Genomic DNA, 56,196 nt, shown 5'->3' on the forward strand with positions numbered 1-56,196 from the left:
ATCCGGGTGCGTACCCAGCCGGGGTCGACGGCGTTGCTCAGGGTGGCGGGCCAGCGGCGGGCCACGGCCACGGCGAGCGCCAGGTCCAGCAGCTTCGAGGTGGAGTACGCCTCGACGCCGTTGAAGGGGCGGGTGTCGTACCGCAGGTCGCCCAGGTCGGTGATCCCGTCGGCGGCCATCGCCGACGACACGAACACCAGCCGGCCGGGCGGCGGCAGCAACGCCGTCAACAGGTACGGCGCGAGCACGTTGACCTGGAACGTCGACTCCAGCCCGTCACCGGTCAGCTCCCGCTCGACGGCGTCGAGGCGGGCGATCCCGGCGTTGTGGACGATCGCGTCGTACCGGCCGAACGCGGCCAGCGACCGGGCGAGCGCCGTGGTCTGCGCGAGCGAGGCCAGGTCGCCGACCACCACCCCGGCCGCGTCCGGGATCGCCGCCTTCGCCACCGCCGCCCGTTCCTCGTCGCGGGCGTGCAGCACGACGCGGTGCCCGGCGGCGACGAGCCGCGCCGCCGTACGCCGGCCGATGCCGTCCACCGATCCGGTGACCACCATGGTGCCCATACCGTTCCCTCCGTCCTGGTGCGACCGCACCCCGGGCAGGTCGCTGCCCCGACCGATGGGACCCGGCGTCGCTTGGCGACGGCTAAACGCGTCCGCCGCCGGCCACGCCAGGCGCGGACCAAGTGGTGGTTGCTGTGCTGGGGGTATGAAGAGAATCCTCGCCGTCGGTCTGGCGCTCACCGTCAGCGCCGGGCTGACCGTGGCCGCGGCCGGCACCGCGCTGGCCCGCCCCAACTGCGACGTTCCCGACCCGCCGCCGGCCTGCGACGACAGCCCCACCGAGCCGACTCCCCCGCCGATGGGCAGCGACAAGTACCCGATGGGCTGGCTGGAGTCGTGGGAGTACGTCGGCGGGGCGGTCCGGGTCAGTGGCTGGGCCAGCGACCCCAACGGCGGCCCGGTGCAGGTGACGGTGCAGACCGACGTGCCGCCGGCGGTGACCCGCCCGGCGAACCTGTGGCACGTCGAGCGGAATGGTTTCGTCGGCTTCTCGTTCACCGTGCCGAGTTCGGCGCTGGCCGGGGTGCACACGTTCTGCGTCACCGCGAACAACGTGCCCGACGGCAGCCAGCCGGTGCCGGAGGTCGCCCCGCTGTCCTGCCCGCAGTACCGGGTCGTCCCGGCCGCGCCGAGCGGGCTGACGCTGTCCACCGGATACCAGGAGGGCAAGCGGACCCTGGACGTCACCTTCACCGACAACTCGGTGCGGGAGGACAACTACCGGATCGATCTGAGCTGGTTGCAGACCACACCGGACGACACCCCGACCGATCCGGGGCTGCCGACCACCCCGCCAGGCGGGCCCTCGCTGCCGATCCCGCAGCCCACCTGGGGTGCGCCGATCCCCACCACCGAGGTCGGCGTCGCGCGGGCGGTCATCTACGGCACCCCGGACACCGGGCGGCGTACCTGGCACTTCACCCACATGCCGCAGGCCTTCGTGCACGTGGTGGTGGTCTCGAACGAGGCGGGTCTGACCTCCGCCGCGCTCAGCGGAGGCATCTCCACCCGCTGAGCGGGGTCCGGACGTGACGACGATCGGCGTGCTCGGCCCGGTGCGGGCCGCCCGGGACGGCACGCCGGTCGACCTCGGCGCGCCCCGGCAACGCGCGGTGCTGGCCCGGCTCGTCGCCGGCGGCGGCCACGTCGTGTCGGTGGACCGGCTCGTCGACGATCTCTGGGCGGGTGACCCGCCGCGCCGGGCCCGGGCCGCCCTCCAGGTGTACGTGTCGAACCTGCGTCGCGTCCTGGAACCGCACCGACGCGCACGGACCCCCGCCCGGGTCCTGGTCACCGTCGCCCCCGGGTACGCCCTGCGGCTGCCGACCGCGCACGTGGACGCCTGGCGGTTCGAGGCGGCGCTACGGTCCGCGACGCCGGACGCCGCACCCGGGCCCGTCGCGGCGCTCACCGGCCTCGACGCGGCGCTCGCCTGCTGGGGTGCCGACACCCCGTACGCCGAGTTCGGTGGGGAGCCGTGGGCGGACCGGGAGGGCGAGCGGCTGACCCAGCTCCGGTCGACCGCCGTCGAACAGCGCGCCGGGCTGCTGCTCGAACTCGACCGGCCGCACGAGGTGGTACGTGACCTCGACCCGCACGTACGCGAGCACCCGCTGCGGGAACGGGCCGCGATGCTGCTCGCGGTCGCCCTGTACCGCCTCGGTCGGCAGGCCGACGCGTTGGACGTGCTGCGTGCCGTCCGCGCGACGCTGGCCGAGCAGTTGGGCATCGACCCCAGCCGGGCCCTGCGGACCCTGGAGACGGACCTGCTGCGGCAGAGCCCCCGGCTGGAGCCGGCCGTCCCCGGGCCACCGGTGCACGGCACACCGGGTCCACCGCCGGTGGCCGCCGTTCCGGGCCCGCCACCGGCGGCGACCGGGCCGCCCGCCGCGCCGGGCCCGCGCCGGGTGTGCGGGCGTACGGCGGAGCTGGCCCGGCTGCGCGCGGCGGCCGACCGGGCCGCCCGGTCGGGGCTCGGCGTCTGCTGGCTCGGCGCGGAGGCCGGGGCGGGCAAGTCGACGCTGGTGGGGCAGTTCGCCGAGGGCCTCGCCGACGCCGGCTGGCGGACGGCGGTCGGCACCTGCCCGCCGGTGGCGGGTGCTCCCCCGGCGTGGGCGTGGCGCGAGGTGGCCGCCGCCACCCGGCGGTTCCTGCCGCCCGGGGAGCCGGAGCACCGGGACCTGCTGCTGGACCCCGACGGGCCGGACGACGCCCGGGGCGGGTACGACGAGTTCCACCTCGGTCGGGCCCTGGCCGCCCACCTGTTCCGGCTGGCCGGGCACGACCCGCTGCTGCTGGTGGTCGAGGACGTCCACCACGCCGACGGGGCGACCCTGCGTGTCCTGCGGCATCTCGCCGCCGCCCTCGCCGGTGCGCCGGTGCTGGTCGTGGTGACGTACCGGCCGGACGAGGTGACCGACGACGTGGTGGCGGCGCGGGCGGCGCTGGCCGGTGTGCCGGCGGTCGAGGTCACGCTCGGTGGCCTCGACGCGGAGGCCGTCACCGCGGTGCTGCGCCGGCACGGCGTGCACGACCCGGCGGTGCTGCGCACGGTCCGGGACCGTTCGGCGGGCAATCCGCTGTTCGCCATCGAGCTGGCCGGGCTGGTCGCCGCGGAGGGGCCGGCGGCGGCGCTCGACGGTGTGCCCGCCGGCCTCGGGCACCTGCTGGCCCGCCGGCTGGCACGGTTGCCGGCGGACGCGCGGACGGTGCTGCGGCAGGCCGCGGTCTGCGGCGTGGAGGTCGACGTCGATCTCCTGATCGCGGTCGACGGCGGCCCGGAGGAGCCGGTCCTGGCCGGGCTGGAGGCCGGGGTGACGGCCGGCCTGCTCGTCGAGCCCGCACCGGGGCGGGTGCGGTTCGCCCACGTCATGCTGCGCGACGTGCTCTACCACGGCCTCCCGCTGCTGCGCCGGACCCGGCTGCACGCCCGCGTCCTCGCCGTGCTCCGCGAGCAGCGGTGCGACGACGTGGCGACGCTGGGACGGCACGCGCTGGCGGCCCTCACCGCGTCCACCGCCGCCGACGCCGTCGTCGACCTCACCGCCGCCGCCCGCCGCGCCGGGGCCCTCGGCGCGGCGCAGGAGGCCGCCGCGCTGTGGGCGGGTGCGCTGCGCGCCGCCGACCTGGCCCCGACCGTGCCCGCCCGGACCCGGCTCGACCTGCACCGTGAGCTGGCCGCCGCGAGCGCCCGCGCCGGGGAGGTGCCCGCCGACGCGGTGCGGCGGGCCGCCGACTCCGGTGGCCCGGCCGCCGTCCGGGCCGCGCCGACCTGTCCCGACGCCCCGGTTGGCCGGGCGGGGCGTCGGGTCGACGAGCGGCCGGGCCGGCGTCAGCCGACCACCGCCACCCCCGACTGCGACTCCCCGAACTCCCAGCCCGCCAGCAGCTTGCGCCGGCCGGCGAGGGCCGAGGTGCCGGTCGGCCACTCGGTCGCGCCCAGGTAACGGGCGCCCGCGGCCCGCGACCAGAACGGCTCCAGGCAGTGCAGGCTCAGGTGGTCCCGCAGCTGCGGCGGCTCGACCTGCGCCAGCGCCGCCGCCCACTCCTGCTCGACCCGCCGGTGGTCGCCCGGCCCGATCGGGAGCAGCTCCGGCAGCCGGTGGGTGAACGTCGCCATCCGCATGGCGTCGTGGACGGTGCCGTCGGTGGCCAGGCGCAGCAGCGCCGAGAGCCGGTAGTTCCACCGGCGCGCCGACTCCGCCGTCAGGTCGAGGCCGTGCCGGTCGATCAGCGCACCCAGGTCGACGCCGCGCACGAGCAGGTCCGCGTCGACCGCCCGGACGTCGGCGAGGAACGCCGCCGGCAGCACGTCGTCGGCCCACTCGACCGCGAACAGCGAGTTCGCCAGGTCGAACTCCCAGCCGAGGGCGGCATGGTCGTCGTCGAGGTAGCAGGCGTCGACGTCGGGCACCGTGACCGGAGCCGACGAGGCGAGGGCGTCGGGGGTGAGCCAGCCCGCCGGGAGCAGGAACTCGTCGAGGGTGTCCCCGCCGAAGTAGGCGTCGTGCGGGCCGGCAGGAAGATCGGACCGCCCGAGCAGGGCGGCGAAGGCAAACGTCAGATCCACCCCGGCAGTCTGCCCCAGGGATACGACACGGCGGGTGGGGGCGGTTACCGGGTCCGGGGCCGCTGGAGGGCGAGGTGGTCGAGCAGTTGGGTCAGCCCGTCGTCCCGGGGCGCCACCTCCAGCGCCGGATCGTCCGCGAGGACCGCCTGTTGGAGCAGGTGCAGCCGCTTCGACGGCTCCAGCCCCAGTTCCTCCACCATGGAGGTGCGCAGCCGGTGGAAGACCACCAGGGCCTCGCGTCGCTGGCCGCTGCGGTGCAACGCGACCATCAGCTGCGCGCACAGGTTCTCGTTGAGCCCGTGCTCGGCGATGAGCAGGGTGAGTTCGGCCAGCACGTCCTGGTGGTGACCGAGCCGCATGCGGGCCTCGATGCACTGTTCGACGGTGGTGAGCCGGGTCTGTTCCAGCGCCTTGAGGCGGGGCTCGGCCACGGTGCCGGCGCGCACGTCGGCGAGCGCCGGGCCACGCCAGAGCGCGCAGGCGCGCACCAGCAGCGCCGCCGCGTCGACGTTCTCGCCGGCCGCCAGGGCGCGTCGACCCGCCGAGGCGAGCTGCTCGAACAGGCGCAGGTCGAACTCGTCGGGACCGACCCGGAGCACGTAGCCGCCGGGGACGGTGACCAGCACCCGCTTGGCCACCTCGGAGACCGGGACGTCGAGCAGGCCGGCGAAGCACTTGCGGATCTGGAGCACGTACGTCTGGAGCGTGGTCAGCGCGCTGACCGGTGGGGACGCGCCCCACAGGTCCTGGATCAGCGCGGAGACCGGCACGGTCTGGTCCGCGTTGAGCAGCAGCAGGCCCAGCACGCTGCGGGGCTTCGGGGCGGTCGGTGTGGCGGTGTGACCGGCGTGGGCGAGCACGAGCGGTCCCAGGATCTGGATTTCCATGGCCTCTCCCCCAGAGAACGAGCTGCCTTCGTCCCGACGTGCCGCTGCGGGGGACCGAACGACAGCGGAAACCGCACCAATCTGCATAGACAGGCGTCAGTTACATGCGGCATTCACGTCTTTTCGCGTCGCAGTGGTACGACGTTCGACTGAGAGGCTAGCCGGTTTCCGGACGACCGTCGTCGATTGTTCGAACCATCTTCGAGGACCGCTAGGAACTTCGAGGTCAGACCCCCTGGCGAAGCGAAAAAACAGGGCCTGGCGGGGACCCGGGCCGGGCGGCGGTCCCGGTGCCGTCGGCGGCCATCCGGCCACACATCGACATCATTGCTGGCCTTCATTAAAAATGGGATGTGTCGCCCCGAAGGGTCCCGACTGCCGCGCTTCGGGCGGGCAGGTTCAGGGTCGGCGCAGCACCGCCGCCCCGACCCGCCAGAGGATGTCCGGGCGGCGCAGCCGGGCGGGGCCGGCCGTCAGGTTGACGACCTCCAGGAAGGCCCGGTGCACCACCTCGTCGGTCACGGTGGCGTGCTGCACCGCCTCGGCCAGACCACGCCGCAGCCGCCAGCCGAACGGTCGGGCGACGGTCACGTGCGGCAGGTAGCAGTCCTGCGCGGCGGAGAAGTCCCAGGCGTCGTCCACCACCGCCCGGACCCGCCGGAAGTACCCGTGCGCCGGCCGGTCCACCGCGCCGGGCTCGGCGAGCCACTCGGCGAGCGCGACCGCCTGCACGGCCGCCACCGAGATGCCCTGGCCGTAGGTCGGGTTGAACGAGGCGACCGCGTCGCCGATCGCCACCAGGCCGGCCGGGAACCGGTCCAGCCGGTCGAAGTCGCGGCGGACGCTGTCCGGGAAGCGGTGCACGTACACCTCGCTGGCCGGCTCGCACGCGTCCGGCAACAGCCGCAGCGGGGTGGCCGGGTTCGACCGGCAGCGCTCCAGGAACCCGCCCAGGTCGCGGCCCGGCCGCCGGTCGCCGTAGCCGCTGACCAGCGTCAGCCAGCGGTCACCCTCGACGGGGGTCATCGAGCTGGGGCCGGTGCGCGCCCGGCTCGGCGTGTGGACCGAGTACACCGCCACGTGCCCGGCCAGCCGCTGGCCGGGTTCCCGGTGGAACAGGCAGGTGGCGTAGCCGAGGTCGAGGGCCATCCGGCGCTTGTCGGGCGCGGGGTAGCCGAGCCGGCCGAGCCAGTCGGCGAGCCGGCTGGACCGCCCGGTGGCGTCCACCACGAGGTCCGCCCCGTGCCGCTGGGCGTCGGTGCGGCCCGGTGTCCGGACCAGCGCGCCGTCGACCCGGCCGGCGGTGGCGGTGAGCCCGACGGCGGTCCCTGCGACCAGGGCCACGTTGGGCAGCGCGAGGACCCGCCGACGGAGGTGCCATTCCAGGAACGGCCGGGACACGCTGACCACGCTGCCGCCGCGTACCGGGACCTTGGCCCGGCCGTTGAGGAACCACTGCGCGCCGCCGGGGCCGCTGGTGACCAGTTGACCGCCCTCGCGCACCATCTGCCGCACGACGCCGGGCAGCAGCCGGTCGATGACGGTCCGGCCCCGGCCGAGCAGGGTGTGCGCCTGACTGCCGTGCGGCGCGCCACGGCGGATCACCGGGGCGTCCACCAGCTGGTCGGGCTCGACGATCCACACCTGGTCGGCGTGGTCGGCCAGGACCCGGGCGGCGACCATGCCGGCGACGCTGCCGCCGAGGACGAGAGCGGTCCGCATCAGCGACCGACGGCCGGCCGTGGGGGGCCGGGCCACGCCGACGCGCGGGCCACCGCGAGCACGTGACCGGGCAGTTCCCGGTGGGTCACCAGGACGCCGGGGGCGTCGACGGCGGGCCGCCACGCCGGTGGTGCCGGCGGCGCGGTGCGCCAGCGCAGCAGTCGGCCGCCGCGCAGCCCGGTGCCGTACAGCTTGGCCACCGCCTCCTTGCCGGTCCACAGCGCCAGGAAGTCGACGCCGAGCCGTTCCACCGGCCGCCCGCGCAGCCAGTCGGTGTCCTCCGGGGCGAACCACCGCCGGCTCAGCGGCAACGCGGGCAACGGGCGCAGCGCCTCCACGTCGACGCCGACCGGTCCGTGTCGGGACACCGCCACCGCCACCAGGCCACGGGTGTGGCTGACGCTGGTGTGCCAGCCGGTGGCGACGCCGCGCAGCACCGGCGCGCCCGTCGCCGTGTGCGCCACCGCGACCGCGGCCGGCGGGGCGCCGGCCATCGCCGCGGCCGTCTCGACGAGCAGCGCACGGGCCGTAGCCCGCCCGTCGTCCACCGTGCGGCGCAGCCGCACCACCAGGTCAGCCGGCACGACGGCACGCCGCGACGACCGTACGCCCCGGGTGGCAGGCGGACCAATCGACCGCAGCGAGCGCACCCATTCGATCCCCCACGGCTCCCCATTGACGACAATTGTCAGCGCGCCCTGGTTGATGCGAGGATGACCGGGCCGAAATCGACCATACCGAGGCGCCTGCGGGCCCGGCCCGCACTTCTCTGGACATTCACTAGAGTCTCAGTGGAGGGCCATCCGTGGCGCGTGACGACGACTACTTCCGCAAGCGGCTGCTGAACGTCCTCTGTGCCACCTGGACGGCGCAGGCGTGTTCGGTGTTCGCCCTGCTCGGTCTGGCCGACCGGATCGCCGCGGGCACCACCGGAGGTGCCGAACTGGCGGCCGTCGCCGGGGTGGACCCGGTGGCGTTGCGCCGGCTGCTCGCCGCGCTCGCCGACGCGGGCGTCCTGCGCCAGACCGGTCCCGACGACTTCACCCTGTCCGGCATGGGGGAATACCTACGCACGGACGCCCCCGGTTCGGTCCGCGACACGGCCGTGCTGTACGGCCAGGAGGTCTTCGCCTCGTTCGCCGGCCTGCTCGACACCGTACGCACCGGCCGGCCGGCCTTCACCGACCGCTTCGGGGAATCCTTCTACCAGTACCTGGGCGGGCACCCGGAGCTGGCGGCGACGTTCAACGGGGCGATGTCCACCGCCCCGGAGCCGCCGCCACCCCCCGCACGGCTGTTCGACGACGCCCGTACGGTGGTGGACCTCGGCGGCGGCGACGGCGGCCTACTCGCCGATCTCCTGCGGGCCCGTCCCGAACTGCGCGGGGTCCTCGTCGAGTTGCCCGAGGCCGCCGCCCGGGGACGTGTCCGGCTCGCCGGCGCCGGGGTCCTGGACCGGGTCGACGTCGTCGTCGGCAGCTTCTTCGACCGGGTGCCCGCCGGCGGGGACCGGTACGTGCTGCGGCGGGTCCTGCACAACTGGGACGACGGGAACGTCGCCCGGGTGCTGTCCCGGGTGCGCGCGGCGATACCGGCCGGGGCGCGGCTGCTGGTGCTGGAGGAGTTGCTGCCGGCGCAGCCGCAGCGGGCCGGGGCCGGCGCGGGCACCTGGGGGGCGCCCCGCAACCGGATCGTGGATCTGCTGATGCTGGTCCTGATGGAGGGCCGGGACCGCACCGCGGCGGAGTACGGCCGGCTCCTCGCCGACGCCGGTTTCGCCGTCGCGGGCGTCACCGACGGCGCGATCGAGGCGGTCCCCGTCTGAGCGCGGCGGCGGGCCGTCCCGGGTCCGTCGTTTCCCGGCTCACCGGGCGGGCCGGGTCAGCAGCAGACCCTCCTGGGCCACCGTGGCCACCAGGTCGCCGTCGCGCGCGTACAGGCGTCCGGTCGCCAGGCCGCGACCGGCGGCGGCCCACGGGCTGTCGCAGTCGTACAGCAGCCACTCGTCGGCCCGGCAGGGCCGGTGGAACCACACCGTGTGGTCGATGCTGACGCCGAGGTCACCCGGGCCCCACTCGGTCGCGTGCCCGGCCACCATCGCGCTGAGCAGCAGGGGCAGATCGGAGATGAGCACCAGCGCGCCGACGTGCAGCGGCACGTCGTCGGGCATCCTCCCGGCCACCCGTACCCAGGCCCGGCGGTGCGCCTCGCCCGCCCGTTCCCCGGCGGTCCGCTCCCCGGGCGGCGGGCCGAGGTACCTGGTGTCGAACGCGAAGAGCATGTCCTGCACGGCGGCCAGCCGGGCGGGCGCGTCGGCGAGGAGTTCGGTCAGGGTCGGCACCTCGTCCGGGGGCGGGACCTCGGGCGCCGACGGCCCGTGCGCCGGCCCGCCGCCGGGATCGTGGAACGAGGCGGTCAGGAAGAAGATCGGGGTGTCGCGCTGGAGGGCGACCACCCGTCGGGTGGAGATGGACGGGCCGTCGCGGAGGCTCTCGACCAGGTAGGTGACGGGCCTGCGGCTGTCGCCCGGCCGGGTGAAGTAGGCGTGCAGCGAGTGCACCGGTCGACCGGGGCGCACGGTGTGCGCGGCGGCGGTCAACGCCTGTGCGGCGATCAGTCCCCCGTACCGGCGGGTGGTTCCCCGCGACGTACCGCGACCGGAGTACACCCCCGCGACGGGTACCAGCCGGTCCGTGGTGACCGTCGCGGGTTCGACAGGTGCCAGGTCGAGCAGCCCGACCACCTCCGCGACGGCCGCCCGGCCACGGTCGGGGGCGGTCGCTGCGCCGTTCATGCGGCGAGATACCTGTCGACCTCGTCGGCGGCGACGGGCGTGCCGTGGGGTTCCGCGCGCATCAGCTCGCCGAGTTGTGCCGCGCGCCGCCGCAGCGGACCGGTGGTCAGGCGGGACATGCCCGAGAGCAGCACGTCCTCGGACAGGTCGGTGAACCGCACGTGCACGCCGGCGCCGAGCCGTTCCAGCTGGCGGCCCCAGAACGGCTGGTCGGCGTACGAGGAGCAGACCATCGTGGGGATGCCGGCGCGTACGCCGGCGGCGGTGATGCTGGCGCTGCCGTGGTGCACCACCATGGCGCAGTGCGGCAGCACCAGGTCGTAGTCCACGTAGGGCACCACCCGCAGCTCCGGTGACGTGGACGGCGCGAGCCCGGACAGGCCCCAGCCGGTGGCCACCAGGGCACGCAGACCCAGCGACCGGCAGACCCGCCTGATCGCCGCCATCATCGCGGCCGGGTCCGACACGTGCGTGCTGCCGAACGTCACCAGGGCCGGTGGTTCGCCCGCCGCCAACCACCGCGCCAGCTCAGGGTCGAGTGTGGACATGCCGGCACGGTCCAGGTCGACCGGGGTCAGCCGGAGGTCACCGACGATCGGGCGGTAGGCGTCCCAGGTCAGGCCGGGCACCAGGGTGGGACTGTAGCCCTGAAGTTCCAGCGGTCGCCGCAGCTGCTTCGGGGGCGGCGGCATCTCCGGGAGCCCGAGCCGGCGACGGAACTGGAACATCAGGTCGCGCCGGTACCGCCAGGCCCGTCGGGTGTAGTGCAGGTAGGTCGCCCGGTTCGCCGCGGCGGTCGGCAGCGGATCGACGGCCACCAGCGGATGCGGCACCACGTCGTTCGGCCGGGACGGTGTGAGGTCGTACGCGACGAGGGGGACGTCGTACGCCTCGGCCAGCGCCGCGGCCCACTGCTCGCTGACCACGGCGCAGACGATGGCCTCACTGCCGGCGGTGAGTTCGATCGCCTCGTCGCCGAACCGGCGACCGTAGTCCCGGTACGCCTCGATCGTGATCTGGAGGAACGAGTCGAGGTTGCTCTTGGTGACCCATTCCCGGCCACGCTCGGTCTGCATCATCGACTGCTGGTTCCAGCCGACCGGCACCACGTCGAGCCCCAACTGTCGGGGCAGGTCGACCAGGTTCAGTGACGCCGCGAGGCGTACCTCGTGGCCGTGGCGGGCCAGCTCGGCGGCGAGCGCCGTCAGCGGATAGACGTCACCGCGGCTGCCGAGCGCCAGGACGGTGATACGCATCGTCGCTCCCCTCCGGTCCTCGGTGCGGCGTCGACCCGTCGCCGGTGTTCAGGTCGGTGGAGACCGCGATCTGCCGCTGGTCCTCCAGTTCCGCCAGGCGCGCGGTCAGTCCGCGCCGGATCGTGGCGTACGCGTCGCTGCCGAGCGCGAGCCGCAGCGGGGCGGTCGGCCCGGTGGCGACGTCGACCACGGCGGCGGCCATCTTCGCCAGGTCGCCACGGCACGGCAGGCGGCCGTCCTGCGCCCGGCGACGCAGGATCGCCGCCGGGGTGCCCGCGTAGGCGGGCGACGCGGTGGTCAGCTCCTTGCTCCGCCCGAAGAACCCGGTGCGCACGGTGCCGGGCTCGACGATCGTCACGCCTATCCCGAAGCCCTTCACCTCGGCGGCCAGCGACTCGAAGAAGCCCTCCACGCCCCACTTGGTGGCGCAGTAGACGGCCGTGCCGGGTGACCCCCGTTGCCCGGCCATGCTCGAAATCTGGATGATCCGCCCGCCGCCCTGCGCGCGCAGGTACGGCAGCGCCGCCTGGGCCAGGTGGATGGGCCCGGTGAGGTTCGTCCGGATCTGCCGGTCGACCTGCTCGCCGCTGGCCTCCTCGGCGGCGCCGACGAGCGCGTACCCGGCGTTGCTGACCACCACGTCGAGGCGGCCGAGCGCGTGGGCGGCGTCGTCGACCACCTGCCGGATGCGTTCCGGGTCGGTGACGTCCAGTCGCGCCGTCCACAGGGTCCCCGACGCGGGGGGCCGCAGTTCGGCCAGGGTACGCGGATCGCGGGCGGTGGCCGCCACCGTCTCGCCCCGGGCGAGCAGTTCGGTCACCAGCGCCCGGCCGAGCCCTGCCGAGCTGCCGGTGACGAGCCAGGTACGCGGGGACGCGGTCATGCCCCGGCCCACTCCGGGACGTCCAGGATCTCCAGGACCGCGCAGGACAGGGTGGCCGGCGCGCCCCCGTACAGCAGCAGGTGGTCGCCGGCGGTGAGCTGCCCGGTGACCAGCAGGTGATTGAGGGAGAGCAGCTGGTCGCTCGCGCCGGTGTGTCCGACGCCGCGCCCGAACTGCCAGGTGGTGCGCTCCATCGTGATGCCCAGCGGCTCCACCAGATCGTGCTGCACCATGTACGCCGCCGCGTTTCCGCAGATGAACCGGGTCATGTCGGCCAGCTTGCGGTCCGCCTCGTCGAGCGTGCGTTCGATCAGGTCGAGCCGGGCCCGGTTGCGCAGTTCGGCGGCGTCGGTCAGCGACATCACGTTGGTGCGGAAGTACTCGGCACGTTCGCGCATGTCGATCGTGCGGCCCTGGCCCGCCGCCGGCGGGTACAGCGGCTCACCGCCCCGGTACAGCGGTTCCACCTCGGGCACCGCGACGCTGCCCACGGCGCGCAGCCGGGCGAAGCCGTGGTCGCGGTCCAGCAGCAGCGCACTGCCGGCGTCGCCCAGGATGAACCCGGGTGCCGAGTTCCATCTGTCGATCAGCGGTGAGCCGAGGTTCTCGGCCGTGGTCACCAGCACCGTCCGGCCCGTCGCCGCGCCGGCCAGGTGCCCGGCGGCGATCTCCAGCGCCGCGAACACGCCGTTGCAGCCCAACCGGACCTCGAACGCGGGGGCCGCCGTACCGACGACCTCCCGCTGGATGTACGGGCCGGGCAGCCACATCTCCGGACCCTGGTGATAGATGGAGGCGTGCAGCAGCAGGCCGATCCCGGCCGGGTCGGCGGCGGCGCGGGTCAGCGCCTGGCGGGCCGCGTGCACCGCCATCTCCGGCGGTGAGACGTCCCCGGCGACGCAGGCGCCCGTCAGCCGGTTCTCCAGGTAGGCGGCCGGGCTGTAGTCGCCGCGCCGGGCGGCCTGGCCGGCGTCGGTCACGGGCGGTTGGAAGACACCCAGCCCGGACAGGTGAACGTTGGTGATCTTCAACCGCGTCTCCCGGGTCGGCCGGCCATGGCGCCACGTCCGCCTTTGGCAAGGACTGTAGTGGCCCCGCGCGGGGAGGCGGTGCACCCGAACTCGACGCCGGACTGAGAACTGCTCGAATTCCGCCGCCGCTCCGACTTCAGCACCCGTGGAGGCCATTTTCGGCGCATTGACCGGCGCAAGTGTCCGTTGATAACTTCGGCCCACTCATTTCGGAAATATGTCGTCGACCGACGCCGACCCCGCCGCCCCACGCCAGCCGAGAGGAAGGTAGCTCAACCATGTCAGCCGACGAGGTCCTGGCGTTCACCATGCAGGCGCTGCGCGAGATGAACTTCTACACCGACGACACCGGCCCCGACTCGATGCTCGGGCCGTCCGGTGTGGACCTCGACTCGCTCGCCGTGTCCGAGCTCGCGCTGCGGGTCGAGGACCAGTTCGGCGTGACGTTCGACGACGACGACATCGAGACGCTCGCCATCATGACGCTGGGCGAGTTCGCCGCGGAGGTGGCCCGCCGGGCGGAGCTGATCCCGCAGGCCGACGCGGCGCGCGGCTGACGGCCTACCGGGCGACCGGCGACACCCGACGTACGACCCGGTGGCGGTGACCGGCACGTCCGCGGTCACCGCCATCCCCCGTGCCGGGACCCGGCCGCGCCGTGAGCGAGGCCGGCGTCGGAGCCGGCGGACGGCTGCGCGGGGCGACCCGCCGCACCACCCACCGGCCCGGCCCGGTCAGCGGCGGCCGGCCCCGCCCAGTTGGCTGAACACCTCGCCGGCCAGGTCGGCGACGCTGTGGCCGCCGAGCATCTTCGCGATCGGTAGCAGCATGCCCAGGTCACGCTGGACCCGGGTACGGACCTCCACGGCCATCAGCGAGTCCAGGCCCTGCCGCTTGAGCGGACGCCGGGGGTGCACCTGCGCCGACGGCATGCCCAGCACCTCGGCGAGGACCCGGGCCAGGTAGCGCTCCACGGCGTCCCGGTCGGTCAGCGTGCCCGCCACCCCGGGCCCCACCCCCGCCGGCCCCACCGGTCCGGCACGCGTCTCCCCGGGGTCCGCAGGTGTGGCGTCGGTGACCGTGGCGACCGCGGCCACGGGTCGCGCCGGGGGCGGGGAGGCCGGCGGCGGCGACCCGGGTACGACGGGAGGCGGGGCGGTGGGGACGGCGGCAGGGGTGGGGGCGGCGGCGGGATCGGCGAGCAGCTCACGTAGCAGTGGCGAGGTCGCCGCGTCCGGGTGCGCGCCCGCCCACTGCCGCCAGTCCGCCGGCAGCACCACGCCGTGGGTGGCGTCGCGGGCCAGCAGCAGGCGCAGCGCCTCGATGCCCTCCCGGGGGCTGAACGTGTCCATTCCGGCCGGGTTGATCGCCCGGCCCTGCTCCCGCCCGACCCGCGCGGGCATGCCGACCGACCAGAAGCCCCAGTTCACGCTGAGCGCGGTCAGCCCGGCGAGCCGGCGCTGGTCGGCAAGCGAGTCCAGGGCGGCGTTCGCGGCCGCGTACGCCCCGAGCATCGGGGAGCTGAGCACCGCCGAGCCGGAGGAGAACAGCACGAAGAAGTCCAGCGGCTGCTCGGCGAAGAGCCGGTGCAGCACGGCCGCGCCGGTGACCTTCGGGCGCAGGACCGCCGACAGGGTCCGGTCGTCCAGTTCGGACAGGGCCCGGTACTCGACGACCCCGGCGGCGTGCACCACACCCCGGATCGCCACACCGTCCTGACCGTGCCGCTCCACGACCGTCCGCATCGCCTCCCCGTCGGCCACGTCGACCGCCTCGTACGCCACCCGCACCCCGTGCCGCCGCAGCTCCGCCAGCCAGTCCGCGCCGCCGGTCCCGGAAAGCGGGGTACGCCCGGTGAGCACGATGTGCCGGGCCCCCTCGCGGACCAGCCAGTCGGTGACCACCCGGCCGAGGTCGCCGAGCCCGCCGGTCACCAGGTAGCCGGCGGTCGGATCGATCCGGACCGGCCGGTGCGGGACCGGGGGTGCGGCGGGCCGGGGCGCGGACAGCTCCCCGACGGACACCAGCACCTTGCCGATGTGCCGGGCCTGGGCCATGTGCCGGAACGCGCCGACCAGGTCGGTCGCGGGGAAGACGCGGTGCGGCAGCGGTTCGAGCAGACCGGCCTGCACCAGGGCCAGGGCCTCCTCAAGGATCGCGCCGAGCCGGCGCGGTTCGTTGAGCCCGAGGTCCACCACGTCGACCACGAAGAACGAGGCCCCGCGCGCCAACAGCCGCAGGTCCAGCCGGGTGCCCTCGACCAGGTCACGCCGGCTCAGCTCGACGTAGCGCCCCCGGTCGGCCAGCAGCTCCACGCTGCGCAGCAGGCCCTCCCCCGCCTGCGTGTTGAGCACCACGTCGACGCCCTCGCCCCGGGTGGCGTCCCGGATCTCGTCGGCGAAGCCGGTGCTCCGCGAGTCGGACACGTGCGCGACGCCCATCATCCGCAGCAGCGCGCGCTTGTCCGGGCTGCCCGCCGTGGCGTACACCTCGGCACCGCGCCAGCGGGCCACCTGCACCGCGGCCAGGCCCACCCCGCCGGTGGCGTGGTGGATCAGCACCCGTTCGCCGGGCCGCACCTGCGCCAGGTGCACCAGCGAGTGGTACGCGGTGACCAGGGCCACCGGCACGGTGGCGGCCTCCTGCGGGGTGAGCCGGGCCGGCCGCCGGCGCACCAGGTGCGCGTCGACGCAGAGGTGGGCGGCGGCGGGTGAGCGCAGCGAGATCGCCACCACCTCGTCGCCGGGCCGCAGTCCGGCCACACCCGGCCCGACCCGGGTGACCGTGCCGGCGCACTCGCCGATCACGGTCGCGGGCTGGTCGGACAGGCGCGGATACAGGTCCATGGCGATCAGCACGTCACGGTAGTTGAGGGCGAGGTGGTCGGCGCGGACCTCCACCTCGCCCGGCCCCGGCGGCCGGCGCGGCACCGGCACCAGGCGCACCCCGTCGAGCAGGCCGGGCGAGGTGACCTGGAGCTGGTGGGTGACGTCGGCGTCGTCCGGCCGGGCGGTGGGCACGGGCAGCAGGCGTGCGGCGTACCGCTGGCCGTCGCGCAGCGCCACCTGGTCCTCCGGCCCGACGCCGGCCAGTTCCCGGTGCAACGCGGCGGCGAGGTCGGCCGGTGACCCCGCCGGGTCCAGGTCGACGAGCACGCAGCCCAGTTCCCGGTGCTCGTGGGCGACGACCCGGCCCAGGCCCCAGAGCGCGCCCTGCCACATCGACACGGTCCGGTCGGCGTCGCGCACCCGGTGCGCGCCCCGGGTCACCAGCGACAGCCGGGGCGGCTCGGGCAGGCCGGCGTCGGCGAGCGCCCGCAGCAGCCGCAGGGCGCTGCCGCAGCCGAGGCGTTCGGCGTCCTCGGCCGCCCGCTGTGCCGGCGTGGAGCTGTCGGGCTCGATGTCCAGCGTCCAGAGGTGCACCACCTCGGTCGGAGCGAGGCCGTCGAACCCGGCCCGGACGTCGGCGATCAGCCGCCGGTACTGCGCCGGCGCGGTCGGGTCGATCTCGTACCGGTCGGCCGCCAGCCGTTGGTACCCGCTACCCGGGAACACCCGTACGTCGGCGGGCAGCGCGGCGCCGACGCCGGACCGGTCGGCGAAGACCAGGCGGCGGCCGGCGGGCCGGTGCGCATCCGGCAGCGCCGGCAGCGGCTGCCAGCGCAGCTCGTGGAACCACCCGTCGGGGTCGCGCACCGAGTCCGGGGGTTGCAGGTACTGCAGGCGCAGGCCCTCGATCTCGACGATCACCCGGCCGTCGGCGTCGGACACCACGAGGTCGCCGCAGACCGAGTCGGACCGCCAGGCGGTGACCGCGACGGCGTGCGCCCAGCCGGGGACGCCCGGGTCGGGGTGGACCGTCACGGCGTCGATGCCGCCCAGCACGAACGCCGACGACCGGTCCCCGGCCGGGATCAGCGACGCGAGGACCTGCCCGCACGCGTCCAGCAGCGCCGGGTGGCAGGTGTACCCGGCCGGGTCGACCCCGGCGGGCACCTCGATGCGGCCCAGCGCCTGCCCGTCGCCCGTCCAGAGTTCCGCGATGCCCTGGAACGCGCCCTGCCACTCGTTGCCCCGGGCGGCGAACCGGCGGTAGAAGTCGACCCCGGTCAGGTGGTCCGGGCAGGCGGCGCGTGTCGCCTCCAGCGGCAGCCGACGCCGTCCGGGCGGCGGGGTACGGTTCACCGTCGCGGTGACGTGTGTCGTCTCCGCCCCGGTCACCGCCACGTCCCAGGTGTCGGGCCCGCGCGGGGTGAACGTCGTGGACAGTGCGGGCGGCGGCTGGTCCGGGCGCAGGAACAGCGCGTCGAGGTAGCGGATGTCGCGCAGCACGGGCGTCTGCCCGCCGCAGATCCCGGCGGCGGCGGTGTGCAGCAGCTCGACGTACGCGGTGCCCGGCACGACCACGGTGCCCTGCACCCGGTGGTCGAGCAGGTACGGCTCGCGGGCCGGGTCGACGACCCGGTCCACGCGGTGCCGGTCCGGTCGTCCGGCCGGGGTCGGGGCGAGCCAGTACCGCTGGCGCTGCCACGGGTAGGACGGGAGCCGCACGTAGCGGGGCGGGGGCCCGCCGACCACCCGGTGCCAGTCGACCGGGCAGCCGGCGCGGTGCAGGGCCGCGACGGTGTCGAGCAGGCTGGCCCGTTCCGGCTCGTCGCGGCGCAGGCAGCCGACGGCCGCGCCGTCGGTCCCGGTCGCCGCCAGTGTCTCCTGGATGGCCGGCAGCAGGATGGGGTGCGGGCTGATCTCGACGAACACCGTGTCGCCCGAGCCGGCGAGGTGTGCCACCGCGGCCCCGAACCGCACCGGTTCGCGCAGGTTGCGGATCCAGTAGGCGGCGTCCCACCCGGAACCGTCGCAGGGGGCGTCGTCCACGGTGGAGTAGAGCGGGACCCGACCCGCGCGGGGGGTGACGTCGCCGAGGTCGGCCAGCAGGTCGTCGCGGAGCTGGTCCATCTGCGGGCTGTGCGAGGCGACGTCGACCCGGACCTGCCGGCAGAACACGCCGCGTTCGTCGAGGCCCGCGACGATGGTGGCCAGCGCCTGCGGGTCGCCGGAGAGGACCGTCGAGGTGGGGCTGTTGCTGACCGCCACGGAGACGAGGTGCTCGTGGCCGGCCAGGGCGGCCTGCGCGTCGGCGGCGGACAGCTCCACCGAGTACATGACGCCCTGCCCGGCGACGGTGCGCAGCAGCCGGCTGCGCCGGCAGATGACCGCGCCGGCGTCGGCGAGGCTGAGCGCGCCCGCCGCGCCCGCCGCCGCCACCTCACCCATGCTGTGCCCGACCACGTGGTCGGGCTCGATGCCCCAGTCGCGCAGCACCGCGCAGAGCGCCGTCTGCATCGCCCACAGGGTCGGCTGGACGGTGTCGATGGACGCCGGGGTGTCCGTCTCCCCGGTCAGCCTGGCCAACAGCGACCAGCCGACCTCGGCGCGGATCACCTCGTCGCAGCGGGTGAGCGTGTCGCGGAAGACCGGTGAACGGGCCAGCAGTTCCCGGCCCATGCCGTCCCACTGCGAGCCCTGCCCGGGGAAGACGAAGACGACGACCGGCCGGTCGCCCTCCACCGGCGCGGACGCGGTGCCGCCCAGCCGGGGCCGGGACTCACCGGCGGCGTACGCCCGTAGCCGCTCGACCAGGTCGTCGGGCGACGTGCCGACCACGGTCAGCCGGTTCTCGTGGTGGTCCCGGCGGGTGGCCGCGCTGAAGCACACGTCGCGCAGCGGCAGTTCCCGTCCGCCGCCGCCCGGCGCGAGGAACCGCGCGTAGTCGGTGGCGAGGGCGGTGAGCGCCTCCCGGCCGGGTGCGGAGAGCACCAGGAGCTGCGCGGCCTCCCCGTCGGGCTCGGCGGCGGGTACGGGGGTCGGTGCGGGCCGGGGGTACTCGCCGAGCACCACGTGCGCGTTGGTGCCGGAGATGCCGAACGAGCTGACCCCGACCAGGCCCGGGCGGTCGGTCTGCGGCCAGGGGGTGCGCTCCCGCACCAGGCGCAGCCGCAGCCCCGCCCAGTCGACCGCGCCGGTCAGCTCGGCGGCGTGCAGGCTCGGCGGGATCTCCCGGTGCTGGAGCGCGAGCACCGCCTTGATGACGCCGGCCAGCCCGGCGGCGGCCTCGGTGTGGCCGATGTTCGTCTTGACCGAGCCGACCAGGCAGTCGGCTCGCCCGTCCCGGCCAGCGCCGGCCACCGCGCCGAGGGCGGCCAACTCCACCGGGTCACCGGCCGGAGTCCCGGTGCCGTGCGCCTCGACGTAGTCCACCAGCGCGGCGGGCACGCCCGCGTCGGCGTACGCCGCGCGCAGCGTCTCCTCCTGGCCGGGTCGGGAGGGCGTGAGCAGGTATCCGCCGGACTGGCCGTCGTTGCCGACCGCGGACCCGTAGATCACGGCGTGGATGGCGTCGCCGTCGGCCTCGGCGCGGTCCAGTGGTTTGAGCACCAGCACGGCCACCCCCTCGCTGCGGACGAAACCGTCGCCGTGGGCGCTGCCGAACTTGCACCGGCCGTCGGCAGCGAGCATCCGGGCCGCCGAGAACGGGATGGTCTCCTCGGGGGCGAGGACCAGGTTCACCCCGCCGGCCAGCGCCAGTTGGGTCTCCCCGTTGCGCACGCTCTGGTAGGCCAGGTGCAGCGCCGCCAGGCTGGAGGAGCAGGCGCAGTCCACCGCCATGCTGGGGCCACGCAGGTCGAAGGCGAAGGACACCCGCCCGGCCAGGAAGCTGCGCGCGCCGCCGGTCGCCGCGTGCAGGTCCAGCACCGACGCATCGCTCAGCAGGTGCCCGTACGCCGACGACATGCCGCCGACGTAGACGCCGGTGCGGGTGGTGGACAGCCGGTCGCGGGTCAGGCCGGCGTCGGCCAGCGCCTCGGCCGCGGTCTCCAGCAGCAGCCGCTGCTGGGGGTCCATCCGTTCCGCCTCGCGGGGCGCGACGCCGAAGTAGCCGGCGTCGAACTGGTCGATCTGGTCGAGGAAGCCGCCCCGGCGGCTGACGATCCGGTTCGGTGTGCCCGGTCGCGGGTCGTGGTAGGCGTCGATGTCGTACCGGCTGGCGGGCACGTCGGTGATCGCGTCACCGCCGTCGCTGAGCAGACGCCAGAACTGCGCCAACCCGTCCGCGCCGGGGAACCGGCAGCCGATGCCCACCACGGCGACCGGTGTCCCGCCCGGCGTCGCGGCCCGCGTGCGCGCCGACTCGTCCCGTCCGGTCATCCGCCCCGCCTCTCTCGGCGTCGTGTGCTGGCTGCGACCCGAGTCTTCCGGCCACCGCTTGGGAACGACTTGAGAAACCACGGACGCCGGTGGGCAGACCCGCTCGCCTTCCGGTCGGGACCACCGGCGCGGCGTCCCACCCGGCGGGGGCCGGCGGTGACCTCGTCCTTGAGAACGGCTCGACGACAGCTCTCGCGGGAGGCCGGGGACCGTGCCGTGGGTCGACAACGACGGTCGTGGATCGATAGTTTGGCAGCCGGTCCGTCCCGGCCCACAGGTCGGGCACCAGGGCGCATCCGGTGCGGTCCAACGGCACGAACCACCAGCACGATTGGACGCCGACCATGCGGGTCATCACCATCGCCACCGACCTCGACCACCCCTTCCTGCGGCGGCTGCTGGAGCCGTCCTGCGCGGCGGTGGGGCTCGGGCTGGTCGTCCTCCAGGGGCGGCAGAAGGGGTTCCGGCCACGGGACAAGCGGGCGCTGCTGACCGACTACCTCGCCCGGCACGTCGCACCGGACGAGCTGGTGCTGTTCACCGACGCGTACGACACCCTCCTGCTGCGCGGGGAGGAGCACATCCGCACCGCGTACGCGGGCTTCGCGCAGCGTGTCGTGTTCAGCGCCGAGCCGAACAGCTGGCCGATGGGCCCCGTCGGTCTCGCGTTGCACGAGGACCCGCCCGTCGGCCCGTACCCGTACCTCAACAGCGGCGGTTTCCTCGGGCCCGCCGGTGACATCCTCGCCCTGTGCGCGGCGTATCCGGACCCCCCGAGCGGGCGTTTCCCGCTGCTGAACCGGCTGCGGACGCACCAGGTCGACACGGACCGGTTGCACGGCACCAGCGACCAGTACTACTGGACCCTCGTCCAGCTCCTCGAACCGGACACCGTCGGGCTCGACCACGGGGCGGTCCTGTTCGAGAACTTCGCGCCGAGGGTCGGCAACTTCTGCGAGCTGAACCGCTGGACGGACGACTTCCGCACCCACGGCAGGCAGTCGGCCAGCTACCGGCGGGAACGCTCCCGGCTCCTGTCGCGGCTGCGCTCGCCCAGCGGGGCGGCCCAGGTGCACTTCGCCTCCGCCCTGGCCAAGACGGTGGTCCTCGACCTGCTCGACGAGGGTCTGCTGCCCTCCTGGCTGGTGGGGATGGTGCCACGGTGACCGGTCGACCGGAGTACGAGCAGCGCCACCGTCCGTCGCTGCAACGCAACGAGCTCCAGCGCAACGACCTGCTGGCGATGCAGGCGCTGGCCCCGCTGTCGCTGACGTACCTGCCGTGGAGCGCGAGCGCCATGCGCCCGAGCGGGGTGGTCGCGGTGCTCAACGAGATCATGGTGAACCGGCGGCGGTGCGTCGTCGAACTGGGCGGCGGGGTCTCCACCTTCTATCTCGGCCGGCTGCTGCGGCGGCGCGGCGGGCACCTGTGGACCGTGGAGCACGACGGGCGCTGGGCGGAGCTGCTCGGTCAGGAACTGGCCGACGAGGGCCTGGCCGACGTGGTGACCGTGGTGCACGCCCCCCTGACGCCGGTGCCGGCGTCGTGGCCGGGCGAGGAGCCGACCTGGTACGCGCAGGAGCGGCTACGGGAGATGACGGCGGGCCGGCCCGTCGACCTGCTCCTCGTGGACGGGCCGCCCGCCCACCGGGCCGGGTACGCGCACGCCCGGTATCCCGCCGGTCCCTTCTTCGCGCCGCTGCTCGCCGAGGACTTCGCCGTCGTGCTCGACGACATCGACCGGCAGGGTGAACAGGACATCATGCGGTGCTGGGAGGAGGAGCTGGGGGTGACGTTCGAGCACCGCCTGACCAGCGGCCGGATCGGCATCGGCCGGCCCGGCCCCGCGTTCACGGTGTGAGCCGGGCCGGTGCCCCGGCGGCGGGTCCGGTGCGGGTGGTTAGCATCGCCGGGTGATCGAGGAGCTGGTCAGGCAGGTGGCCGTCGACGGGGACGACGACGCGGTCGAGGAGTTGTCGCTGATCGCGGACACCGATCCGGGGCGGCTGACGCCGTACCTCGGCACACTGCTCGACCGGGACGTGGTGTGGCCGGGGAAGCTGTACCGGGCGGCGGACGCCGACGTGGTCCGTCGGGTCGTCGAACGGGTCGACGGCGGCGACGCGCCCGGGCAGCTCAACCAATTGCTTGTCGTCCTGGCGCACGTCGCCCACCCGATGGCCGAGAGCGCCCTGCGCCGCTGGTCGGCACAGCCGCCGGCCGGCGCGGACGCGCTGCACGTCGACATCCTGGACTACGCGCGTAAGGGTGGCTGGACGGTCGACCCGCAGGGGCACCGGCGGGACCTGTGCGGTGACACCGCGTACGAGTGGATCATGCGGGAGGCACCGCGCGGGCCGGCCGGGGCGCGCTGCCCGTGGTGCGCGTCGCCGCTGTGGACGGCGGCGGACCTCGACCCGGCGGAGCCCGCCGTCGGTGCCGCGCTGGCGCACACCGGCTGGTCCGGCCGCCTGGTGATCGAGACGTGTCACTTCTGTTCCTGCTACACGACGCTGTACAGCCGGGTCACGCCGACCGGGGACACGGCCTGGTGGAGCGGGAACACCCGCCCGGATCACCTCGGCTCCACCGAGGCGGAGGACCCGCCCGCGTCGCTGCCGGTGACCGGTGCGCCGCGGCAGAGCCCCTACCAGGCCAGCGCGTGGGAGCAGGGCGGCTCGACGCTGGGTGGCCGGCCCGACTGGATCCAGGACGCCGACCACCCCGACTGTCCCGGGTGCCGGCAGCCGATGGACTACGTCGGTCTGGTCGGCGGCGCCGACCTGGACGAGTACGGCGAGGGCGCGTACTACCTGCACCTGCACCGGCCGTGCGGGTTCGCCGCCGTCAACTACCAGCAGAGCTGACGGCGGGCGCGAGCGTCGACGCGCACCACTGCCGGAACGTGGTTCCGCCGCCCCCGCCGGGCGCGGGCGGGTAGACGCCGGCGTCCTGCGCGCGGGCCATCTCGACCATGGCGTCGACGACCGCCGGGCTGGCTCCGGCCGCCGTGTACCGGGCGCGGTGGTCGTCGAACGTGGCCCGGTGGTAGGTGACCGGCCGGCCGAGCGTCTCGGTGATGATCTGCGCCATCTCGCGGGGCGTGTGGTCGACGGGCTGCCGGACGGGGACGCCGGCCTGGCCGGTCCAGGTGCGGTCGGTGAGCAGTGCCGTGGCCGCGTCGGCGATGTCGACCGTGGCGACGGCGGGCAGCGGCGCGTCGGGGTCGAAGGGGAGCACGAACCTGCCCCCGTCGCGGATCAGGTCGACCTGGCGCAGCAGGTTCTCCATGAAGAACGGTGGCTGCAACGAGCGGTAGGCGGCGTCGCTGGCCTCGATGGCCGAGTCCATCGCCCAGGCCGCCGCGAGCAGCCCGGAGGGGCCGGTGAAGCCGCGGCCGAGCGAGGAGACCGCGACGACCCGGGGTACGCCGTGGGCCCGGACGGCGGCCCCGATCGGGCGGGCGAAGCCGAGGTAGTGCCCGGTCACGTCCGGGGCGGTGTGGTCCGGCGGCACGAGCACGAACAGCGCCTCGGCGTCGGCCAGCGCGGTGTCGAGCACGGCGGGGTCGGCGTGGGAGCCCGCGACCACCTCGGCGTCCGCACGCAGGTGCTCGGGCAGGCGGGCGGGGTCGCGGGCGACGAGGCGCAGTGGCGTACCGGTGGCGTGCAGGCGGGCGGCCACGGCGGCACCGATGGTGCCGGTGGGTGTGGTGACGACGATCATGACGCCCATCGTCACGCGGTGGGCGTGGTGCGGAGAAGGACCGGTTCGGGCGCGATCATTACCCTGGGGGCATGAATCCCGTGGAGTCGAGGGCGCTGCGCTACTTCGTGGCCGTCGACGAGGAACTCAACTTCACCCGGGCGGCCCGCCGGATCGGCATCGCCGCACCGGCGCTGTCCAGGGCGGTCGCCGGGCTGGAGGCGGACCTCGGCGTACGGCTGTTCGCGCGCACCACCCGCAGCGTCGGCCTCACCGAGGTGGGCGCGCTGCTCCCGGCGCTGGTCGCGCTCGACGCCGCCACCCTCCGGGCCCGACGGGCGGCCGGGGTGACGGACGGCAGGCTGGTGCTCGCGGTGAAGGCCGACGTCGAGGCGGGGCTGCTGGAGGACGTACTCGCGGCGTACGCCGCCGAACCGGCGGCGGTGCCGGTCGAGGTCGTGTTCACCGGCTGGCGGGAACAGCCCCGGCTGCTGCGCGCGGGCGAGGCCGACGTGGCGATCGTCGTCGAGCCGCTCGACACCGACGGGCTGGACGTCGAGCCGCTGCTGCGGGAGCCGCAACTGCTGGCGCTGCCGGCCGGTCACCCGCTCGCCGGGTCGCCCCGGCTGCGGCTGGCCGACATCGAGGCGGACCACCGGCCGGCGGTTCCCGGCGCGTACGTCTACGTACGGCACGGGGAGCAGCTGCCGCCGTTCGGGGACATGGTGCAGATGCTGCGGCAGATCGAACTCGGACGGATGGTCGCGCTGTTTCCGGCCTCGGTGGCCGCGCGCAACGCCCGGCCGCAGTTGACGTGGCGGCCGGTCGACGACGCGCCGGAGGCCGCCTTCGCGGTGGCCTGGCCGCAGCATTCGCATTCGCTGGCGGTGGCGGCGTTCGTCCGGATCGCCACCGCCGTCGCCGCCGACCGCCCGGCCGACATCGGCGCGCTCCGATCGGCCGGCGTGACCGGCCCCGAACAGGTGAGGGTTGTCCGTTAACCGGCTCAGTCAGCTGCGGGACGACGCCTCTCACCAGCTCCCACCTATTGTCGGACCGTCGTCGATCCCATCATCCGAAATGGCCGGACGGAGCAGTCGTGCCCAAGCAACAGGGATTCGTGACGGTGCCCACGATGCTGGAAAAGCAGCAGGGACCGTCGTGCTGGTTGTACGTCGTCGAGGCGCTCGCCGCCGCCCGCGCGGGCGGGACCGGGCGGACGACCCGCTATCTGAAAATCATCATGACGTCGTATCCGAGCGAGGATCAGTTGACCGAGGCGATGATCGGGAAACTGTCGTCGGCGCAACGGCGTACCGTCGCATTGCAATTGGTCGCGGACAATCTCGACCGGCTGGTCCGCCGCCTGACCGAGTGGCAGCAGGGCGAGGGTGGGCGACGGGCCGGCGGTGTGCTGACCCGGGAGCTGCTGGAGCGGTACGTCACCGCGACCGTCGGGTCGCTGCGCTCGCTCGACCATCTGACGCCCCGCGACGCGGCCGGGACGACGTACGACGTCGGCCATCTGATCGACAGCTACCGACAGGCGCAGGCCCGGGCGGGGACGTTGGCCCGGCTCGCCGCCGCCGGGGGTCGCGACGAGGTCCACGCCCTGTTGAACAGCGCGGGCGCGATGCTCTGGTCGGCGCAGGACGCCGCCGACGCGGACGCGGCGCTGATCGCGCAGAGCTGGCCGAGCTACGGTGCCGTCCGGAAGCGGTTCAAGGAGCTGAGCCCGGCGCCCGGCCAGGTGCTGGGTCCGGGTCTCCCCGCTCGCCCAGGTGCTCGACTGATCCCCCGGGGCGGCCACCCCCGCCGGTGCCGGGCGGGGGTGGCCGCCCGTCCGGCGTACCGGACGGGTGCGGTGACCTCGCGTCGGCCCACCGGCCAGCGGCGGGCCGGCCGGTCGCCGGATGCGCCTCAGCCCGGAATCCAGGCCCGGAAGTACCAGCCGTTGTACTGGCTGTCGGGCAGGGTGCGGTAGACGCAGTTGCTGCTCACCTCGCCCCAGTAGCTGGCGTCGATGCGGTACTGCTCGCAGATGTCGTACGTGGCGAAGGCGCCGTTCCAGTCGAACGGCACGGCGGCGGCCGGGGCCGGCTGGACGGTGAAGCTGACGGCGGCCGCCGCGGTGGCGACCACCGCGAGCCGGGTGAGCCGGCGGCGCATCGACAGGGGCATGGGGGTCCTTCCGCAGGGGTGACGGGGCTGTGACCGATCGTAGATCCACAGTGGCCGATCGTTGATCCACCGTTCGGGCAGGCCCCGGGAGGCCGGCGCGGGGCGGCCGGGCCGCCCCGCGCCGGAAGGTGCTAGTCGTGGACGCCGACGTGGAAGTTGAAGACCGCGCCGTTGCGGGTGAGGGCGAGGTTCCACTTCCCGCCGTTCTTCAGCACCACCGGGTTGGAGGTCGGATACCGCTGGAGGAACCAGTCCTCCAACCGCTGCGCCTCCGCGGCGGAGAGCACCCCGACCTGCCCGATCGCCGCCGCGTGGTGCGGCTCCGGGTTGCAGCCGGCGTTGAACCGGTAGCTGGAGTCGCGGTTCCACCGGCCGCTGCCGAGCATCGTGACCGTCACCGGGCCGGAGTGGTGGAACTCCAACTGCGGGACCGCGGGGTCGGCGACGACCACGTCGGGGGGCGTTTCCAGGGACGGGAACGGCACTGCCACCGTCTCGATGACGGCCTGTGATGCCCAGTTGAAATCGACCTCGAACGGCATGCCCATCCTCCTGACCGGGTGTCCCGTCCGCCGGCCTGTCGCGACGGCACGTCGACGTGAACCATCATGGGTCGGACCCGGCGTCACACGGCGGGCACTGTCCGTGCCCGGACACTGCCGACCAACCGACAGCGCCCGGCGCGGACCCGCCGGCCGCCGTCAGCAGGCGGCGCGCTGGCCGGAGTAGTGGACGCCGATCCGGCCGACCACGGTCAGGTCGGTCAGGGCGGCGCCGGCGGCCCGGCTGACGTAGCAGGAGTAGCGGTGCTGGTTGATCACCTCAAGGTGGATGTGCGCGCCGCTGTCCCCGTTGACCTGGTAGCAGCTGGAGTACCGGAACCGGCCGGTCTCGCCGAGCTTGGTCCACGGGCCGACCGAGGCACCGACGACCACACCGCCGGGCTTGTTGTTCACGTGCATCACGTCCGCCCGGCCGACGACCCCGCCGGTCGTGGTGTCCCGGGCCTCCAGCCCGATCCGGTAGCCGCCGTCGGCGAGGTTGCCGGTCGCGCAGCCCGGTCGGACGGTGACGACGGTGACCGCGACCGGGTGCCCGGCTGCGGTCTTGGTGCCGAAGGGGGAGACGACGGTGGCCCCCGGGTTGCGGTAGATGTCGACCGCCCAGTCGTTGGTGTAGCCCCAGTTGCCGAACACGATGTGGTGGCTGGCCGGCCCGGACTCGCCGAACCTGTTCCAGGTGGACGAGTCCTGGATCGGCGGGTAGACCGCGATCGGGTCGGCGGTCTCGTGCGCGGCGGCCGGGGTCGCCGGCACGGCGACGGCTCCCAGTACGAGCGTGAGTGCGCCGAGCGTACGGGTGATGCGGAACCTCATCGTGCCTCCGAAGGGTGTGCGGAGTGGAACGAAACCACCTCGCCGATCGACGAGAGTGGATGAGGATACCGTCTGTGGCGGGACGCCGGCAGGTGCCGGCACCGGGTCCGTGGTGGGTCGGCACGGGTCGCCCGGCTCAGGGGGTGAGGGTCTCCCACAGGTGCGGATGCCGGGTCAGGTGCAGCAGCCGTTCCGCCAGTCGTCGGTGGGCGGGGGTGTGCGTCGGGGCACCCCACAGGGGCGCGGTGCTCATGCCGTCCGCCGCCGCCACCACGAGCGCCAGCACGTCGGCGGGCAGCCCGTCGGCGGCGAGGGCCGCCTCCAGCCGTTCCGCGTCGGCGCGGGCGAGTTCGGCGACCGCGGGCACCGTCATGAGCTGGGTGACCAGCGCCAGCGAGGCGCGTACGGCGGCGTCGTCGTCGGCGGGCGCGACCGACGCGCGCAGGTAGGCCCGGGTCAGCCGTCCCGGTGCGGTGTCGGCGGGGTCCAGCGCGGCGTCGATGCCGGCGTGGAAGGCGGCGAGCTGGTCGCGGGCCAGTTCCAGGATCAGTTCGTCCTTGCTGGCGAAGTGGTAGATCAGCCCGCCCTTGGACACGCCGGCGAAGCGGGCGATGTCGTCCAGCGAGGCGTGGATCCCCCGGGCGCGGACGGCATCAGCGGCGGCGTCCAGCAGGGCACGTCGGGTGTCCTGCGGCGACCGGCCGGCTGTGCGTCCCACGGCGACACCGTACCTACGGCCGTGGTGGGCGCGGTGAGGGGATGAGCACCCAGGCCAGCACCGCCGCGCCGAGGGTCAGCGCCGCGGCGAGCGACGAGGTGACCTGGACGCCGGTGATGAACGCGTCCCGGGCACCGGCCACGGCCTGCGGCGGCAGCACCTGCAACGCCGAGCCCAGCGAGTCACGGACCCGGGCCGCGTCGGCGGCCGGCAGCCCGGCCGGCACGTTCACCGCGTGCCGGTAGACCAGCGACAACAGGGAGCCGAGCACCGCGATGCCCAGCACCACGCCGAGTTCGTTGGCGGTCTCGGTGATCGCCGAGACGGAACCGGCCTTGCGCGGCGGCGCGGCCGAGATGATGGCGTCGCCGGTCAGCGTCATCGCCAGCCCGATGCCGAGACCGATGGGCACGAGCGCCAGACCGAGCCACAGGTACGGCGCGTGCGCGGCCGCCGCCACCGCGGCCAGCCCGGCGGCGGCCAGGCCCAGGCCGAGCGCGATGGCCCGGCCCCGGCCGAGCCGGGCCACGACCGACGCGATGATCACCACGACGACGATCGAGGCCAGGGTCGCGGGCAACTCGGCCAGGCCCGCCTGCAACGGGCCGAACCCCCGGGCGAACTGGAGGTACTGGGAGAAGAAGAACAGCATGCCGACCAGCGCGAAGATCGCGATGACGTTGGCGACGACCGCCCCGAGGAACGCCGGGTTGCCGAACAGTTCGACGTCGAGCATGGGCTGTTCCAGCCGCCGCTGCCGCCGCACGAACAGCACGCCCGCGGTCAGGCCGACCAGCAGGCAGGACACCGTCACGCCGTCGACGCCGGCCCCGACCACGTGCTTGACCGCGTACACCAGCGGCACGACCGCCGCCATGGACAGCACCGCGGAGAGCACGTCGAAGCGGCCCGGTCGGGGGTCCCGGGACTCCGGGAGCAGCAGCAGTCCGGAGGTCACCACCAGGACCATCACCGGGACGTTGATGAGGAACACCGAGCCCCACCAGAAGTGCTCCAGCAGGAACCCGCCGACGAGTGGACCGACCGCCGACCCGGCGCCGAAGGCCGTGGACCAGATGGCGATCGCCCGGGTCCGTTCGCCGCTGTCGGTGAAGATGTTGCGGATCAGCGACAGGGTGGACGGCATCAGCGTCGCGCCGGCCACCCCGAGCAGCAGGCGGGCCCCGATCAGCGCCGGCGCGCTGGGGGCGAACGCGGCCAGCAGCGAGGCCGCGCCGAACGCCACCGAACCGATCAGCAGGACCCGCTTACGCCCGAACCGGTCGGCCAGGTTGCCCATCAGCACCAGCAGCCCCGCCAGGGTCAGCGAGTAGACGTCACCGATCCAGAGGACCTGCTCGGCGGTCGGGGCCAGGCTCGCGGTGAGCGCCGGCACCGCCAGCGAGAGCACCGTCCCGTCGACGGCGAGCAGCAGCACCGCCGCGGCCAGGACGGCCAGCGCCGCCCAGCGGCGGCGGGTGGACAGCACCGGAGCGGCGACCGGGGTCGCGGACGTGAGCACGCCGAAACTGTACCGACCAGCCGGTACAGTTCGTCAGGGTGACGTGCCGCACCCCTTGCCGCCCGCCGCAGGAGCGTCCCGGGGGTGCGGGGACCGGTCGGATGGCAGGGTGGGCACATGGACAGCGGACACGTCGACGACTGGCTCGTCGCCTACGAGCGGGCCTGGCGGACACCGGGTACGGACACCCTGGTCACGCTCTTCACCGAGGACGCCAGCTACCAGCAGGGGCCCTACCTGACCCCCGTGGTGGGCCTGCCGGCCATCGCCCGGATGTGGGAGGAACAGCGCGACGGCCCCGACGAGGTCTTCCGGATGACCAGCTCGGTCGTCGCGGTCGACGGCGACACCGCCGTGTCCCGCCACGAGGTCCACTACGGCGACCCGGTCACGCAGGAGTACCGCGACCTGTGGGTGATGCGCTTCGCCGACGACGGGCGGTGCCGGTCGTTCGAGGAATGGCCGTTCTGGCCGGACCGGCAGCCACCCGGGGTGCCGCAACCGTGACCGGGACCGCCACGCCCCGGGCCGGTCAGGCCCGCGACCGGAACGGGGCCAGGGTGGCGCGGATCGTCCCGGCGGCGCCCCAGTCGTCGTCGAACTGGGCCAGCACCGCCAGGTGCTGCCGCAGCTGGATGATCGGCATGCGGGCCCGCCAGTCGCCGTCGAGGCCGGTCAGCTCGGCATAGACGGCGAAGAACCGGCTCGACTCCGGTGGGGCCGCCGTGGTCCACAGGTGCGCCAGGTCCACCTCGGGCCACAGGTACGACACCGCCGGATCGATAAGCGCCGCCCGCCCCGCCCCGTCGGACAGCACGTTCTGCGACCACAGGTCACCGTGGGTCAGGCAGGCCGGCCGGACCGGCAGCAGCTCGGGCAGCCGGGCACACAGCCGTTCCACCGCGGTCCGGTCGGCGGCGTCGAGCGCGGCCCGGACCCTCGGCTCGGGCAGCCACCGCAGCAGGCGGTGCTCGGCGAAGAAGGCGAAGCCGTCGTCGGCCCAGGTGTTGACCTGCCGGCGACGTCCCAACCAGTTGTCCCGGTGCCAGCCGAAACGGGGATGGACGGTGCTGGTGTGCAGGTGGGCCAGTGCGTGCGCGAACCCCTCCCAGAACGCCCCGTCGGACGGCCTCGGCGACAGCAGCGACAGCACGAGCACCTCCCGGCTCGCCACGACCACGTCGGGGGTGGCCAGCCCGCCGAGTTCCCGCAGGGCCGTCAGACCCTCGGCCTCCGCGCCGAAGGCGTCGCCGTCGGGCGCTTCGGCGAAGGTCTTGACGAAGACCGGCGGCGCGTCCCGGCGGTGGGCGATCCCGGCGAGCGCGGCGAGACCACCGCTCACCGGCTCGACGGCGACGACGTCACCGATCCCGGCCCGCACCAACCGTTCGGTGAGCAGTTGCGTCGCCCCGGTCACCCGCCGGTGCCCTCCTCCGCGCCGTCGTGCTGGTCGCCCTCCAGGTAGACGTGCTGGTGGCCGTGGCCGGCATCGACGTTGACCTGGTCGAGTTGGGTGGCGGCGACGGACCAGGCGGCGGCGGCCTGGTCCGCCTGCCGTTTCGCCAGTGCCGTCAACGCGGCCCGTTGCGCGGGCGGCCCGGTGACCGCGAGGAGGTACGACTCGACGGCCAGCGACGTCTGCTCCACGGCGCCGCGCAGGCCGCCGCGCGCCACATTGGTCGCCGTGGTGCCCGACGGCGGGTTGGCGAACGGCTCCGCCGCCCGCCGCAGGGTCTGCTGCCACTCGCGTGCCTGGCGCGCGTCGGCCGCCGGCTCGGCCCGCAGGGCGTCGAGCACGGGGGCGATCTCCTCGCGGAGGCGTCGGGCGGTGGCCGTCAGCTCGGTGATCTGCTGGGTGTCCCGCTTCGCCTCGGCCCGACGCAGGTCGGCGACGGTCGACTCGGTGGCGTCCGGTCGACCGACCGCGTACCCGATGCCGCCGCCGACGAGGGCGACGACGAGCCCGATCGCGGCGACGACGGCGAGCCAGGACAGACGGCGACGGCGGGGTGGCGACGCGGACAGCAGATACGAGGGCCTACCGGTACGACGCGACACGTCATCTCCCTGCTCGACGGAGCCTGGTCGCAGCATAGTGCCGCCCCGGCAGCCGACGGGTAGGGCGAATGTCGCGGGCGTCGACCGTTCGTGCCGGTCGGCCCCGCCCGGGTCCCCGGCGCGTCAACCGATCTGCCGCCGCCGAGGCGCTGCGGTCACCGCAGCGCCACCACGGCGTCGGTGTGCCCGTGGCGGCGCAGCACGGTCCCCGGTGCCGGGTCGTGGCGCAGCAGCGTGTGCCGGACGAGTTCGGTGCCGGCGGCGAGATCGTCGAAGACCGCGATGTCCAGGCTGACGGCGTGGGTGACGTAGCCGCCGGAGGCGTCCCTGCGCATGCTGCTGCCGCTCTGCCGGGCGTGGCCCAGGCCCCGGTCGCGCAGTGCCCGGTCGAGGTCGCGGGTCACGGTGGTGGCGTACCCACGCGGATCCGGCCGTCCGCCGATCTCCAGGTGCAGGCTCAGCCGGTAGCGGCGGGCCCCGCGCAGGGCGCTCGGACCGAACCACCGTGCGACGAGGGCACCCTGCGCCGCGCCGGTGACCGTTTCGAGGATCCAGCAGACCACGGCGGGGTGCACGGGTTCGGCGAGTCCACGCAGGACCACCGGATGCCCGCCACCGGCGGCGGCGAGCGTCCGGCCGGCCAGCGCGGCCAGGCCCAGGTCGCGGTCGGCGACGGCACGAGCCGGCAGGTCACCGAGAGTCTCCCGCGCCGGCCCGGGTACGGCGTCGGCGACGGTACGCCCGGCGGCGACGAGCAGCTCCCGCCACGCGTCGAACGGGAACTCCGACCGCGGGCCGCGCAGGCTGTAGAGCATGAAGTCGCCGGCCTGGTCCTCGTCCTGCTCGACGGTCCAGTTCCCGGCGTCGTCGCGCCGCCAGGTGACGCCCCTGCCACGCCCGTCGCACCGGTACAGCCAGGAGCGGACCGTCGGCCGGTAGCCGGCGTCGGCGGGGCCGGTCCCGAAGGCGGCGGCCAGCAACGGGGTGACCGCGTCGATGTCGTCGTGCTCGCCGAGCAGCACGAACCGGCCGGCCAGCGCCAGCAACGGGCCGGGATGCGGCAGGTCCGGGTCCCGCAACGCGACGGCCCGCGCGATCAGGTCCAGTTCGTCCCAGCGCAGGGCGTGCGGGAAGGGGTGCGCGTCGTCGTCCCAGCCCAGCGGCAGCGGCTCGGTCACGCCGGGCGGGCACACACCGAGGTTCACCATGCCGAGATCGATGTCGATCTCCAGGACGAGCGTGTGGCCGCCGCCGACGTCCGCCGTCACCGTCCACCCGGGATGATCCGCCCAGCGCTCGTCGTCGTCATCACCGTCGTCGCCGTCGGGGCGGTCGTAGGCCGACCAGAACGAGGGGTCTTTCAGCAGGTCACGCAGGTCCGCGACGAGAGGCACGCCGGGCATCGTACCCAGTCGCCCCGGCACACCACCGGGTGCAGGGTCCACGACGGCGAGGGCGGGACAGGGGACCTCCACACCCGGTCACCGGTCACCGGCGGCCGGGTCGACCACCCGTACGCCGGGCCAGCGTGCCGCCGGGCGGTGACGGGCGAGCCGACGTCGGGACACCTGCGGGGCGGCCCGGGTCGGGTTGTGCCGCCACACCCCGTCGAGCAGGTCGTCCAGGCCGTACGGCGCGCAGACCGCGATCCGGTCGTCGGCGTGCCGGCGTACCGCGACGGCGGTGGCGTACTCGGGCCAGGTGGCGACCGCCTCGGCGATCGTCCGCAGCGGGGCCACCGGGTCACCGCCGAACTTCGCCGGGTACCAGGTGTGCACGGCGGCCTGGTTCTTCGCCTCCCACGGCGGCTGCGGCCAGGCCGTCACCAGTCGCGCGGTGGCCCGGTCGTCGTTGGCGCGGGTCAGGTCCGTCGGGTCGAGGAAGACCACGTCGACGTCCCGTACCGACGACGGGTCGAAGCCGTCGCCGTACCGTTCGCCCCAGACGAGGTCCCGCACGACCCCCGCCCCGATCCACGCGTCCGGCAGGCCGGTGTCCCGGACCACCGCCAGCGCCCGCATCAGCCACCCGTTGGCCCGGACCAGGTCCCGCAGCTCGTCCTCCCGCACCGGGCCAGCCTAGGGGCAGGCGCCGACCTGGTGCGGCGGCTGCGGCGGCTGGCCGGTGACGCCACCCTGCCGCGCGGTGTCCGGGTGCGGCCGGGCCTGCTGCTGGCCTACCTGGTGATCCCGGTCGACCTGATCCCGGATTTCGTCCCGGTGCTCGGGTACGCCGACGACGCGGTCATCGTGGTCGCGGTGCTGCGTTCGGTGGTCCGCAGGGCGGGTGTCGGGGCGGTGCGTCGGCACTGGCCGGGCACGGAGGACGGTTTCGTCGCCCTGTGCCGGCTGACCGGCGTCCGGTACGCCGGCAGCGACCGCACGGCGGGGCGGTGACGCCGGACCGATGTGCCGGCCGTCCCCCGGTGGCGCTGCCACCGCCGCCCCGACGGCCTGCCCATGTCGGCCCGTGTCCCGGGCTTGCATGGGGCAGGAGGGGTGGTGGTCAGTCCAGGTAGTTCTCGGGACCGCCGGCGCGGATGGTGTCCAGGGTGACGCAGTGGAAGCCGCCGCCGAGCAGTTGCGCGTGGCGCAGCCGGTGTGGCAGTACGGTGATTCCGCGCCGTTCGAGCGCGGCGATCAGTTCCGGTTGGTCGGCGTCGACGATCGCGTGTTCCTCGTCGACCATCAGCAGGTTCATGCTGATCCAGTGTTCGCTGAGGGTGGGCGGTCCCGCTGCGGGTCGACGCAGCGGAGGGCACCACAGCACGTCCCAGCCCCGTAGCGGGTCCGGTATCCCGTCCGGTGTGATCCGGCCCGGGTTGAGCAGCACCAGCCCGGGACGCAGCAGGGCGATCGTGCTGTCGATATGGGTATAGCCGTAGATCCCGCGTAGCGGATGGACCCGGATGTCGCCCAGCAGCCGGACGACTGATTCCAGCCAACGCAGACCGAGTTCGTTGCCGCTGCGCGACACCTGGTAGAACAGGTCGCGACCGAGGCGGAGCACGTTGGCGGCGTCGAAGACCGGCTCGCTGTCCCCCAGGTCCGGCAGGCCGTCCGGGTCGACCAGATACAGCTCGTCGGTCAGTCGTGGGCGGGGCGCGGCCAGCCAGGTGGCGCCACGCCGCAGGTAGTCCTGGAAGAGCGGACGCAGCCCGAACAGTTCGAAGTACCGGGACCGCATCGGGCTGGCGGTCTCGATGATGGTGGAGCCCACCACCAGGGTGAGGTCACGTGGGCAGTAGGAGGTGAAGCCGGCGCTGCGCCAGTGCGGCGAGGCGAATTCGACGCGGTGGTCGATGACGTCGGGTCGGTGGACGGTGACGCCCAGCCCGCGCAGGCTGGTGCACAGCACGGCCAGGTCCTCGTTGGTCTCCTCGATGACCTGCGCCGGCATCTCGCCCACCGCGATTCTGCCCAGTTCGGCCCGGGTCAATTGGGGAAAGCAGCTCAGCCATGCAGACGGGTCGTCCTGCTGCGGGAGTCGGGCGTGGGTGGCGTTCCCGACGATGATCTCGCGCAGCGCGGTGAACTCGTCCCACGAGTTGACCGCGGGCGCACCGAACGCCGTGGGGAGGGACGGGGCCGGCGTGGTGACGGTCCGTTCTGCGGTCACGGTCAGTATCCTGTCCTGTCGTCGGTGCGGGATTCCTCCGTCGGTACCAGGAAGCTGCGCTCGAAGGTGAGGACCACCTCGCCGGTGGCCTTGCGCCCGGTGGTTCGGCAGCTCACGATGCCCTCGCCCGGCCGGCTCGCGGAGAGCCGTTTGCCGGTCACCTCGCTCTCGGCGTAGAGGGTGTCGCCGACGAAGACCGGGTGGGGCAGGTGGATCCGTTCCCAGCCGAGGTTCGCGGTGGTCCGGCCGCTGGTGCTGCGGGCGGTCATCCCGCCGACGATGCTCAGGGTCACCAGGCTGGAGACCAGTGGCCGGCCCCACCGCCCCGCCGCGGCGTACGCCGCGTCGATGTGCAGTGGTGCGGCGTTCATGCTCAACATGCTCATCAGCACGTTGTCCATCTCGGTCACGGTGCGGCCGGGACGGTGCTCGATCACCGTGCCGACGACGATCTCGTCGTAGTAGAAGCCGACCTGCTCGCGGTAACGGTTCTCCCCCACCATCCGGAAGCCGGTCGGGCCGGTGCGGTCCGTCTCCGGCCGCCCCTGCGGGTCAGGCCGCATCGGTCAGCTCCCGCACATGGCCGGCGAAGGTGGCCAGGACCTCCCGGTCGATATCCGCACGGATCATGATCCGCAGCCCGGCCTGTCCCTGCGGCACGATCGGAAAGAACACCGCAGAGCTGTAGAAGCCGCGCCGGTACAGCTCGGCGGAGAGCTGGACCGCGCGGTCGGCGTCGCCGACGGTGATGCGGCGTACGGGTAGGCCGTTGCCGGCGAACGGGGTGGGCAGCAGTTCGTCGAAGTAGGCGACGTTCTCGTGCAGCCGACGCTGCAACCGGCCCAGCTCCGGTGAACGGTGGATGGCGGCGCTCGCCAGCGAGGCTCCTACCAGGGGCAGGGCCACGTTCTGCGACCAGCCCACCGGTCCGGCGTGCCGGGCCAGGAAGTCGTGCATCGCCGGATCGCCGAGCATCGCCACACCGCCGCCGGTGCCAAAGCCCTTGCCCAGGCTGGTGACGATAACGGTGAGCGGGTTCATGGTCAGACGGGACCGCACGAATCCCTCCCCACGCTCACCCATGAGCGACAACGAGTGCGAGTCGTCGATGAACAGGAACAGTCCGTACCGGTCCTGGAGTTCCAGCAGGCCGTCCAGGGCGGCGGCGCCCCCCATCGAGTAGGCGCCGTCGGCGACGTAGGCCACCCGGGGGTAGCGTCGGCAGACGTCCTCCAGATAGTCGAGGTCGTTGTGGTCACAGGTGAGGACCAGGCTCTCCTCGGCGCAGATCGGCTTGACGTACGACATGCAGAAGTGGCAGAAGCGGTCGAAGACCATCACCCGGGGACCGCCGGACGCGAGGTGCCCGGAGGCGACCAGGGGCAGGATGCCGGCGGTGAGCGCGCTACAGGTGGTGCCCGGGATCACCCGGGCGCCGAAGAGATCGCCCAGTTCCTCCTCCAGCCGGGTCAGCAACTGGTGCCGGATACGGGTGGTGGAGGTGACCAGCCAGGTGGCACCCGCCTCACGCAGCGCCGATATCGCGCCCTCGATCACCGCTGGGTGGTGGTTGAGCCCCAGGTACGCGCAGGAACACATGTTGACGAATTCGTGGCCGGTCGCCCCGTCGACGAGCCGGTTGTTCGCGTCGCCTGAGGGTGTGTCGACGCTGATCCCGGTCAGGCCGTGGTCGGCCGCCGCCTGCCAGACCGGGTCGGCGGTGCGGATCATCTTCTCGGCGTTGCGGTAGCGGTGCGGTCCGACGACGCTCTGATGCTCTTCGGTGCTCGTCACTTGCCTCTCCCTGCCGATGGGCTGACGGCTGCTGTCGGAACGACGGTCAGCCGGACGGATCGAACTCGTCGAGCAGGCGCTGGGACGCCTCGAAGAAGGGCCGCCCGACCATCACCCCGTCGACGGTGGTGATGCCCTGGCCGCTGCGCTGCCCAGCGGCCACCACCCGGCGCGCCGCCTCCAGCGACTCCGCGTCCGGGGAGAAGACCTCGTTGATGACGCCCACCTGGCCCGGATGCAGGGCGATCTTGCCGCTGAACCCGAGTTCCTGGGCCAGGACAGCCTCCTGCCGCAGCGCGGATAGATCCTGGAGGTGGAAGGTCGGCGAGTCGATCGCCTCGACCCCGGCGGCCCGGGCGGCGTTCACCAGCCGGCTACGGGCCTGCACCAGCGGTCCCCAGCGCAGCGGGATGCCGAGGGCGGACGCGTAGTCCGCCGACCCGAAGATCAAGGCCCGGGGGCGGGGGGACGCCCCCGCGATGGCCACGGCGTTCTCCACCCCGCGCGGCGTCTCGATGACTACGCAGAGGTCGAGGTCCGGGCGGACCGGGCGGAGCAGGCGCGCCACGATCTCGACGTCGCGCGGCGATTCGACCTTGGGCACCAGCACGATGGGCGGCGGTACCGGGTAGTCGCGTAGGGCGAGCAGGTCGCGCACCCCGTCGGGATCGCTTATCACGTTGATCCGGACGGCGCACCGGCGGCCGACCGCGCTGTGGTCCGTGAAGAACGCGCTGGCCAGGGAGCGGGCTTCGGCCTTGTCCTGGGCTGGCACCGAGTCCTCCAGGTCGACCAGACAGATGTCGGCCGCCGACCGGTGGCAGTTGGCGTACCTCTCGGTCGCGGTCGCCGGGGTGCAGAGCATGGAACGGCAGTACCGGGTGAACATCACGCCTCCCGGCGTACGTCGATGAGGACCTTGCCCTTGGTCGCGCGGGTGGCGACCGCCGCGTGTGCGAGGCCGACCTCATGCAGGGCGACGGTCCGGTCCACGTGCACCGCGACTCGCTCCCGGGCCGCCAGGTCGAACAGCCGCTCGGCGATTGTGCACAACAGCGCGCGGTTGTCGACCACGTGCCGCATCCAGAAGCCGGCGCACCCGATGGACCCCTGGGCCAACTGGGCGGTGGTCACCGCGACGACTCCGGCGGGGGTCCGCGGGTCCGTGGCACCGTCGCCGTCGGGTGGCCCGGGGGCACGCCAGCCCAGACAGACCAGCCGTCCGAACGGGGCCAAGCCAGCCAGAGCGGCCCGGGCCACCGTCCCGCCGACCGAGTCGACGAACAGGTCCACGCCGGTTCCGCCGGACGCCGCCCGTAGCCGGTCGGCCAGTTCCGGATCGGCCGGGTCCAGCGCCACGTCGACGCCGAGCCGGGTGACGAACTGCCGCTTTGCCTCGGTCGACGCCAGTCCGATCACCGGCGCGGCCCCGGCTGCGATGGCGAGTTGTACCGCGAGATGCCCGACGCCCCCGGCTGCGGCGGAGACCGCCACGCTCTCGCCGGCGCGCAGCCGACCGGCCAGGGACAGTGCCCCGTAGGCGGTGACGCCCTGCTCGAACAGGCCGAGCGCCTGGGCGTCGTCGATGCCCGCCGGAACCTCCACGGTGTACGCGTCCCGGGCCGCTGCCACCTCGGCGTAGCCGCCACCCTGACGGAGCAGGGCGACCACCCGCCGGCCGTCGGCCCGTCGACGCCCGACCGCCTCCACCCCGAGCACCGTGGGCAGCGGCGGCTGCGGGGGTACGCCGGCGGCCCGCTCCAGGTCGTCGAAGTTGACCCCGGTCAGCGTGATGTCGATGAGGCTTTCCCCGGGACCGGGTGAGGGTTCGGGTATCCGCTCGACGCGCAGCGCGTCGAAGGCCCCGGGTCGGCGCAGGACCACCGCCCGCATCCGCCGGCTCATCGCGACCACCGTCGGTCGAGGCGCGGCGGCCCAGCGGGCACCGCTCCCCGGCCATCGCGGCCGGTCCGTCGCGGCGGGGTGGAGCGGGTCATGACGGCCGGTCCGAGACGAGTTCCCCGAGCCTTAGGTGCAGTTCCTGGGCTGCGGGGAGGTCGGGGGCGACGGCGCAGCAGACGACGGTGCCGTCCCCCTCGACGTCGTCGGAGGTGAGCACGATTCCGGTGCGGTTGACCGGGTCGTAGGCCAGGCCTGCCGCCGCGAGCCGTCCGACGGCAGCCGTGAACGACGGTACCGCCCACCCGTCACGTTCCAGGAAGACCCGCTTCTCCCGGGGGCCGGGGTCAACGACGCGGCCGTCGAGCACCAGGTGCAGATGGGTGGTGCCGGTCAGGCGGCAGTTGGTCTCGGTGAACAGCACCCGCCCCTGCGGGGTGAGGATGGCGTCGGCGCTGACCACTCCCCGGTAGCCGAGCACGCGGAGGGACTCGACCAGCCGTTCGGCACCGTCGAGCAACTCCGTCATGCGCTGCGCGTCGATCGTCTGCGCGGGGGACACAGTGCCGACCGCCACCGGCTCCATCAGCAGTTCACCCACCCCGATCAGTTCGGCCGGCTTGTCGGTGACGAGGAACTCGGCGTAGACGGTGGCACAGCCCTGGAGGAACTGCTCCACCACCAACCGGTGCGCGCCCGCGGCGGTGAGCCACTCCCACCGCTGCCGCACGTACGACAGCAGTGCGGGACGGTCCGGCAACACCACCACCCGGGGCGCACCGACCGGCGCGATGCCGTCGGTGCGGCTGAGGATCTCGTTGCCGATTCCGCCCCCGTTGAACTCCAGCTTGACCATCACACTGTGACCCTGGTCGAAGAGGTCGGTGATCGCCTCCAGTGCCTCCTCCTGGCGGGCGACCACCGCACCGGGGGCGATCGGCACTCCGGCACCGGCGGCCAGTGCCCGGAACACGGCCTTGCTGTTCACCAGCGCGTCGCCCCCCTGGGCGCTGAACGGATAGCCGGGCAGGGCCGTCTCGGCGACCAGCGACCGGGCGAGTCGGGCGACGGCGAGATCCTTGTAGACGGCGACGATCTCCGTCGGCGGCCGGTAGCGCAGGGCGCAGCGTAGGTCGTGCAGGAGCCGTGGATCGGCAAGCCGGTCGGGGGTGAGGAGGTCCGCGCCGAGGCTGCCGGGAGGAGGGATCACCACGCTCAGCGAGGACGCGTCGGTTCCGGTCAGCTGGGTGACGTAGGTCAGGTAGTCCGCCGGTGGGGCGAACGGCAGTACCAGCACGTCGCCGTCGCGGGCGAACCAGAGCAGGCGCTGTGCGGCACATCCGCCGATCCGGAGCTGGTCGCGGGTCAGGGCCGCCAGCTCGCCGACCATCTCCCGGGTCCGGCTGTTGCCGATGATCAACGTGGTCATGACCGTCCCATCACCGTCGGCGGTGTTCTCGGACATGGTTGCGTCCAGTCGGGAATCGACCCGACAGTCGAGTGGGCAACAGAAGACAGGCCGGGCACCGCCGTGACCTGGACACCGACGCATCGTTTGATTTCGATGCCGCCGTCAACACGCTACCGATCGTCACCAATGATCGCAACGAGTGCTGCAACAGCCACGAGACGTTCCGGACCCCGCCCGGCATTCAACCGCGGCCACCAGGGGCGACCACCCACCGGACGCCGGGGCGGGGGAAACCGGTTCCGGGGTCCTCACCTGCGGAGACGATCGGGCCGAATCCCCACTGACGCCCGTCAATGTTGCCAGAGCGACTCCAGACGTGTTGGAATGGCTCATATCGCCGCAGCACGGGGGCAACCGTGCTGAGCACGGCCAGCACGGGAGCACCGCGGTACGGGTAGCACGCCACCCTGGCGGACGCCCGCACGTCACCGCGCCGGGCCATCGCCTGACGACGGGCATCCTGCCGGGCAGGCACCTGCACCTGCCGTGCGCACCCCTGGCACGTGCCCCCGACGACCGACGCGTTCGACGCCCCGAGCCGCGGTCGGTCCGCCAGCACCAGAACCGGCGACGAGGTGAGAAGCGATGAGTTCCCCAGAGAGTTCCGCGTGGTACCGGCACCGCCTGGTGTGGGTGGCGGTGATCCTGCTGGTGGTGTCGGTCGGCACGGTCGTGCTGGCCAACCGGGGCAGCACGGGTGCGGAGCCGGCGGATCTGCCGGCGCAGATCGTGGCCCGGATGCGTACCACGCTCGAACGGGCGGACCCGGCCCAGCACCAGCATGCCGGACACGACGCCCAGCAGGGTGCCGGCGCGGAGAAGCCGCCGGTGATCTGCGGGGTCCGCGTCTACGGCTACGAGCCGGCCGGGGCCACCACGTTCGCCGACGTCCGGACGGTCTACGGCTTCCACCTGTGCGGGATCGCCGAGCAGAAGCGCCCCTGGGACGTGGCGGTCAAGCTGGCCGGCCCGCTGATCATGGACATGTCCACCGACCCCCCGGGCATCAAGGTCGTCGAGGCGACCGCGGAGGTGAGGTTCATCGACCGGCTCCGGGAGATGTTCCCGCCCGCGTACGCGACGATGGCGCAGCAGGAGGCGCTCGGCGCGACGGAGATGGCCGACCTGCGTCGCCGCTACGACGCCGCCGCCAAGCTGTGACGCGCCGGGCGGCGTAGCGGTCGCCCCCGGCCACCGGACCCGGCACCCGATCCGCGGTGGTGCCGTGTCCCCGGTCCGTCGTGCCCGTCGCCGATCCGGTGATCTCGGACAGCTCGACCAGATCCGACACCTCGATCCAATCCGACTAAACATCGATCAACGTTGATATTTGTCGCCATAGGTGCCACAGTGGATTCGGGAGCATTCGCCTCCCGATGTCTCGTACCGACGAATGGAGGATGAACAGTGCGTTCACACCAGTCCGACCAATCCGGCGGACGTCCCCGGTCAACCGTCCGCCGGTCCCTCCAGGCGCTCGTCCTGATGTTCGCCATGGTGGTCGGTACGCTGCCCATGACCAGCCCCGCCCAGGCGCACGGGACGATCATCAACCCGGCGACCCGGGCGTACCAGTGTTGGCAGACCTGGGGCAGCCAGCACACCAACCCGGCCATGCAGCAGCAGGACCCGATGTGCTGGCAGGCGTTCCAGGCCAACCCGGACACCATGTGGAACTGGATGAGCGCGTTGCGCGACGGCCTGGCCGGCCAGTACCAGCCCAGCACCCCGGACGGGCAGCTGTGCAGCAACGCCCTGTCCCGGAACAACTCGCTGAACAGGGCCGGGGCGTGGAAGGCGACCACCGTCAGCCGCAACCTCACGGTCCAGATGTACGACCAGGCCAGCCACGGTGCGGACTTCTTCCGGGTCTACGTCACCAAGCAGGGGTTCAACCCGGCCACCCAGACGGTCGGGTGGGGCAACCTCGACCTGATCACCACGACCGGGCGGTACGCACCGGCACAGAACATCTCGTTCAACGTCTCGATCCCGTCGTCGCGTACCGGAAGCCACGTCCTGTTCTTCATCTGGAAGGCGTCGCACGCGGACCAGACCTACATGTGGTGCAGCGACATCAAGATCGCCTGATCGACGACGGAACACCCATCCGGCCCAGGGCTGCCCGCCCTGGGCCGGGTCCGTTCCCGGGTCGGGCCCCGGCCGCAGTCCCCTCCCCCGGGGCCGCCGGTTCAGGCGGGTCGGGGCGCGTCCCGTCGGCGTTCGTAGTCGGCGACCGTCGGGACGACGGGCAGCACGAACAGCAGGACGAGGTACGCCACCGCGAGCAGCCCACCGGTGAACAGGGTCAGCAGCAGCACGACGGTACGCACCCAGTCGACGCGGAACCCGCCGTACGCCGCGAGGCCGAGGCAGACGCCGCCGAACCACCCGCCCTCGGGGATCCGGCACCAGAACCGGCCGCGCACCCCCGCCCCGACGCCGGGCGGCGCGGGGTGGGCCGGCCCCACCGGACCGAGTTCGGCCAGGATGGCGGTCATCCGGGCACCGGTCACCGGGGCAGCCCCCGGGCCCGGGAGCGTGCTCAGCCGGTCGCCGACCGCGGCCTCCAGATCGCGCACGATCTCGTCGGCGTCCGGGTCGCCGCGCAGCGCACGTCGGGCGTCGTCGAGGTACCGGCGCAGGGCGTCGTACGCCTCGCGGGTGGCGGGATAGGCCGCGGTGTGCCCGGTGAGGCGGATGGCGGTGGAATCGTCCATGGTCATCGTCCAACCGAATCGATCATGCGGGTCAGGTCGTCCCAGTGCTCCCGGAACGCGGCGAGCTGCCGCCTGCCGGCGTCGGTGAGCAGGACGTACTTGCGGGGCGGCCCGGACGGCGACTCCCGCCACTCGTGGTGCACCAGCCCGTCCCGCCGGAGTTTGCTCAGCAGCGGGTACAGCGTGCCCTCCTGGGCGGGGAAGTTCACCTCCCGCAACGCGGCGAGGATCTCCGCCGCGTACCGCTGGCGGGACTCGACGGCGGCGAGCACGAGCGGTTCGAGCAGGCCGCGCCGTAACGCGACGAGCATCGGGTCGGCCTGCATGCCACTACCTTGCCACAGCAAGGTACCTGTCGCAACATGGAATGCACGGGCCGGGCCGGGTGCGCGGAGGGGCCGTCCCACCCCGGGAGATTCGACCGGGGTGACGCCGGAGCTGTTGTTACGGTGTCCCGCATGCTGCCCGACCGCTGCCGCAGGGTGTCCCCGTGACCGCGCCGCCGGTGCTGCGCGTGACGGACGCGGCCGTCGTCCGCGACGGCAGACCGATCCTGTCCGAGGTCTCCCTGACGGTACGGGCCGGCGAGCACTGGGCGCTGCTCGGTGCCAACGGGGCGGGCAAGAGCACGCTGCTCAGCCTCCTCGGGGCGGTCACCCATCCCACCCGGGGCACCGTCGAGGTGCTGGGTCACCGGCTGGGCCGGGTCGACCTGCGGGAACTGCGGTCCTCCGTCGGCCACGTCAATCCCCGGCACGACCCGGGTGCGCCGCTCACCGTGCGCGACGTCGTGCTGACCGGGCTGACCAACACCAACGACCGGATTCCCCGGTGGGCGCCGACACCGGAGCAGACCGCCGAGGCCGACCGGCTGATCGGCCTGCTCGGCCTCGGCGAGCGGCACGGGGCGCGGTGGCCCACCCTGTCGCAGGGGGAACGGGGCCGCACGCTCATCGCCCGCGCGTTGATGCCCAGGCCCCGGCTGCTGCTGCTCGACGAGCCCGCGACCGGCCTCGACGTGGCCGGCCGGGAACAGCTCATCGAACGGCTCGACGCGCTGCACCACACCTACCCGCAGCTCGCGTCCGTCCTGGTCACCCACCACCTGGAGGAGCTTCCTCCCGGGACGACCCACGTCATGCTGCTGCGGGACGGCCGCCCGCTGGCGTCGGGACCCGCCGACGAGGTCCTCACCAGCGACCAGGTCAGCAAGTGCTTCGACCATCCCGTCCGCCTCACCCGCACGGACGGGCGGTGGAGCGTTCGGGCGGGCCGGCCGGCCCGACGGTGAGCTGAGCCGGTGGGCGTTCGCCGGCCACCGACCGGGCTAGGCGCGGCCGGCCGAGACGTGGTGGCGGCCGATCGGCAGCATCAGCGGCCGGCCGGAGACCGGATCGACGATGACCCGGCTGTCCAGGCCGAAGACGGCCCGTACGCAGTCCTCGGTCAGCACCTCGGCCGGCGGTCCGGCGGCGTGCAGGCCACCGTCGGCGAGCGCGATGAGGTGGCCCGCGTAGCGGGCCGCCAGGTTCAGGTCGTGCAGCACCATCACGATGGTGGTGCCGCGCGTGGCGTTCAGGTCGGTGAGCAGGTCCAGCACCTCGACCTGGTGGCTGACGTCGAGGAAGGTGGTCGGCTCGTCGAGCAGCAGCAGCTCGGTCTGCTGAGCCAGCGCCATCGCGATCCACACCCGTTGGCGCTGGCCGCCGGAAAGCTCGTCGACCGACCGGTCGGCCAGGTCGGCGGTGTGGGTGGCGTCGAGGGCGGCGGCGACCGCGCGGTCGTCGTCCCTGCTCCAGCGGGACAGCAGCCGCTGGTGCGGGTTGCGGCCCCGGCCGACCAGGTCGGCCACGGTGATGCCCTCCGGGGCGATCGGCGACTGGGGCAGCAGGCCGAGGGTGCGGGCCAGTTCCTTGGCCGGCATCCGGTGCACCTCCCGGCCGTCGAGCATGACGTGACCGGTGCGCGGGGCGAGCAGCCGCGACATGGACCGCAGCAGGGTCGACTTCCCGCACGCGTTGGCGCCGACGATCGCGGTGATCCGGCCGGGCGGGACGAGCAGGTCGAGCGATTCGATGACGACGCGGTCGCCGTAGCCGACGGTCAGTTTCCGGGTCGTCAGTGCGTGGTCGGTGGTCACAGCGAGCCTCCGGCGCGGTTCGTGCGGACGAGCAGGTAGATGAGGTACGGGGCGCCGAGCACCCCGGTGATCACGCCCACCGGGAAGCGGATGTCGAAGGCGAACTGGCCGAGAAAGTCGGCGACCAGCACCAGCAGCGCGCCGACGAGGGCGGACGGCACCAGCGGTGAGCCGCCGGCCCCGACGAGCCGGGCGGCGATCGGCCCGGCCAGGAAGGCCACGAACGCGATCGGCCCGGTGGCCGAGGTGGCGAACGCGATCAGGCCGACGGCCGCGACGATCGAGACCAGCCGGGTACGTTCCAGCCGGGTGCCGAGCGCCGCGGCGGTGTCGTCGCCGAGTTGCAGCATGGTCAGGCTGCGGGCCCGGCTCAGCAGCACCGGGCCGAACAGGGCCAGCGCGGCCAGCACCGGCACCGTCTCGTCCCAGGTGGAGCCGTTGAGGCTGCCGTTGAGCCAGCGGGTCGCCGCCTGCAGGTCCCACTGGCCGGCCTGGTTGAGGATGTACGAGGTGGCGCTGTTGAGCATGGCGGCGATGCCGATGCCGATCAGCACCAGCCGGGTGCCGGCCACCCCGTCCTTGAATGACAGCAGGTAGATGAGCACGGCGACGCCGAGCGCGGCGACGATGGCGAAGACCGCGACGCCGGTCTCGCCGAGGCCGAGCACGATGATGGCGAAGGCCGCGGCGGCGCTCGCCGCCGAGCTGATGCCGATGATGTCGGGGCTGGCGAGCGGGTTGCGCATCATGGTCTGGAAGGTGACCCCGCCCATGCCGAAGCAGAGCCCGGTCGCCAGGGCGAGGACCGTGCGGGGCAGCCGGAGTTCACCCACGGTGAACGAGGCGCCGGGCACGGTCTCGCCGAGGATCACCCGCAGCACGTCGCCGGCCGGGTAGAAGGTCCGTCCGACCATCAGCGAGACGACGACCATGGCGGCCACCGCCAGGGTGAGGGCGGCGAGCACGGCGCGGCGTCGTCGGTTGCGCCGGACCCGGCCGCGGGTGACGGCCGCCAGGGTCGTGGTGCTCACAGTTCGCGTACCTTCTGCCGGCGGACGATGTAGATGAAGAAGGGCGCGCCGATCAGGGCGGTGATGATGCCGGCCTCGATCTCGTCGGGGCGGTTGACCACCCGTCCGGCGACGTCCGCGACGGTCAGCAGTGCCGCGCCGACCAGGGTCACGAACGGCAGCAGCCAGCGGTGGTCGAGTCCGACGAGCAGCCGGCACAGGTGCGGCACGATCAGGCCGACGAAGGCGATCGGTCCGGCGACCGCGGTGGCCGCGCCGCAGAGCACCACCGCACCGGCGGCGGCGATCCCCCGCACGAGGGCGACGCGTTCGCCGAGGCCGGCGGCGAGTTCGTCGCCGAGCGCGAGGGAGTTCAGTGCCCGGGCGCACAGCAGGCAGACGGCCAGCCCGGCGAGCAGGAACGGCAGGACCTGGCCGATGCTGTCCCAGCTGGCCCCGCCGACGCCGCCGACCTGCCAGGACTGGAAGTTCTCGGCGATGTCGCCGCGGGGCAGCACGACCGCGGCCACCAGCGACGCGAGGGCGGCGGAGGTGGCCGCCCCGGCCAGGGCGATCTTGAGCGGGGTCGCGCCGCCGCGACCGAGCGAGCCGACCGCGTAGACGAACAGCGAGGACACCGCCGCGCCGGCGATGGCGACCCAGATGTACGCGGTGGCGGTGTACAGGCCGACGGTGGCCATGCCGACCGCGATGGCCAGCATCGCGCCCATGTTCACCCCGAGGATGCCCGGGTCGGCGAGCGGGTTGCGGGTGACGCCCTGCATCACGGCGCCGGACAGGGCAAGGGCCGCGCCGACGAGGGCCGCGAGCACCGTACGGGGCAGGCGTTTGACCACGGCCGCCTGGTCGAGGGTGTCCTGGGTGCCGCCGAGCGCGGCGGTGATGTCGGCCCAGCCGACGATCCGGGAGCCGAAGGCCACCGACGCGACCAGGGTGAGGGCCAGTGCGCCGAGGACGACCAGGAGCCAGGTCAGCCGCGTCGGGGCCGGGCGTCGCCGCAGGGCGACGTCCGGCCCGGATGTCGTCAGACCGGTCATCAGAGCTTGTCGGCGGCTTTGCCGAGCAGGTCGACGTAGTCCTTGAGGACGTACGAGACGCCGAGCGGCGTCGGGTTGGCGGCGGTGGCGACGGGGGTGCTGCCGGGCAGGGAGACGAAGGAGCCGCGCTTGATCGCGGGGATCTTGGACAGCAGCGGGTCCTTCTGGAGGGTGGCCAGGGTGGTGCCGTCGGCGTCGCCGTAGGTCACGATGATGTCCACGTCGCTGAGGTTCTGCACCTGCTCGGCGCTCTGGGTGAGGCTGAACTCCTTGGTCGTCGCGGAGGCCTTCGCGATGCTCTCCGGGTGGGTCATGCCGAGGTCGGTGAAGAACTGGGCCCGGGTGTCGTTCGTGGTGTAGAAGCTGATCTTGCTGAGGTCGGTCGGGTCGAGGTGGGTCAGGAACATCGCCGAACGGCCGGCCAGCTTCGGGTAGCGCGCCGCCTCGTCCTTCATCTGCTGCTCGATCTTCGCGATCAACGCGTCGCCCTCGGCGGCCAGGCCGAGGGCCTTGCTCTCCAGCTTGATGCTGTCGCGCCAGGAGGTGGCCCAGGGCGCCTGCGGGTACGCGACGACCGGCGCGATCTTGGTCAGGGTGTCGTAGTCCTGCTTGGTCAGGCCGGAGTAGGCGGCCAGGATGACGTCCGGCCTGGTGTTCGCCACCGCCTCGAAGTCGATGCCGTCGGTCTCGTCGAACAGCACCGGGGTCGACGCGTCGAGTTCCTTGAGCCGTGCGGCGTCCCAGGGCAGCAGGCCGTCGCCGTCCTCGTCACCGAAGTTGGCCTTGGCGTAGCCGACCGGGACGACGCCCAGGGCGAGGGGCACCTCGTGGTTGGCCCAGTTGACGGTGGCGACCCGCTCGGGCTTCTTCGCGATCGTGGTGGTGCCCAGCGCGTGGGTGACGGTCAGCGGGAAGGTCGCCGCCGCCGACCCGGACGCGGCGGGCTCCTCGTCGGTGCCGGCGGACCCGCCGCAGGCGGCGAGGGCGAGCGTGGTGGTGGCCGCGACGATTCCGGCGAGCAACCGGGAGGGGCGCATACGGAGTACTCCAACTCACATAGTAAGGACAGGCTTACCTAAAACTTGATCGGTAAAGTACTCCACGTTCCTGAGCCGTTGACCAGGGGGTTCTACGTAGTGAGCAAGGTCAGTACCGGCGCCGCCGTCCTGCGCCGGGCGGTCGCCCGCAACGGGCGACGCCTCTGGACCGGTACGGCGTTGGCCGGCGTCTACCAGCTCTGCGCAGCCCTGGTGCCGATCCTCATCGGCGTCATCGTCGACCGGGCCGTCGCCACCGGCGAGCTGACCGCGCTGCTCGGCTGGACCACGACCCTGGCCGTGGTCTATCTCGTCCTGGTCGTGACGTACCGCTTCGGCGCGCGGCACCTGCAACGGGCCATCGCCGAGGAGGGCCACCAACTGCGGGTCGAACTGGCGGAGAAGATCCTCCACCCACGCGTGCTCCGCACCGGGCGGCACACCGGCGACCTGCTCGCGGTCACCACCACCGATGCCGAGTACACCTCCTACCTGCTCGACCACATTCCACGGATCACCAGCGCGCTGGTGGCGGTCACGGTCAGCGCGGTCGCGCTGCTGCTGATCTCGACGCCACTCGGGCTGACCGTGCTGATCGCCATCCCGGCCGTGCTGGCGGTCCTCACCCTCACCGCCCCACTGATCGCCAGGCGCGTCAAGGACCAGCAGGACCAGGCCGGTCGGGCCACCGCGCTCGCCACGGACCTGGTCACCGGGCTGCGCCCGCTGCGCGGCATCGGCGCGCAGGACGCCGGGGTGCAGCGGTACCGCCGGGTGAGCCGGCACAGCCTGGCGGCCATGCTGCGCGCCTCCCGGACCCAGAACGCCTACCTGGGCGCATCCACCATGCTGAGCAGCCTGCTGGCCGGAGGCATCGCGCTCATGGCGGGCTGGTTCGCGCTGACCGGCCGCATCACCGTCGGCCAGTTCATCACGGTGATCGGCTCCGCGCAGTTCCTCGTCGAACCGTTCGGCGTGCTCGCGGTCGTACCCGGCTGGACGGCTGCCGCCCGCGCGGCGGCGGACCGGGTCGCCGCCGTCCTGCGGGCCGACGTGGTCCTGCCGCCCGGCACCGCCGCGCCCGACGGCTGCGAGCTGCGCCTGACCGACGTGACGTACGGCCCGCTGACCGGTCTGCACCTGCACGTCCGCGCCGGGGAGTTCGTCGGCGTGGTGGCCCGCCGGCCGGCGGACGCCGAGGCGCTGGCGCGGCTGCTGGCGGTGCCCGACGGCCACGCGGGTGACATTCTGCTCGGCGGCGAACGGCTGGAGACCGTGGACCGGAGCCGGGCGCGCCACCTGCTGCACAGCGAACCGCACCGCACCGACCTGTTCACCGGCACCCTCGCCACGAACGTCGCCCTGCACGACGACGACGGCGGACGGCTGGACGAGGCCCTGCGCGCCGCGGCCGCCGACGAGGTGGCGCACCTGCATCCGGAGGGCCTGCGGATGCAGGTCACCGAACGCGGCGCGAACCTCTCCGGCGGCCAGCGGCAACGCGTCGCGCTCGCCCGCGCGCTGCTCGCCGGACCGCCGCTGCTGGTCCTGCACGACCCGACCACCGCCGTCGACGCGGTCACCGAACAGGCCGTCGCCGGCGGCATCCGTACGCTGCGGCACGGGTCGGGCGGCGGTTACGGCACCGTCGTCATCACCAGCAGTCCGACGTTGCTCGCTGCCACCGACCGGGTCGTGTTCATCGCCGACGGCGTCGTCGCCGCCGAGGGCACGCACGCCGAACTCGTCACCCACGACGACAACTACCGCCGGGCGGTGCTGCGGTGACGTCCCCGATCCTGCCCGTGGCCAGCCCGCGCGAGAGCAGGGCGTGGCTCGGCGCGCAACTACGGGCCCGCCGGGGCGTCGCCTTCGGCACACTGGTCGTCGGGCTGCTCGCCGCCGCCACCGCGATCGTTCCCGCCTACGCCTTCGGCCTGCTGGTCGACCGGGTCCGCGCCGGGGGCGGCACCGAGGTGCTCGTTCCGGTCGCCGTGCTCATCGTGACCGCCGCGGTCGTCGGTGGCCTGGCCACCGGCGTCAGCGCCCACCTGATCCGCCGGTTGGGCGGACACCTCCTCGCCGACCTGCGCGAACGCACCCTGGACGTCGCGCTGCGGCTGCCCGTGGCGGTGCTCGACCGGACGGGCCGGGGCGACCTGGTCTCGCGGGTCGGCGCGGACGTCAGCGCCATCGACCGGGCCGTCACCGAGGTCCTGCCCACCCTGGTCTCGGCCCTGCTGCTGGCCGCGATCAGCCTCGGCACGATCGTCGGCATCGACTGGCGGCTCGGGCTTGCCGGCGCGGTCGCCGTCCCGCTCTACGTGCTCGCTTCGCGGTGGTACCTCCCCCGGGCCGCGCCGGCCTACGCGGCCGAGCGGGTCGCCATCGCGCAGCGGTCCCAGCAGTTCGTCGAGAGCGTGCAGGGCATCCCCACGGTGCACGCCTACCGGCTGGAGGACCGCCACCTCGGCGGCATCGCGGCGGCCTCCGCCCACGCCCGGGACCTCTCGACGAGCGTGTTCGCCCTCTACACCCGGTTCGTGGGATGGATCAACGGGGCGGAGCTGGCCGGGCTCGGCGCGGTGCTGGTGGTGGGGTTCCTGCTCGTACGCCGGGAAGCCGTCACCCTCGGTGAGGTGTCGGCTGCCGCGTTGCTGCTGCACCGGCTGTTCGGCCCGGTCCTGCAACTGATGGTCACCTTCGACAAGGCCCAGGACGCGGGGGCGAGCCTGGCCCGCCTCGTCGGGGTGCTCGGCACGGACCCGGACCGTCGCGCGGGCGGCACCGCGCCGTCGACGCACGACCTCGTCCTGACCGACGTCGGTTTCAGCTACGACGGGGCCACGCCGGTGCTGCGCGACGTCTCCCTGCGGGTCGGATCGGGCCGGGTGGTCGCGCTGGTCGGTTCCACCGGCGCCGGGAAGACCACCGTCGCGTCGATCGCCGCCGGGATCCTGCGACCCGGGCACGGGACGGCCACCCTGGGCGGCGTTCCCGTCTCCGAGCTGCCCGCCCGGACGATCGCCCTGGTCAGTCAGGAGACCCACGTGTTCGCCGGCCGGCTCGGTGAGGACCTGCTGCTGGCCCGGCCGCAGGCGTCGCCGGACGAACTCACCGCCGCCCTGGACCGCGTCGGTGCCCTGTCCTGGGCGCTCACCCTCCCCGACGGGTTGGACACCGTGGTCGGCGAGGGCGGCCACCCGCTGACCGCGGCGCAGGCGCAGCAGTTGGCGCTCGCCCGGGTGGTGCTGCTCGACCCGGCGGTCGTGGTGCTGGACGAGGCGACCGCGGAAGCCGGCAGCGCGGGTGCGCGCGATCTCGAACAGGCCGCCGCCGCGGCGTTGGCGGGACGCACCGCGCTGGTCGTCGCCCACCGCCTCACCCAGGCCGTGACCGCGGACCAGATCATCGTCATGGAACACGGCGAGATCGTCGAGAGTGGCCCGCACGCCGAGCTGATCGGGGCGGGCGGCAGCTACGCCCGGCTGTGGGCGGCGTGGACCGCCCGGGCCGACGACGACGCCCCGGGGTCCCCGGTGGTCGGCGGCGACCCGTCGGTGCCGCAGCGGCGGCACGCGCGGTGGACCGGGCCGCCGCTGACCGCTCAGCGGGAGTAGAACTCCACCACGAGCTGCTCGTCGCAGATCACCGGAACCTCGTGCCGGGCGGGCTCGCGCAGCAGGGTGACGCGCAGCCCGCTCAGCTCCACCGACAGGTACGGCCGGGGGCGGTCGTCGGCGTGCGCGCCGGCGGCGGCGAGCTGGAACGGCGGCAGGGCCCGGCTGCGTTCGCGCACCGCGACCACCTGGCCGGGCCGCAGCCGGTACGAGGGCCGGTCGACCTTGTGTCCGTCGACGCTGAAGTGGCCGTGCCCGACGAGCTGACGTGCCTGGTAGATGCTGCGGGCCAGCCCGGCCCGCAACACCACCGCGTCGAGTCGCCGTTCCAGGAGCGCGACCAGCGACTCGCCGGTCTTCCCGACGCCCCGGGCGGCCTCGTCGAACGTCCGGCGCAGTTGGGCCTCGCTGACGTTGTACTGGTGGCGCAGCCGCTGCTTCTCCAGCAGCCGCACCTGGTAGTCGGAGGTCTTGCGCCGGTTGCGGCCGTGCACGCCCGGCGGGTAGGGGCGCCGCTCGAAGTACCGCACGCACTTGCGGGTCAGCGGGATGCCGAGAGCACGGGAGAGCCGGGCCTTGGGGCGGGGGTGGTTCACGTTCGACGTCTCCGATCGCATGGTCTAGCCTGCTAGTTAGGTAAGGCTAACCTACATTGAGGAGATCGGGATCATGCGACCCAGCCCGGCGGAGATCGTGCGCACCCTCGTCGCGGGCCGACTGCCCGCCCTCGCCCACCTGGCCCGCGTTCCCGGCCCGCAGCAGGTCCGGCACGCCACCGACCCGCAGGGCCGGGTGCTGCTGCTGGTGCCCGCGCCCGGCGACCTCGCCACGGCGCTCACCCCGCCCACCGGGGACACCGACGTCGCCACGGTCCTCGACGTGCTCGACCTGCCGCCCACCGCCGGCGCACCGTCGCTCGGCCGGGCCTGGCTGTCCGGCTGGGCCGAACCCCTCGACGGCGACGGGGCGCGGCAGGCCGCAGTGGACTTCGCCGCCACCCGACCGACAGGCGACCTGCTCGACGTGGGCAGCCGGTTCCTGCTGCACCGGTTCGCGGTGACCGAGGTCCGCTGGGAACGTGCCGGCGCGACGCGACGGATCGACCCGCAGGCGTACGCGCAGGCCGAACCCGACCCGTTGCACGCGGCCGAGGCGGACCTGGTGGCCGACCTCGCCGACCACCACGCCGAGCAGGTCGCGGCCCACCTGCGCCGGCAGTTGAAGCTGCCCGGGACCGAGTCGCCCCGGGTGGTCCGGATCGACCGGTACGGCCTGCTCGTCGCCCACGGCCGGCCCGGCGCCCTCCGCCGGACCCGGGTGGGCTTCGCGCAACCCGTCGCCGACGTCGACGAGCTGTCCCGGCTGCTGCACCCGATGCTCTGCCCCCGGCAGGCCGCCGCCTGAGCCGGACGCGGACCACTCCCCCGATCCGGGGTCCCGACCGTCCGGGTCAACCGGTTCCGGACGACGGCCGACGCGGTGGATCGACGGATCCGGGTTTCGCCGGTTGCCGGTTACGGGTAGCGGGTGGCCGTGAACCGCGATCTCGCCACGGCGTTGCAGGCCGCCTGGGGCCTGCCGGAGTTCCGCGACGGGGTGCGCCACGTCGTCGACCTCGACGAGGTGGCGCTGCTGCTGGCCGCGCTGTCCGTCCCGGAGCATGACCGCGAGGTGGAACGCAGCCTGCTGCGGCTGCTGCGGTCCAGCCTGGACACGACCGAGATCCGGGAGGCGGTGTTGCTGCTGCTGGAGCGCGACGAGGTACGCCGGCCGCTCCTCGCGGCGGTGGTGCGACCGCGTGCCGACCGACCGGGTCAGGCCGCCGCCATCACCTCGGCGGCCGAGGACCCCGGGGTGCGGCGCGAGGTACGCGCCGTGCTGGACAACGCCCGGGTGCGCGCACTGGTCTGGCAGGCGGTCGAGAGCCAGGTGGACGCCGACCGGGTCGGCCTGGTCCGCCGCGCCGCCGTGCTGTTCATCCGACACCCGAGCGTTCCCCGCCTCGCCTGGGCCCTGCGCCGCCACGGCGTCCTACGCGAACTGCGTCGTACCGCCGCGTCGGGCGATGACGCAGCGGCCTGACGAGCCGGTCCTACACTTCTGCCATGTTCGAGTACCACGGGTGGATCACCCTCCGCCCGACAGCCGACGCGGTCGACGACGAACCACCCCTGCGCCTCGACGAAGTCCAGGATCTGATCACCGGGTACACCGGTCTCGGACTGGTGGATCTCCGCCCGGTCAACGGCGCGTACCACGTCCATCTCGGTGGGTTCCGCAACCACCGGGGCGCCCGGGACGCCGACGTCATCGAGCTGTTCACCAGGATCGGTCGCCTCGCCCCGGGGTCCTACGGGCTGCTGCACGTCCACGACGACGAGGACCCCGGGCACGAACTGGCCTTCCGGGTCTACCGGCTGGTCCGAGGAGCCGTCACCGAACACGCCGACCAGCTTCTGTCGCCGGTGATCCCCACCCTCGAAGACGAGTACGTCATCTGACCATGGCAGGGTCCGTCGCCCGCGATCGCGAGCGGCGTGCGCGAAGGTGGGCGATGCCGGGGCATCCGGCCAGGGGGTGACGATGGGGCAACCGACACTGTTCCTGACCGTGGGACTCCCCTGCACCGGGAAGACCACGACGGCACGGCGTATCGAGACCGAGCACAGTGCGCTTCGTCTGACGAAGGACGAGTGGGTGAAGGCGCTCTACGGACCCGGGAATCCTCCCCTGCCGGGGGCCGTGATCGAGGGGCGGCTCATCCAAATCGGGCTGCGCGCTCTCGAACTCGGCACCAACGTCGTGCTCGACTACGGCCTGTGGAGCCGCGACGAGCGTTCCGCCCTGCGCCGGGCCGCAGTGGACCTGGGCGCGAGGGTGGAGCTGCACTACTGCGCGCTCACCCCGTCCGAGCAGCGCAGACGGCGTGACCAACGCCAGGCTGACGCACCGCACACGACCTGGCCGATGTCCGACGGGGAACTCGCCGAGTGGGCCGCCTGCCTCGACGTTCCCACGCCGGGCGAGCTCGACGGCAGCGAGCCCATCGACGGTCCGCCGCCGGGATTCACGACGTGGGAGCAGTGGCGCCGACACCGCTGGCCGCCGTCGGTCCACTGACCCCGGCCGGCTCAGCTCAGCGCGCAGGGCGTCCCGTTGAGGGTGAACGCGGACGGGCTGCCGGTGTCGCCGGTGTGGTCGGCCACGAACCCGATGGCGATCGAGGCGCCCGGCCCGATGGTGACGTGGTCGTCCAGGCCACGGGCCGTGACGGTGCCGCTGGACGGCGAGTACACCGCGTTCCAGCCGGTGGTGATGCGTTGCCCGGTGGGCAGCGGGAACGTCAACCGCCAGGAGGTGATCGTGGTGACGCCGGTGTTGGTGACGGTGATGCTGCTGGTCAGGTAGGTGTCCCAGGTGTAGACCGAATACCGGACGGTGCAGGCGGCCCCGCTGGGCGGCGGGCTGCTCGGCACGGCGGTGCCGGAGGGCGGGGTCGTGCCGGCCGAGGCCGCGGTGGGTGCGCTGACGGCGTCGAGGGCGGCGGCCAGCGTCACGACCGCCGCGGCGGCACCGAGAAGGCTGCTTGTCAGTCTCATGGCGGCTGTGGTTTCTCCGGGGACGGCGCACGGCTGCGCGGCGGAGCGAGGGATGCCGGACGGCACCGGGTGTCGGTGACCCTCGCGGGCACCAATGCTAATCGACTTTCTTCGATCAGGTGACAGTCCGGGAAGCCGTCGCGCGCATCGATGGTTGTCTTTTTTGCCGGTCCTGGCGTCATCTGACGGCGGACCCCACGACGGTATTTCCCGGCACGTTCACGGCTCTTCAACGACGTCATCGCGTCGACACGGCA

At 73.7% G+C, this 56,196-nt stretch carries 54 protein-coding genes (1 of these 54 cut by a window edge); 20 read left to right on the forward strand and 34 right to left on the reverse strand.

Annotated elements, in window-relative coordinates:
• Positions 1–566 carry the 5' portion of an SDR family NAD(P)-dependent oxidoreductase gene (locus FJK98_RS20850; protein ID WP_145920532.1) on the reverse strand. 217 nt of this gene lie to the left of the window's left edge, so the window shows 566 of its 783 coding nt (coding positions 1–566); its start codon is at positions 564–566; the stop codon falls past the left edge of the window.
• Between the two features lie 145 nt (positions 567–711).
• On the opposite strand from FJK98_RS20850, the gene FJK98_RS20855 reads away from it, so the two are divergent.
• Both FJK98_RS20855 and FJK98_RS34565 read left to right on the forward strand, forming a co-directional pair.
• Entirely contained in the window at positions 712–1,581 is an 870-nt protein-coding gene (locus tag FJK98_RS20855; protein WP_145920533.1) for a hypothetical protein, read from the forward strand.
• Between the two features lie 13 nt (positions 1,582–1,594).
• Positions 1,595–4,012 carry a BTAD domain-containing putative transcriptional regulator gene (locus tag FJK98_RS34565; RefSeq protein ID WP_145920534.1) on the forward strand — a complete coding sequence of 806 codons (2,418 nt, stop codon included), beginning with the start codon at positions 1,595–1,597 and terminating at the stop codon, positions 4,010–4,012.
• Here FJK98_RS34565 and FJK98_RS20865 read toward each other — a convergent pair.
• From FJK98_RS20865 to FJK98_RS20880, 4 genes are all read right to left on the reverse strand, one after another.
• Positions 3,898–4,635, reverse strand: a complete 738-nt coding sequence (locus FJK98_RS20865; RefSeq protein WP_145920535.1) for a hypothetical protein — start codon at positions 4,633–4,635, stop codon at positions 3,898–3,900. The two genes, FJK98_RS34565 and FJK98_RS20865, sit on opposite strands and share 115 nt — an antisense overlap.
• A gap of 44 nt (positions 4,636–4,679) precedes the next feature.
• Positions 4,680–5,522, reverse strand: a complete 843-nt coding sequence (locus FJK98_RS20870) for an AfsR/SARP family transcriptional regulator (protein WP_145920536.1) — start codon at positions 5,520–5,522, stop codon at positions 4,680–4,682.
• A 399-nt stretch (positions 5,523–5,921) separates the two neighbouring features.
• Positions 5,922–7,244 carry an NAD(P)/FAD-dependent oxidoreductase gene (locus tag FJK98_RS20875; protein ID WP_145920537.1) on the reverse strand — a complete coding sequence of 441 codons (1,323 nt, stop codon included), beginning with the start codon at positions 7,242–7,244 and terminating at the stop codon, positions 5,922–5,924.
• Positions 7,244–7,828 carry a 4'-phosphopantetheinyl transferase superfamily protein gene (locus FJK98_RS20880; RefSeq protein ID WP_145920538.1) on the reverse strand — a complete coding sequence of 195 codons (585 nt, stop codon included), beginning with the start codon at positions 7,826–7,828 and terminating at the stop codon, positions 7,244–7,246. The genes FJK98_RS20875 and FJK98_RS20880 overlap by 1 nt, the downstream gene beginning before the upstream one ends.
• A 221-nt stretch (positions 7,829–8,049) precedes the next feature.
• Between FJK98_RS20880 and FJK98_RS20885 the strand changes: the two genes are divergently transcribed.
• Positions 8,050–9,069: a methyltransferase gene (locus FJK98_RS20885; protein ID WP_145920539.1), complete on the forward strand. Its 1,020-nt coding sequence runs from the start codon at positions 8,050–8,052 to the stop codon at positions 9,067–9,069.
• A gap of 39 nt (positions 9,070–9,108) precedes the next feature.
• Here FJK98_RS20885 and FJK98_RS20890 read toward each other — a convergent pair whose 3' ends face one another.
• Genes FJK98_RS20890 through FJK98_RS20905 form a run of 4 tightly spaced genes read right to left on the reverse strand, consistent with a single transcriptional unit; the run spans position 9,109 to position 13,208 of the window.
• Positions 9,109–10,038 carry an acyl-CoA thioesterase II gene (locus FJK98_RS20890; RefSeq protein ID WP_145920540.1) on the reverse strand — a complete coding sequence of 310 codons (930 nt, stop codon included), beginning with the start codon at positions 10,036–10,038 and terminating at the stop codon, positions 9,109–9,111.
• Complete coding sequence (locus FJK98_RS20895) at positions 10,035–11,294, reverse strand: glycosyltransferase (protein ID WP_145920541.1); 1,260 nt, start codon at positions 11,292–11,294, stop codon at positions 10,035–10,037. The genes FJK98_RS20890 and FJK98_RS20895 overlap by 4 nt, the downstream gene beginning before the upstream one ends.
• Complete coding sequence (locus tag FJK98_RS20900) at positions 11,257–12,177, reverse strand: SDR family oxidoreductase (RefSeq protein WP_145920542.1); 921 nt, start codon at positions 12,175–12,177, stop codon at positions 11,257–11,259. The genes FJK98_RS20895 and FJK98_RS20900 overlap by 38 nt, the downstream gene beginning before the upstream one ends.
• Positions 12,174–13,208 carry a ketoacyl-ACP synthase III family protein gene (locus tag FJK98_RS20905; protein WP_168222523.1) on the reverse strand — a complete coding sequence of 345 codons (1,035 nt, stop codon included), beginning with the start codon at positions 13,206–13,208 and terminating at the stop codon, positions 12,174–12,176. Before FJK98_RS20905 ends, FJK98_RS20900 begins: the two co-directional genes overlap by 4 nt.
• 278 nt (positions 13,209–13,486) lie before the next feature.
• On the opposite strand from FJK98_RS20905, the gene FJK98_RS20910 reads away from it, so the two are divergent.
• On the forward strand, positions 13,487–13,765 hold the full coding sequence (locus FJK98_RS20910; protein ID WP_145920544.1) for an acyl carrier protein: 279 nt from the start codon (positions 13,487–13,489) through the stop codon (positions 13,763–13,765).
• A 177-nt stretch (positions 13,766–13,942) separates the two neighbouring features.
• Here FJK98_RS20910 and FJK98_RS20915 read toward each other — a convergent pair whose 3' ends face one another.
• A complete protein-coding gene (locus FJK98_RS20915) occupies positions 13,943–20,413 on the reverse strand; it encodes a type I polyketide synthase (protein WP_145920545.1) in 6,471 nt (2,156 codons plus the stop codon).
• A 344-nt stretch (positions 20,414–20,757) separates the two neighbouring features.
• Between FJK98_RS20915 and FJK98_RS20920 the strand changes: the two genes are divergently transcribed.
• The 3 genes from FJK98_RS20920 to FJK98_RS20930 are packed head-to-tail and all read left to right on the forward strand — an operon-like array spanning position 20,758 to position 23,280.
• Positions 20,758–21,579 (forward strand): glycosyltransferase domain-containing protein, encoded by an 822-nt coding sequence (locus FJK98_RS20920; RefSeq protein ID WP_145920546.1) that lies wholly within the window; start codon positions 20,758–20,760, stop codon positions 21,577–21,579.
• Entirely contained in the window at positions 21,576–22,274 is a 699-nt protein-coding gene (locus tag FJK98_RS20925) for a class I SAM-dependent methyltransferase (protein ID WP_205789080.1), read from the forward strand. Before FJK98_RS20920 ends, FJK98_RS20925 begins: the two co-directional genes overlap by 4 nt.
• Before the next feature lie 52 nt (positions 22,275–22,326).
• Positions 22,327–23,280, forward strand: coding sequence for a hypothetical protein (locus tag FJK98_RS20930; protein WP_145920547.1), 954 nt, complete (start codon positions 22,327–22,329; stop codon positions 23,278–23,280).
• On the opposite strand, the gene FJK98_RS20935 is transcribed toward FJK98_RS20930, so the two are convergent.
• Positions 23,261–24,139, reverse strand: a complete 879-nt coding sequence (locus FJK98_RS20935) for an NAD(P)H-binding protein (RefSeq protein WP_145920548.1) — start codon at positions 24,137–24,139, stop codon at positions 23,261–23,263. The two genes, FJK98_RS20930 and FJK98_RS20935, sit on opposite strands and share 20 nt — an antisense overlap.
• 71 nt (positions 24,140–24,210) lie before the next feature.
• Here FJK98_RS20935 and FJK98_RS20940 point away from each other — a divergent pair, with 71 nt between their 5' ends.
• Both FJK98_RS20940 and FJK98_RS20945 read left to right on the forward strand, forming a co-directional pair.
• Positions 24,211–25,119 carry a LysR family transcriptional regulator gene (locus FJK98_RS20940; protein WP_240762209.1) on the forward strand — a complete coding sequence of 303 codons (909 nt, stop codon included), beginning with the start codon at positions 24,211–24,213 and terminating at the stop codon, positions 25,117–25,119.
• 98 nt (positions 25,120–25,217) lie between these two features.
• Positions 25,218–26,102: a hypothetical protein gene (locus FJK98_RS20945; protein ID WP_145920549.1), complete on the forward strand. Its 885-nt coding sequence runs from the start codon at positions 25,218–25,220 to the stop codon at positions 26,100–26,102.
• Here FJK98_RS20945 and FJK98_RS20950 read toward each other — a convergent pair.
• The 5 genes from FJK98_RS20950 to FJK98_RS20970 form a co-directional block, all read right to left on the reverse strand.
• Entirely contained in the window at positions 26,039–26,299 is a 261-nt protein-coding gene (locus FJK98_RS20950; RefSeq protein ID WP_145920550.1) for a hypothetical protein, read from the reverse strand. The genes FJK98_RS20945 and FJK98_RS20950 overlap by 64 nt on opposite strands.
• A gap of 131 nt (positions 26,300–26,430) precedes the next feature.
• Positions 26,431–26,841 (reverse strand): hypothetical protein, encoded by a 411-nt coding sequence (locus FJK98_RS20955; protein WP_145920551.1) that lies wholly within the window; start codon positions 26,839–26,841, stop codon positions 26,431–26,433.
• Positions 26,842–27,000: 159 nt separating this feature from the next.
• Entirely contained in the window at positions 27,001–27,675 is a 675-nt protein-coding gene (locus tag FJK98_RS20960) for a hypothetical protein (RefSeq protein WP_205789082.1), read from the reverse strand.
• Positions 27,676–27,811: 136 nt separating this feature from the next.
• Positions 27,812–28,393, reverse strand: coding sequence for a TetR/AcrR family transcriptional regulator (locus FJK98_RS20965; protein WP_145920552.1), 582 nt, complete (start codon positions 28,391–28,393; stop codon positions 27,812–27,814).
• Positions 28,394–28,406: 13 nt separating this feature from the next.
• Positions 28,407–29,915: an MFS transporter gene (locus FJK98_RS20970; protein ID WP_145920553.1), complete on the reverse strand. Its 1,509-nt coding sequence runs from the start codon at positions 29,913–29,915 to the stop codon at positions 28,407–28,409.
• A 117-nt stretch (positions 29,916–30,032) separates the two neighbouring features.
• Between FJK98_RS20970 and FJK98_RS20975 the strand changes: the two genes are divergently transcribed.
• Positions 30,033–30,422, forward strand: coding sequence for a nuclear transport factor 2 family protein (locus FJK98_RS20975; protein WP_145920554.1), 390 nt, complete (start codon positions 30,033–30,035; stop codon positions 30,420–30,422).
• A gap of 25 nt (positions 30,423–30,447) precedes the next feature.
• Here the strand turns inward: FJK98_RS20975 and FJK98_RS20980 are convergent, their stop codons facing one another.
• From FJK98_RS20980 to FJK98_RS20995, 4 genes are all read right to left on the reverse strand, one after another.
• Positions 30,448–31,332, reverse strand: a complete 885-nt coding sequence (locus tag FJK98_RS20980) for a fructosamine kinase family protein (RefSeq protein ID WP_145920555.1) — start codon at positions 31,330–31,332, stop codon at positions 30,448–30,450.
• On the reverse strand, positions 31,329–31,973 hold the full coding sequence (locus tag FJK98_RS20985) for a hypothetical protein (RefSeq protein ID WP_145920556.1): 645 nt from the start codon (positions 31,971–31,973) through the stop codon (positions 31,329–31,331). Before FJK98_RS20985 ends, FJK98_RS20980 begins: the two co-directional genes overlap by 4 nt.
• 155 nt (positions 31,974–32,128) lie before the next feature.
• A complete protein-coding gene (locus FJK98_RS20990; protein ID WP_145920557.1) occupies positions 32,129–33,367 on the reverse strand; it encodes a hypothetical protein in 1,239 nt (412 codons plus the stop codon).
• A gap of 87 nt (positions 33,368–33,454) precedes the next feature.
• Positions 33,455–34,042: a nucleotidyltransferase family protein gene (locus tag FJK98_RS20995; protein ID WP_145920558.1), complete on the reverse strand. Its 588-nt coding sequence runs from the start codon at positions 34,040–34,042 to the stop codon at positions 33,455–33,457.
• A 30-nt stretch (positions 34,043–34,072) separates the two neighbouring features.
• On the opposite strand from FJK98_RS20995, the gene FJK98_RS21000 reads away from it, so the two are divergent.
• Positions 34,073–34,369: a YkvA family protein gene (locus FJK98_RS21000; protein ID WP_205789084.1), complete on the forward strand. Its 297-nt coding sequence runs from the start codon at positions 34,073–34,075 to the stop codon at positions 34,367–34,369.
• Positions 34,370–34,478: 109 nt separating this feature from the next.
• Here FJK98_RS21000 and FJK98_RS21005 read toward each other — a convergent pair whose 3' ends face one another.
• The 6 genes from FJK98_RS21005 to FJK98_RS21030 form a co-directional block, all read right to left on the reverse strand.
• On the reverse strand, positions 34,479–35,591 hold the full coding sequence (locus FJK98_RS21005) for a scyllo-inosamine-4-phosphate amidinotransferase (protein WP_145920559.1): 1,113 nt from the start codon (positions 35,589–35,591) through the stop codon (positions 34,479–34,481).
• 2 nt (positions 35,592–35,593) lie between these two features.
• Positions 35,594–36,154, reverse strand: coding sequence for a MaoC family dehydratase (locus FJK98_RS21010; RefSeq protein WP_145920560.1), 561 nt, complete (start codon positions 36,152–36,154; stop codon positions 35,594–35,596).
• Entirely contained in the window at positions 36,144–37,385 is a 1,242-nt protein-coding gene (locus tag FJK98_RS21015) for an aminotransferase class I/II-fold pyridoxal phosphate-dependent enzyme (protein ID WP_145920561.1), read from the reverse strand. Before FJK98_RS21015 ends, FJK98_RS21010 begins: the two co-directional genes overlap by 11 nt.
• 46 nt (positions 37,386–37,431) lie before the next feature.
• Positions 37,432–38,274: a CoA ester lyase gene (locus FJK98_RS21020; RefSeq protein ID WP_145922906.1), complete on the reverse strand. Its 843-nt coding sequence runs from the start codon at positions 38,272–38,274 to the stop codon at positions 37,432–37,434.
• A complete protein-coding gene (locus FJK98_RS21025; protein WP_205789542.1) occupies positions 38,274–39,278 on the reverse strand; it encodes a zinc-binding dehydrogenase in 1,005 nt (334 codons plus the stop codon). The genes FJK98_RS21020 and FJK98_RS21025 overlap by 1 nt, the downstream gene beginning before the upstream one ends.
• A gap of 100 nt (positions 39,279–39,378) precedes the next feature.
• Positions 39,379–40,713 carry a peptide ligase PGM1-related protein gene (locus FJK98_RS21030; RefSeq protein WP_145922907.1) on the reverse strand — a complete coding sequence of 445 codons (1,335 nt, stop codon included), beginning with the start codon at positions 40,711–40,713 and terminating at the stop codon, positions 39,379–39,381.
• Between the two features lie 627 nt (positions 40,714–41,340).
• On the opposite strand from FJK98_RS21030, the gene FJK98_RS21035 reads away from it, so the two are divergent.
• Both FJK98_RS21035 and FJK98_RS21040 read left to right on the forward strand, forming a co-directional pair.
• Positions 41,341–41,916 carry a hypothetical protein gene (locus FJK98_RS21035; RefSeq protein WP_145920563.1) on the forward strand — a complete coding sequence of 192 codons (576 nt, stop codon included), beginning with the start codon at positions 41,341–41,343 and terminating at the stop codon, positions 41,914–41,916.
• A gap of 354 nt (positions 41,917–42,270) precedes the next feature.
• A complete protein-coding gene (locus FJK98_RS21040) occupies positions 42,271–42,846 on the forward strand; it encodes a lytic polysaccharide monooxygenase (protein WP_240762211.1) in 576 nt (191 codons plus the stop codon).
• A 101-nt stretch (positions 42,847–42,947) separates the two neighbouring features.
• Here the strand turns inward: FJK98_RS21040 and FJK98_RS21045 are convergent, their stop codons facing one another.
• Both FJK98_RS21045 and FJK98_RS21050 read right to left on the reverse strand, forming a co-directional pair.
• Complete coding sequence (locus tag FJK98_RS21045) at positions 42,948–43,481, reverse strand: PspC domain-containing protein (RefSeq protein WP_145920564.1); 534 nt, start codon at positions 43,479–43,481, stop codon at positions 42,948–42,950.
• Positions 43,478–43,801 (reverse strand): PadR family transcriptional regulator, encoded by a 324-nt coding sequence (locus FJK98_RS21050; RefSeq protein WP_205789095.1) that lies wholly within the window; start codon positions 43,799–43,801, stop codon positions 43,478–43,480. Before FJK98_RS21050 ends, FJK98_RS21045 begins: the two co-directional genes overlap by 4 nt.
• A 164-nt stretch (positions 43,802–43,965) precedes the next feature.
• Between FJK98_RS21050 and FJK98_RS21055 the strand changes: the two genes are divergently transcribed.
• A complete protein-coding gene (locus FJK98_RS21055; protein WP_194821496.1) occupies positions 43,966–44,766 on the forward strand; it encodes an ABC transporter ATP-binding protein in 801 nt (266 codons plus the stop codon).
• Between the two features lie 36 nt (positions 44,767–44,802).
• Here FJK98_RS21055 and FJK98_RS21060 read toward each other — a convergent pair whose 3' ends face one another.
• The 4 genes from FJK98_RS21060 to FJK98_RS21075 are packed head-to-tail and all read right to left on the reverse strand — an operon-like array spanning position 44,803 to position 48,720.
• Positions 44,803–45,615, reverse strand: coding sequence for an ABC transporter ATP-binding protein (locus tag FJK98_RS21060; protein ID WP_145920566.1), 813 nt, complete (start codon positions 45,613–45,615; stop codon positions 44,803–44,805).
• Complete coding sequence (locus FJK98_RS21065) at positions 45,612–46,646, reverse strand: iron chelate uptake ABC transporter family permease subunit (RefSeq protein WP_145920567.1); 1,035 nt, start codon at positions 46,644–46,646, stop codon at positions 45,612–45,614. The genes FJK98_RS21060 and FJK98_RS21065 overlap by 4 nt, the downstream gene beginning before the upstream one ends.
• Positions 46,643–47,683, reverse strand: coding sequence for an iron ABC transporter permease (locus tag FJK98_RS21070; protein WP_145920568.1), 1,041 nt, complete (start codon positions 47,681–47,683; stop codon positions 46,643–46,645). The genes FJK98_RS21065 and FJK98_RS21070 overlap by 4 nt, the downstream gene beginning before the upstream one ends.
• Positions 47,683–48,720: an iron-siderophore ABC transporter substrate-binding protein gene (locus FJK98_RS21075; RefSeq protein WP_145920569.1), complete on the reverse strand. Its 1,038-nt coding sequence runs from the start codon at positions 48,718–48,720 to the stop codon at positions 47,683–47,685. The genes FJK98_RS21070 and FJK98_RS21075 overlap by 1 nt, the downstream gene beginning before the upstream one ends.
• 99 nt (positions 48,721–48,819) lie before the next feature.
• Between FJK98_RS21075 and FJK98_RS21080 the strand changes: the two genes are divergently transcribed.
• Positions 48,820–50,508, forward strand: coding sequence for an ABC transporter ATP-binding protein (locus FJK98_RS21080; RefSeq protein WP_145920570.1), 1,689 nt, complete (start codon positions 48,820–48,822; stop codon positions 50,506–50,508).
• On the forward strand, positions 50,505–52,340 hold the full coding sequence (locus FJK98_RS21085; protein ID WP_145920571.1) for an ABC transporter ATP-binding protein: 1,836 nt from the start codon (positions 50,505–50,507) through the stop codon (positions 52,338–52,340). The genes FJK98_RS21080 and FJK98_RS21085 overlap by 4 nt, the downstream gene beginning before the upstream one ends.
• Here the strand turns inward: FJK98_RS21085 and rpsD are convergent.
• Positions 52,328–52,936 (reverse strand): 30S ribosomal protein S4, encoded by a 609-nt coding sequence (gene rpsD, locus FJK98_RS21090; protein ID WP_145922910.1) that lies wholly within the window; start codon positions 52,934–52,936, stop codon positions 52,328–52,330. The genes FJK98_RS21085 and rpsD overlap by 13 nt on opposite strands.
• Positions 52,937–53,009: 73 nt before the next feature.
• On the opposite strand from rpsD, the gene FJK98_RS21095 reads away from it, so the two are divergent.
• The 4 genes from FJK98_RS21095 to FJK98_RS21110 all read left to right on the forward strand — a co-directional run bounded on the left by FJK98_RS21095 (position 53,010) and on the right by FJK98_RS21110 (position 55,460).
• The gene (locus FJK98_RS21095) at positions 53,010–53,744 is read left to right on the forward strand and encodes a DUF2470 domain-containing protein (protein ID WP_145920572.1); all 735 of its coding nucleotides are present in this window, start codon (positions 53,010–53,012) and stop codon (positions 53,742–53,744) included.
• 129 nt (positions 53,745–53,873) lie between these two features.
• Positions 53,874–54,422 carry a hypothetical protein gene (locus tag FJK98_RS21100; protein ID WP_145920573.1) on the forward strand — a complete coding sequence of 183 codons (549 nt, stop codon included), beginning with the start codon at positions 53,874–53,876 and terminating at the stop codon, positions 54,420–54,422.
• 23 nt (positions 54,423–54,445) lie between these two features.
• Positions 54,446–54,841, forward strand: a complete 396-nt coding sequence (locus FJK98_RS21105) for an Imm7 family immunity protein (protein WP_145920574.1) — start codon at positions 54,446–54,448, stop codon at positions 54,839–54,841.
• A gap of 82 nt (positions 54,842–54,923) precedes the next feature.
• Positions 54,924–55,460 carry an ATP-binding protein gene (locus FJK98_RS21110; RefSeq protein WP_145920575.1) on the forward strand — a complete coding sequence of 179 codons (537 nt, stop codon included), beginning with the start codon at positions 54,924–54,926 and terminating at the stop codon, positions 55,458–55,460.
• 11 nt (positions 55,461–55,471) lie between these two features.
• Here FJK98_RS21110 and FJK98_RS21115 read toward each other — a convergent pair whose 3' ends face one another.
• Positions 55,472–55,939, reverse strand: coding sequence for a cellulose binding domain-containing protein (locus FJK98_RS21115; RefSeq protein ID WP_145920576.1), 468 nt, complete (start codon positions 55,937–55,939; stop codon positions 55,472–55,474).
• Positions 55,940–56,196 lie beyond the last annotated feature (257 nt).

This window comes from Micromonospora sp. HM134, assembly GCF_007833915.1.
Lineage (GTDB): Bacteria > Actinomycetota > Actinomycetes > Mycobacteriales > Micromonosporaceae > Micromonospora > Micromonospora wenchangensis.

What these genes read in the sequence shown, in the direction of transcription:
- FJK98_RS20940 (WP_240762209.1), top strand. Translation starts at nt 24,211, where the DNA reads ATGAATCCCGTGGAGTCGAGGGCGCTGCGCTACTTCGTGGCCGTCGAC.
- FJK98_RS20875 (WP_145920537.1), bottom strand. Translation starts at nt 7,244, where the DNA reads ATGCGGACCGCTCTCGTCCTCGGCGGCAGCGTCGCCGGCATGGTCGCC.
- FJK98_RS21040 (WP_240762211.1), top strand. Translation starts at nt 42,271, where the DNA reads ATGACCAGCCCCGCCCAGGCGCACGGGACGATCATCAACCCGGCGACC.
- FJK98_RS20935 (WP_145920548.1), bottom strand. Translation starts at nt 24,139, where the DNA reads ATGATCGTCGTCACCACACCCACCGGCACCATCGGTGCCGCCGTGGCC.
- FJK98_RS20920 (WP_145920546.1), top strand. Translation starts at nt 20,758, where the DNA reads ATGCGGGTCATCACCATCGCCACCGACCTCGACCACCCCTTCCTGCGG.
- FJK98_RS20955 (WP_145920551.1), bottom strand. Translation starts at nt 26,841, where the DNA reads ATGCCGTTCGAGGTCGATTTCAACTGGGCATCACAGGCCGTCATCGAG.
- FJK98_RS21010 (WP_145920560.1), bottom strand. Translation starts at nt 36,154, where the DNA reads ATGCGGCCTGACCCGCAGGGGCGGCCGGAGACGGACCGCACCGGCCCG.
- FJK98_RS20855 (WP_145920533.1), top strand. Translation starts at nt 712, where the DNA reads ATGAAGAGAATCCTCGCCGTCGGTCTGGCGCTCACCGTCAGCGCCGGG.
- FJK98_RS21035 (WP_145920563.1), top strand. Translation starts at nt 41,341, where the DNA reads ATGAGTTCCCCAGAGAGTTCCGCGTGGTACCGGCACCGCCTGGTGTGG.
- FJK98_RS20910 (WP_145920544.1), top strand. Translation starts at nt 13,487, where the DNA reads ATGTCAGCCGACGAGGTCCTGGCGTTCACCATGCAGGCGCTGCGCGAG.
- FJK98_RS20895 (WP_145920541.1), bottom strand. Translation starts at nt 11,294, where the DNA reads ATGCGTATCACCGTCCTGGCGCTCGGCAGCCGCGGTGACGTCTATCCG.
- FJK98_RS20915 (WP_145920545.1), bottom strand. Translation starts at nt 20,413, where the DNA reads ATGACCGGACGGGACGAGTCGGCGCGCACGCGGGCCGCGACGCCGGGC.
- FJK98_RS21045 (WP_145920564.1), bottom strand. Translation starts at nt 43,481, where the DNA reads ATGACCATGGACGATTCCACCGCCATCCGCCTCACCGGGCACACCGCG.
- FJK98_RS21025 (WP_205789542.1), bottom strand. Translation starts at nt 39,278, where the DNA reads ATGCGGGCGGTGGTCCTGCGCCGACCCGGGGCCTTCGACGCGCTGCGC.
- FJK98_RS20870 (WP_145920536.1), bottom strand. Translation starts at nt 5,522, where the DNA reads ATGGAAATCCAGATCCTGGGACCGCTCGTGCTCGCCCACGCCGGTCAC.
- FJK98_RS20950 (WP_145920550.1), bottom strand. Translation starts at nt 26,299, where the DNA reads ATGCCCCTGTCGATGCGCCGCCGGCTCACCCGGCTCGCGGTGGTCGCC.
- FJK98_RS21070 (WP_145920568.1), bottom strand. Translation starts at nt 47,683, where the DNA reads ATGACCGGTCTGACGACATCCGGGCCGGACGTCGCCCTGCGGCGACGC.
- FJK98_RS21050 (WP_205789095.1), bottom strand. Translation starts at nt 43,801, where the DNA reads ATGCAGGCCGACCCGATGCTCGTCGCGTTACGGCGCGGCCTGCTCGAA.
- FJK98_RS20890 (WP_145920540.1), bottom strand. Translation starts at nt 10,038, where the DNA reads ATGAACGGCGCAGCGACCGCCCCCGACCGTGGCCGGGCGGCCGTCGCG.
- FJK98_RS20960 (WP_205789082.1), bottom strand. Translation starts at nt 27,675, where the DNA reads ATGAGGTTCCGCATCACCCGTACGCTCGGCGCACTCACGCTCGTACTG.
- FJK98_RS21095 (WP_145920572.1), top strand. Translation starts at nt 53,010, where the DNA reads ATGCGACCCAGCCCGGCGGAGATCGTGCGCACCCTCGTCGCGGGCCGA.
- FJK98_RS21030 (WP_145922907.1), bottom strand. Translation starts at nt 40,713, where the DNA reads ATGACCACGTTGATCATCGGCAACAGCCGGACCCGGGAGATGGTCGGC.
- FJK98_RS21075 (WP_145920569.1), bottom strand. Translation starts at nt 48,720, where the DNA reads ATGCGCCCCTCCCGGTTGCTCGCCGGAATCGTCGCGGCCACCACCACG.
- FJK98_RS20900 (WP_145920542.1), bottom strand. Translation starts at nt 12,177, where the DNA reads ATGACCGCGTCCCCGCGTACCTGGCTCGTCACCGGCAGCTCGGCAGGG.
- FJK98_RS21115 (WP_145920576.1), bottom strand. Translation starts at nt 55,939, where the DNA reads ATGAGACTGACAAGCAGCCTTCTCGGTGCCGCCGCGGCGGTCGTGACG.
- FJK98_RS21020 (WP_145922906.1), bottom strand. Translation starts at nt 38,274, where the DNA reads ATGTTCACCCGGTACTGCCGTTCCATGCTCTGCACCCCGGCGACCGCG.
- FJK98_RS21105 (WP_145920574.1), top strand. Translation starts at nt 54,446, where the DNA reads ATGTTCGAGTACCACGGGTGGATCACCCTCCGCCCGACAGCCGACGCG.
- FJK98_RS20975 (WP_145920554.1), top strand. Translation starts at nt 30,033, where the DNA reads ATGGACAGCGGACACGTCGACGACTGGCTCGTCGCCTACGAGCGGGCC.
- FJK98_RS21110 (WP_145920575.1), top strand. Translation starts at nt 54,924, where the DNA reads ATGGGGCAACCGACACTGTTCCTGACCGTGGGACTCCCCTGCACCGGG.